We start from the raw sequence: 47,018 nt of genomic DNA on the forward strand, positions 1-47,018 counted from the left end.
ATTAGATTTAAATATAAGAAAAAAGGAGTAGAAATCCATAGATATCTACTCCTTTTTATGTGTCAATTTATTAGAAAGACTTTTTCAGTGCCCTCAAAACTGATAGCTCTTTTTTTTATATAAAATCACAAATGTTTTAGTCTGCTAAAACAATTATCTTATTATCTTTCATCTCAATAGTTCCTGAAGAAATAGCCAACGTATACGTTTGATTATTTACTTTAGTAAATAAACTTGCTGATTCTTTACTAAACTCAAAACTATCAGCCGTAATACTTACGGTTCCTTTTTGAAGAATAGATACTATTGGAGCGTGATTATTTAAAATCTGAAAACTTCCATTAACTCCTGGTAAAGCAATTGAAGTTACTTCTCCTTTGAACAAAGACGCTTCTGGTGATACTATTTCTAAAATCATATTTTTTTGACTTATGAATTAAAAATTATGAGTTATAAGTTTATTAAAAAACTCATAACCCACAATTCATAACTTATTATTAAGCTTCTGCTAACATTTTCTCTCCAGCTTCAATAGCTTCTTCAATAGTACCTTTTAGGTTAAAAGCAGATTCTGGCAAGTGATCTAATTCACCGTCAATAATCATATTAAATCCTTTAATAGTATCTTTGATATCTACTAAAACACCTTTTAATCCTGTAAATTGTTCTGCAACGTGGAAAGGTTGAGACAAGAAACGTTGAACACGACGTGCTCTAGATACTGATAATTTATCTTCTTCTGACAATTCTTCCATACCCAAAATTGCAATAATATCTTGCAATTGTTTGTATTTTTGAAGAATTTCTTTCACTCTTTGTGCACAGTCATAATGCTCATCACCAAGAATTTGTGGTGTTAAGATACGAGAAGTAGAATCTAACGGGTCAACCGCTGGATAAATACCTAACTCTGCAATCTTACGAGACAATACAGTTGTTGCATCAAGGTGAGCAAATGTTGTTGCTGGCGCCGGGTCAGTTAAATCATCTGCAGGTACGTAAACCGCTTGTACAGATGTAATAGATCCTTTGTTTGTAGATGTAATACGCTCTTGCATAGCACCCATTTCAGTTGCCAATGTTGGTTGGTAACCTACCGCAGATGGCATACGACCTAAAAGTGCAGATACTTCAGAACCTGCTTGAGTAAAACGGAATATATTATCAACGAAGAACAATACATCTTTACCTTGGTCAGTTCCTGCTCCATCACGGAAATATTCTGCAATAGACAATCCAGATAATGCTACACGAGCACGAGCTCCTGGAGGCTCATTCATTTGTCCGAAAACGAAAGTAGCTTTAGACTCTCTCATTCCTGGTAAATCTACTTTAGACAAATCCCATCCTCCATTTTCCATAGAATGCATGAATTCCTCACCGTATTTTATAATTCCTGACTCTAACATCTCACGAAGTAAGTCATTTCCTTCACGTGTTCTTTCTCCTACTCCTGCGAATACAGAAAGTCCACCGTGACCTTTTGCAATATTGTTAATCAACTCTTGGATCAATACTGTCTTACCAACACCTGCACCACCAAACAATCCAATTTTACCCCCTTTTGCGTAAGGCTCAATTAAATCAATTACTTTGATACCTGTAAATAAAACTTCTGATGAAGTTGACAAATCTTCAAATCTTGGCGCTTGACGGTGAATTGACATCCCGTTCTCACCTGTTTTAGGCAATTCTGGCAAACCATCAATTGCATCACCAACTACATTAAACAAACGTCCGTAAACATCCGCTCCAATTGGCATTTTGATTGGGTTTCCTGTACCTACAACTTCATAACCTCTGCTCAAACCATCTGTTGAGTCCATAGACACAGTACGAACAGTGTTTTCACCAATGTGAGATTGTACTTCTAGAATTAATAAAGTTCCGTCTTTTCTTGTGATTTCTAATGAATCATAAATTTTCGGAAGCTCAACATCTTTACCGTTGAAAACTACATCGACTACCGGCCCAATGATTTGCGCAACTTTTCCTATTACTTTTGACATTACTTATGTATTTAATAAATAGCTAATTAGGTTTATGAATGCATTCGTTCAAAATCAACTGAACACCTGCTTTTTTCAAAGTGCAAAGATAATTTTTTAAAACAAAAAATCAATTTTTTTGTGTACAAAAAAAATAGTTTTTTCAAAATAACAATATCCTACAATTTGATAGTATAAAAAAAACCACCAAGATTAGGCCTCATGGTGGTTTTTTAAATATTTAAATCTATAATACTTTCGGGTATAATATTCGATAATTACCCAAATTCACACCTTTTATATTAGAACCATAGGTTGTATTAATTGCCGTTAAAAAATAATTAGCAATCAATGCATAACCTCGAGGTGAAGGATGAACGCCATCCAACGAAAATGAATTTCCTGTAACATAGGTTGATTTCATAGTATATCCATTAGCAACAATACCAGTAGTGTTTAATTTTTCCATTATAGCTTTTGTATCTACAAAAGCCAAGCCATTTGCACTTGCAGCAGCGGCAATAGTCACATTATAAGCATCGGTAGCCACTTTAATTTCAAGTACCTCGGTAGCCGTCAAAACATGTTTATCCTGCAATGGAAAAGTGATTCCAAATTTATCCAAAGGAGAAGGCGGAGCAAAACCAATACCAGAATCCAAAGCAGTTGGCGCTGCACCAATTGCCGACTGTGTAGGCAAAGTTACAAAATCAGCAGCAGTTGCCTGTCTCGCTTGACCGAATACTGCACCATAAAATGCCGCAGTTGCAGCACCAAGAGTCGGAGTAAAAGCTGCAGTTAATTGTGCAGACAAATTAGTCAAAGCCTCATCTTTAATCAATAAAGGGTTTGCTGAAGTAGCAGATAATAGTTTAATTCTATCAGGGGCACCAAAGAAAGTTAGCGCCGTAATTAAAGGAGTATATAAATCAGTATTTAAGGCTGAAATTGCTGCCCCTCCCACTGCCGCACTACCACCTCCCAAAACAGTAACGCTTAAAGGATTGTAAGGAACTGTTGTAAAATAAGGCAATGTACTCACATAAGGCAAATTAGCAACAACTCCTTTTGTACCACCAGCAACCAATTTAGTTACCATGCTTTTGTACAAAGCATCAAAAATAGCCACTGGGGTAATATCATCACCTGTAACAGCATCTTGAGAAGTTGGCACTCCTCCATTAGTCGCATACCCTAAAACATCATTTCCACCAATCCATAAACTAAAAAAAGTAGGATTTTGTGCCAACGCATCTGACAACACAGTCGCCGCAGGTGAAGATGCCATTCTAGCAAAATATGGATTACCAATACTACTACCATATCCCACAAAAGCAAGATGAATACACTTAGCACCTGGAATCCCATAATTATTAAAAGGACCTGTTAAATGTGCTGAAATATCTGTACTTGATGTACCATCAACTGCAGTTGGAACATTACCTGGGGCCAAATACAAACGTTTACCAAATCTAGCACTTTGAACTCCACCAGCAAGAAACCCTCCAACATTATCATTCATCAAAGGATTTAAGAACTCACCACCTCCAGCAAAGGCAAACTGCTGAGCTAGAATATTTGGATAGCCTGATTTTTGACCTTCGATAAACAAAGCACCATCACTAAATCCTGCGGCAAAAGAATCGCCTAGCGCTACATACTTTGATAAATTTGCAGTCCCTGAGGTTACCGCTTTACCATCTGTTGAGTTAGCATTTGCCACTACGGCATCATCATTATTACAGGCTACAAAAACTAAAGAAGCGAGTGCCAGCCATTTGAAATTTTTTATCATAATTAAATATGTATAAGATCCCACATTTTCACAATCATATATTGAGGGATAAGTTTTAATTTTATAGTATTATCTAGGATTAAGTGTAAACGACAAGAAGTATTGCTGACCTATCTGACCTGCACCTAAGACTTGTGTATATTCTTTTCCGCCAATATTTGAAGCACCAAGCTTAATAGTTGTTCTAATTTTCGGAATGGTATAATTCACCTGCGCATCTACAACAGTAGCCGATTTGATTGTTCCATCAACCATAGTTGACTGCCACAAATATTCACTGTTCCATCTTCCACTAATATTAAAACCAACATTTTTCAAAAGTCTATCATTTCCTAATGACATTTTCACTCTATGTTTAGGTGTATTAAATCCAGCTTCAAAACTTGGGTCTTTAGCTTGATCGAAACCAAATTCGGCATAGTTATAATTCAAACCCAATTCATAATCGGAAATAACTTTCTTAGACAAGCCTACCCCAAAACCAAAAGATTTAATTTCAACGTTTGTATTAGTATACAACTGAAAAGCCCTGAAGTTATCGTTTTGTAAAGCATGCAAAGTTTGATAACTAGTATCACCCAAATTTGTAGGATCAGGAGCTAAACTTGGATTATCTTCAACTTTTCCATAATAAGGAGCGATAACATTTAAGGTCCCTAAGAAGTTATTATATACATTATAATAAGAATTCAAATCTACAGAAACCCCTTCAAAATAGGATCGATAACCAATTTCAAATGCTTTTACCGTTTCTGGCTTAACAAAACTAACATCTGTTTTACGCAACAAAGCGGCGCCCGCAACTGGATTTGCACCAGCAATTGCACCAAAAGCACTAACCGAAGCTGCAGTATATGAATTAAGGTATGCATTTTCACCAGTAATTTGTACCGTTGAACCACCAGCAAATAATTCACCTTGGTCTGAATTAACTATCCTTGTTTCTCTATATCTCAATAAGTTATCTGGAGCAGAACCAATCAACACTGCATTTCCAACGTTAAAACCGATGTACTGATCTTGCGTTGTAGGGTTTCTAAATCCTGTTTGAAAAGAGGCTCTGAAATTATGTTTTCTTGACTCGCCAGCAGAATACAATAATGACAATCTAGGCGAATAGTTACCGTTGAAATTTTTAGATTTATCATAACGAAGCGAACCTGTAAATTTCAAACGATCTTCCAGCATTTTTTTCTGAACCTGAGAATATATTCCGTACTCATTATAATTTATTGGACCATCAGCATCCGTATAAATACGACCAAAAGAGTTTAATTGATATAATCTATAAGAACCTCCCACTTGCACTTCTGCAAATTTGATAGCATCTTTAAAATTATAATTGACATCAGAATGATAGATTTTAGAATTATCTACCAATTTTGACCCTTTAGTAACATCTGCCTCATTAATTACACTATTAAAAGCATTATTAAACGCAGCTGTGCCAGGTAAGAAACGACCAGTATCAGCAACTGACCTAGCGAAAGCATGTGCTTCTTCAGGCCTAGTACCAACACCTGGAACCTGTGCTGTTGTTGCTTGGATATAAGCTCCTGCATATTGTCCAAACCAAGTTGGATCATCTTTCCATTTACGGTTTATATTTAAACCTGTAAACAACATATCATAGGAGTTACCTCCATTTTCAGATGTTGTATACCCACGAACAAAAAAGTTTTTCCCTTTAATTTCTAAACGATGTTGCTGCATTGCAAAATTATTTAGGTAATAACGGTTTGCTCCTTGATAGACAGCATTACCAAATCCAAATTTACTTTGCCAAATAACTTCTAAACGCTCATCACCTAACGGTCTAAAATGAAGAGAAAAATCAACCTTAGTATTACCCGCTTTATTATCCGTCAAATCAGTCTCATTATAACCTGTTCTACTTACATTAGTGTTTGGCAAAAGATTAACCGCACTAGCTGGAATAATCTTCAGAGCAACCAATTTATTACCTACTCCTTTTAAATTAGTAGTAGCTTCATCACCATAAACATTGATACCATCATAATTTGGATTACTTCTATCACGACCAGGAACTATTTTATCATTATAATTTGTAGCATACCAATCCGTCCCCTCCATATAGGTGAAGTTGAATTTGGCAGCGAAATGCTTATCGAATACATGGGCCATACGAATACCAAAATCATAGAAATTATTATTTCCAGCTGCCTTTTGACTCGTTTGACCGTATTTAAAATAAGTAGTAATACCAGGACTTGTAAACGGACTTTTACTATTCATAAACAAGATACCGTTAAAGGCATTCGCTCCATATAATGCTGAAGAAGCACCAGGTAAAAGCTCAACACTTTGAACATCAATTTCAGATATACCAATCATATTCCCTAAGACAAAATTAAGTAATGGAGAAGCATTATCCATACCATCAACCAGTTGCATAAAACGAGTATTCGCCACAGAAGCAAATCCACGAGTATTAATAGACTTAAAAGACAAACTACTCGTGTTCATCTGAACTTCTTTCATGTTCTCCAAACCATCATAAAATGTAGCAGATGCAGACTTTTTAATATCTCTAATACCCATTCTCTCTACAGTAACTGGAGATTCAAATATTTTTTCAGGAGTTCTAGAAGCCGAAATAACTATTTCATCTAACTTAGTGTGTTCATGAATTAACAAAACTGTCACTTTTTGATTATTAGTAGTAACTGTCATTTTTTTTCGCTCAAGCCCTACACTAGAAAAGTCTATCACCCAAGGTAATTTTTTATTTGATTTCAAAACAAAATTCCCATCAATATCTGTAACGGTTCCTGAATTATCACCAACAATTTTAATATTTACACCAAAAAGAGCCTGATTATCAATCCCAGTTACTTTACCAGAAATTGTATTTTGAGCAAAACAGATTGTAGTAAAAAACAATAGAGTTAAAAGCAATTTTATTTTCATAGGTTTTAGAATTTTAGGATTTACTAACTCTAAGTTAACATAATTATTAGTATTAACAAAAATAAATGTTAAATATTTACAATATCGCAATTCAAAATAGGTATTAATGACAAATACACAATGTGTTTTCTTGAATTTAATAATGATATTTAGTTAAAAAGCAATCTTTACTATGCGTGCATATAAAATATTGGCAATATAAATTCATATATCATAAAAATAACCACAAAAAAAAAAGAGATCCCCTTTTATAAGGAAATCTCTTAATATTAGCATGCAAATAAAATGCTATAAATTAATCAATACTACTATTCTACCGTAACAGATTTTGCTAGATTACGTGGTTGATCCACATTACAACCTCGCAAAACTGCAATATGATAAGACAACAATTGCAATGGTATGGTCGTAATAAGTGGAGACAAGGCATCTGATGTCTCTGGAATTTCGATAACATAATCTGCTAATTTTCGAACCTCAGTATCCCCTTTAGTCACAATAGCAATAATCCTACCGCTTCTAGATTTTATTTCCTGAATATTACTTACAATTTTATCATAATGACCTTGAATAGGCGCAACTACTATAACTGGCATATGCTCATCAATAAGAGCAATTGGACCGTGTTTCATTTCCGCAGCTGGATAACCCTCAGCATGGATATATGATATTTCTTTTAATTTTAAAGCGCCCTCCAATGCAACTGGAAAATTATATCCTCTACCTAAATAAAGACAATTAGAGACTTCTTTAAAAGTTAAAGCTATTTCCTCAGCAATAGCATTTGTAGTCTCCAAAGCTTCTTTTACTTTTTCTGGAATTAACTCTAATTCCAATAAGTAACGATGAAAATCTGAATGAGACAAAGTACCTTTAGCCTTAGCCAAACGCAATGCTATCATTGTCAAAACAGTTATCTGAGTTGTAAAAGCCTTAGTAGATGCTACTCCAATCTCTGGACCTGCATGAGTATAGGCTCCAGCATGAGATTCTCTTGAAATAGAAGACCCAACAACATTACATACACCAAAAACAAAAGCACCAGCTGCTTTAGCCAACTTAATTGCAGCCATGGTATCTGCCGTTTCACCTGATTGTGAAATTGCAATCACTACATCATTACTATTAATAATAGGGTTCCTGTATCTAAATTCAGAAGCATACTCCACTTCAACATTAATACGAGCAAACTCTTCAAAAATATACTCTGCAACCAAACCAGCATGCCAAGAAGTACCACAAGCAATAATAATGATACGATTTGCGTTCACAAACTTTTCAAGATTATCTTCGATACCAGACATTTGAACAATTCCTTTATCCGCTAGTAACCTACCTCTATAGGTATCTTTAATAACATTAGGCTGTTCATAAATCTCTTTCAACATGAAATGATCATAACCCCCTTTTTCAATTTGCTCCAAATTCATTTGAAGTTCTTGAATATATGTATCTACAGGAGCATCTGTATTTATTTTTCTGATTTTCAACGGTTTATCTCGCTTTATAATAGCAACTTCACCATCTTCTAAATAAACCGCATTAGCAGTGTATTCAATAAAAGGCGAAGCATCAGAAGCAATAAAGTACTCTCCTTCACCAACACCAATAGCCAAAGGACTACCCAAACGTGCCGCCACAATTTCGTCTGGTTTTTTAGTATCAAAAACAGCAATCGCATACGCTCCTACTACCTGATTCAAGGCCAATTGAACTGCTTTACCTAATTTTATATTTTCCTTTTTCTGAATTTCTTCAATTAAATTTACTAATACTTCCGTATCGGTATCGGAATGAAAAACATAACCTCTTTTAATCAATTCTTCTTTTAATGGCGCATAATTTTCAATAATTCCATTATGAATAATTACTAAATTTCCAGAATTAGAAACGTGCGGATGAGAATTAACATCATTAGGAACACCATGAGTAGCCCAACGTGTATGTCCAATTCCAATAGAACCGGCATTACATTCCTTATCTGCTTTTGCTTCAAGGTCTGCAACTTTCCCTTTGGTTTTACATACAGAAATTGTATTTCCGTCGTAAGTCATTACACCAGCACTATCGTAACCCCTATATTCCAATCTCTTCAACCCTTTAATAACTATCGGGTAAGCCTCTCTATATCCAATATATCCAACAATTCCGCACATAAATTTAGATTAATTTGGTTTCGTATAATAAATCTCTAATTTCAATTTGTTCTTATCTGCAACATCTGCAGTTCCTCCATATAAAACGGTACCCAAGGGATTCATGACTGAAGCCTGAGGAACCCTTGAAATATTTCCAGATGTTTTTAAATATGCATTTGTAGCTAATGTTATATCTTCTGAAACAACAAGCCCCAATTTAACATTAGTTGAGTCATTACTTATAAGATTTCGAACATGATTTGTGATTCGAAATTTATAATAATAACCCCCATCACTATCCTTTGTTAAGATACCACCGTAAACTAGCCTACCAAATTTAGTATTATCAACTGGGCTTTGTGCTCTAAAGTCTTCAATAAAATTATTATTGTCTAAATCATACAAATAAAGCCTTTGGGGTTGTGCATTGGTCGCAACAGATACAGAATTTGGATCAACATGAAAGATCAAATTTGCTTCATTAACCAACCAACCATTATTTTTAATAGTCGTTAAATCCTCTTTTTGAAAAAGTTTCACTATAGCCATTGAGCCTTCTCCACCTTTTAAATATAATTTGCTATCACCGTCTACAGTATTAATATTACCCGAACTAGTAGCTGTGGCATAATCTGCTTTTGTATTAGATTGTTCTAAAAGACTCACTTTATGCCCAATCAAATTCAGAACCATTGTTTTAACTTCATCTCTTGCAGCATCAACCCCATCTATGTAATTAATAGTTATTTTACCACTAGCAAAATCCAACATAGACAAATTAGTAGGGCTCGAACCTGATCTTTCAGCTTGAAAATAAAGGCCTTTAAAGTATTCTGTAAAAACATCATTATTAATTAACTTACCTGAAGCAACAGCATCAATAATAACAGATTGGAAAAAATCTTTATTCAACGTTAATTGCATTTGTGGTGCAGTATAAACTACCGCAGATACATTTGCAACTGCCGGAACAACAGATCCTGTTTTATCAAAGAAAAAAGCATCATTTTGAGCGGGATCAGTAGCATCATTAAGCCTTACTCCAATTTTAGCATTACTGAAAAGTGAATTCTGATCTGTATAATAACGTTGAGTATTTACAAAGTTATCAATTGGATCCAAGTTTCTTAAAAAATACCCAGAACGAAAAACACTTAATTTCAACTTACCATTTGGATCACCATATATAGAATCCAATGCATACGTTCGAACTCCTTCTGCAGTTGTAACAGTTTGTGTGTTATCTATAAAATAAGGTATTGTTAAAACAACACTCTGTACTTTTGGATCATCCAACAAAACAGGTGATACTGTAGCTAAAGATACTTGTGTCACAAAATTTGCAGTGGTTGTACCAAAATCTGGATTATCATAAATACCAAAAGGATTTACCTCCTGATCATTTGACTGTACTGCAGTTATCATTTGATTATATGCAACCACATCTGAAGTATGTACCTCAAAATCAAAATGGTTCCCACCTATGATATCACTCCCTATCGAGTTATAATCTTTATCACAAGAACACAATAAAACAACACTACATATTAAAAGAACTTTCTTAAAAAAAGAATTATTATACATATTGAATACTAAAAATTAATTATAGATTTTCGCTATTGTAAAACTCGGTATAAGCTTCAGCAAATGCATCTTTGGGCACGAAAGGTAAAAAAGGTTTACCTGAGGACTCTATAAATTTTGTTAAACTTGGCGATAAGCTTTCTGACGCAATGATCACTCCATCAGAATGTTTTACAGCAGCTTTAATAATCCCTTCATAATCTGGCGTAATCAAATCTGAAACAGCTTCTTCTGGAATACCATCTAATATCACTTTATTTACCATCTCTGTATCAAGATTACCTTCAAAAGATTGCCCATAAACAGATGTAATTATTTTCGTTTCTGAGAACAAAGCTTCATTTTTGTAATAATGCTTCATATAGACTGGAAGCATAGCTGACATCCATCCATGAACATGAATTATATCTGGAACCCAATTCAATTTTTTTACCGTCTCAACAACTCCTTTAGCAAAAAAGATTGCTCTTTCATCATTATCTGGATACATTACTCCATCCTCATCGGCAAAAGTTGCTTTTCTTTTAAAATATTCATCGTTATCAATAAAATATACCTGAATTCTTTCTTTTGGAATAGAAGCTACTTTGATAATCAAAGGCATATCTAAGTCATTAACAACCAAATTCATCCCCGAAAGTCGGATTACTTCGTGTAATTGATGTCTTCGCTCATTAATATTTCCGTATCTCGGCATAAAAATCCTGATTTGTCCTCCTTGATCATTTACCATCTTCGGAACATCATAAGACATCAAAGAGACTTCATTTTCAGCTAGATAAGGCACCACTTCAGATGATACATATAATATCCTCTTGTCTTTCATATTGTAATTTGCTTTATTTATTGGCTATAAAAACCATGCAAAATTACAAAATTTTATGCAGTTATTAACTAAAATATTATGTTTGCATTTAATTTTAATAAAACAGCCATGCCTATTTTCTACGGAAAAGTAGCTTTGATAACTTTTTTAAAGTCTTTCAAAACCCAAAATATGACTATTGGCTACGTGCCAACAATGGGAGCATTACACCAAGGACACCTGTCTTTGATGCAACAATCCTTACAAGAAAACCACGTCACAGTAGTAAGTATCTTTGTAAATCCTACACAATTCAATAACCCTGATGATTTATCAAAATATCCCAGAACCCTAGAGCAAGATACCGAAAAAATCAACGCACTAAATACGGATATTATTATTTATGCTCCATCAGTCGAAGACATATACGAAGGTAATGTGACATCACAAACTTTCAATTTTGAAGGGCTGGAAAACCAAATGGAAGGAAAATTCAGACCCGGACATTTTAATGGTGTTGGAACCATTGTAAAAAGGCTATTCGAAATCATAACGCCGACGCATGCTTATTTTGGCGAGAAAGATTTTCAACAATTGCAAATAGTCAAGAAAATGACTCAAAAAAGCCTTCTTCCAGTTACAATTATTGGTTGCCCCATATTTCGTGAAAGTAATGGATTGGCAATGAGCTCAAGAAATGAACGATTATCACTCAACCAAAGGGAGGAAGCAAGTATGATTTACAAAACACTCTTGCGAACCAAAGATTTATTTAAAACACAAACAGCAAACGAAGTCAATCAATGGGTCGAGACAGTTTTCGTAAAAAATGACACTTTCGAACTAGAATATTTTGCAATTGCTGAAGAAGAAACTCTTTTGACTTGTGAAGAGAAAATGGAAGATAAAAATTATCGCGCATTTATTGCCGTTTTTGTTAATAATATCCGTTTGATTGATACCATATCACTAAAATAATTTACTTTTGTACCATGCAAATTCAAGTACTAAAATCAAAAATTCATCGCGTAAAGGTAACAGGTGCCGATTTAAATTATATTGGCAGTATAACCATTGATGAAACGTTACTAGAGGCTTCAAACATAATTGAAGGTGAAAAAGTAGCTATCGTAAATATTAATAATGGAGAACGTTTTGAAACTTATGCCATCAAAGGTGAAAGAAATTCTGGCGAAATCACCTTGAACGGTCCAGCAGCTCGCAAAGTGCAAAAAGATGATATTATCATCATTATATCATATGCAACTTTAGAATTTGAAGAAGCAAAGTCCTTCAAGCCATGGATTATTTTTCCAAATGAAAAAGACAATACGCTTACCTAAATTAGCTTATAAAATTACACTTTAAGGAGTCTGTTTATTCAAATAGACTCCTTTTTTCATTTTTACGGTATTTTTTATTTTGCCTTTCTATAACTATTTTCAGGAAATGATACGATTAAAAAATACAGTAAAGCACTCACAATGCATCCTGAATGACTCCAAACGACCTAATCCTACGAAAGGTTAAAAATCAGTAAAAGCATTCTGAAATGTATGAATTGGTCTATTTTTACGCTATTTTTGAGATCTAAAATAATGATTTAATTTCAAGCTATGTCAAAAGTAAAAACTACTTTTTTTTGTCAAAATTGCGGAGCACAATATGCCAAATGGCAAGGTCAGTGTAATTCCTGCAAGGAATGGAATACAATAGCCGAAGAAATCATTCAGAAACAAGAAAAAGTAGCTTGGAAAACCGAATCAGCACCTATAAATAGAGCATCCAAACCATTGAAAATTACCGAAATTGATTCAACTCAAGAAGTACGAATGAATACGACCGATGGTGAACTAAATCGTGTACTGGGGGGAGGATTAGTGCCTGGATCCTTAACACTTTTGGGAGGAGAGCCCGGTATAGGTAAGAGTACACTATTACTACAGGTTTCCTTAAAACTACCCTACAAAACCTTGTATGTTTCGGGAGAAGAAAGTCAGAAACAAATTAAAATGAGAGCAGAACGCATCACGGATTCTAGTGATAATTGCTACATTTTGACCGAAACAAAAACGCAAAATATATTCAAACAAATTGAAGCTATTAAACCCGAAATCGTTATAATCGACTCAATCCAGACGCTTCATACCGATTATATAGAATCTACCGCTGGAAGCATTTCTCAAATTCGAGAAACCACTGCCGAGCTTATAAAATTTGCTAAAGAATCGAACATTCCTGTGATTTTGATTGGGCATATCACCAAAGATGGAAATATTGCAGGACCAAAAATCCTTGAACATATGGTCGATACCGTGCTTCAGTTTGAAGGCGATCGAAATCATGTGTATCGAATTTTGCGTTCGTTAAAAAACCGATTTGGCTCCACTGCAGAAATTGGAATTTATGAAATGCTCGGAAGTGGCTTACGCGAAGTTTCCAACCCATCCGAAATATTGATTTCGCACAAAGACGAAGAATTATCAGGAACGGCCATCGCAACTACACTTGAAGGAATGCGACCACTAATGATTGAAATACAATCGCTTGTAAGTACAGCCGTTTACGGAACCCCCCAACGAAGCACCACAGGCTATAATGCAAAAAGATTGAACATGATTTTGGCTGTACTCGAAAAAAGGGCCGGTTTTAGACTAGGAGCCAAAGACGTTTTCCTCAACGTAACGGGAGGAATATCTGTGGATGATCCTGCTATTGATTTAGCTGTAGTAGCAGCCATTTTATCTTCCAACGAAGACATTCCGGTGAACAAAGGGTTTTGTTTTGCTGGAGAAGTAGGTTTGTCTGGTGAAATTCGTCCTGTAAACCGTGTCGACCAACGTATTCAAGAAGCCGAAAAGCTAGGTTTTTCAACCATATTTGTATCAAAATACAATAAAATAGCCTCTAAAAATCTGGGTATAAAAATAGAATTAGTTACCAAAATAGAGGATGTCGCAAGTATGCTTTTTGGATAATCATATAAAATCATGAGAACAGTCAAGCAAAAAATATACGTCACGTTAAAAATAATAGCAGTAGTAATGGTTCTTGCCATACTAGGTCTTTTTAGTTTTAGAAATAATTTATTAGAACAGCTTCTTGCAAAAACCACTTCAAAAGCTGTTACCGAATATAATTGCGATTTTATAATAAAAGAAGCTTCTTTTGAAGGGCTTTCGGGTATCAACCTTAACGAAGTCACTTTGGTACCAAAAAATGCTGACACTATTTTTAAAATCCACAAAATAAAAACTAGCGTCAACTTAATGCAGTTGTTTTTTGGGGACTTACAACTTGGCACCTTAGAAGTTCAAAATGGTTTTGTACAACTCACTAAAAAAGGAAACGTAAAAAACTTTGCAGCATTTTTAAAAAAAAGTGAGGAGGAGCAGGACAGTAATAATGATAAAAAGGACTACGCTGCCTTCACCTATAGAATCATCTCTAAGATCTTGAACCTAGTACCGACAGACATGAATGTTCAAAACCTGGTATTCAAATTAGATGATAACGGTAAGAAAGCTACGATTAACATTAAAAAGTTGGCCTTAATAAATAAAAACATTGAAACCACAATTAATGTTCAAACAAATACATTTACACAAAACTGGAAAATAAAAGGTTTGGCAGATCCAAGAATGAAAACAGCAGACATTCGCTTTTTCAACATGGATAGTGGCGCCATCAAAATGCCTTATTTTGATGAACGCTATAATCTAATTTCTAGTTTTGACTCCATTAGAGTGAACATTCAAAATATTTCGAAAAGTAGTGGTGAACTTCACTTAGACGGCTATGCTTCTATTTCAAATTTAAAAATTAATCATCCGAAAATTGCTAACAAAGATGTTATTATAAAAAATGCTCGTTTTGACTATCGCTTTCTATTAGGGTCTGATTTTATTTCGATAGATAGTAGCTCAACTGTTCAACTCAATAAAATTAGACTACATCCTTACCTCTCCTACGAGACTGAAGAAGATACTATCTATAAACTCAAAGTAGCAATTCCAAAAATGAAAGCCCAAGATTTTATCACTTCTTTACCAGATGGTTTGTTTACCCATTTTCAAGGTATGGAGGCCACAGGAACTTTCGATTATAATCTTAACTTTCAATTCAATAAAAACAAGCCCAACCAATTGGTTTTTGAGAGTAAAATCAAAAAAGAAAATCTACGGATTACAAAATATGGAGATGCCAACCTCAACAAAATCAATGATTCTTTTGTCTATCATGCTATCATTAAAGACGTATTACAACGTCCCATTTTGGTAGGAACTGCCAATCCAAACTTTACGCCCTTGGATCAGATTTCACCTTATTTACAAAAATGCGTCTTAACATCAGAAGACCCATCCTTTTTTACACATCGAGGTTTTATCAATGAAGCTTTCAAACAATCTATTGTAAAAAACATTCGAACCAAAAAATTCTCACGTGGAGCTAGTACGATTAGTATGCAATTAATCAAAAATGTTTTCTTAACCCGTGAAAAAACATTGTCTCGCAAATTGGAGGAAATTTTGTTGGTTTATTTATTAGAAAACAATCGAATTTCGAGTAAAGAACGCATGCTAGAAGTCTATTTTAATATTATTGAATGGGGGCCAGATGTGTACGGCATTGGAGAAGCAAGCCAATTTTATTTTCAAAAGAAACCAATTGACTTAACATTGAACGAATGTTTGTATTTAGCTCGAATAATCCCCAGTCCAAGTAAATTTATGAGACAATTTGGTTCAGACGGAAACTTATCTGATTCGTCAAAAAAAGTTCAAAATTTCTTAACCAACATCATGATAAAAAGAGGGGTATTATCTATTGATGATACCATTTATAAATCACAACCTGTCATTATTTCTGGTACTGCAAGATCATTACTTAAAATCACTGTCAAAGACAGCACAAAAGTAGATTCAATAGTGATGCCCAAATTTATACCAATTTCAATAATTTCAACAACCAAAAAATAACCAAAATTATTAATTTGTTGCACTACTTTAAATTTTCTTTCCTTAAAGTTCGTTAAGATAATGTTTTCATTTATAGGTCTTTTAATTGATTTTTATAGTATTTTTAAAAATCTAAAAATCAATTCACCAATATGAGGAAAATATACTTTAAGCTGTTTTTATCCCTAGCACCCCTTTTAACTTTGGCGCAAAACAAATATGTTAAAAAAAGCTTTCATCAAAATGGGATGATTGCTCACGAAATGTGGTTTGATAGTAATAAAAAAGTAGATAGCATAAAAACTTATCACAATATAGGAGGTATAAAAGAATCGGTTTATCTTGATAAACAATCCAAATATCATGGAAATATTACCCTTATTAACAGCGAAGGAAAACTAAAAACAACTTGGGTATTTGATCATGGAACGCTTCTAAAACAAACCAATCATTTCTCTGAATATACAATTAAGACGAAACAAATCGTAGAAGAAAGAGAAGCCAAACTCAATGACATCAACATCAAATTGGCAGACACACCAAATAATAGCAGTTTAATACATCAAAGAGCCTCTCTAAATAGTTTTTTGGGAAATTATATTTTAGCAGAATATGATTATCTGAAATTAAAGAATTTCCTTGAAAAAATCAAAAATACTGCCAAGGCTATGACTCCTGAAAAAGTAACGGGATTAAATAAAACATTGGCAAGTATCTATGACAGTTTAGGTTTTATCTACTCAACTTATGGAATGGCAAACAAATCTATTGAATATCATTTACTAGCCATCAAAACAAATCCTGAAGATTCTCGTTACGATAATAACTTAGGTGCTTACCTACTTGAAACAGGACAACATCGATTAGCAATTCATTATTACAATGAAGTTCTTAAGACTGCATCTCAACATGCTTTTGCTCATTGGGGATTAGCAAGTATCTACTTAGAACTTGAAGAATATGAAAAAGTTGTTGAGCATATAAATATTTCAATAGTAAGAGAAGATAACATTTATAAGTTTGGAAGAGGTACTTCTGAAAATGACTTGAAAACGATTAGAGGACTCGCCTATCATAAAACAGGGAAAACTGAATTGGGTATTGCCGATTTGAACGAAGCTTTAAAAATTAATGATAAAAATTCTGTTGCTAATAAATACTTAGGGATTATATATTATGATTTAGGTCAGAATGAGAAGGCTTGTAGTTACTTTCGAAAATCAAGAGAATTGAATTATGAAAAAAAATATCACCTAAAAAATCTAGAACTATTTATTCAAAAAGCATGTTCCCCTTCAAATAACATCGCAACGGTTGAAATTTCAACAACTATGGATAATAAGACAGAAAAACCGTCTTCCAATACTGTTATTGAAATCATTAGTGATGTTGAAACTAGCGAAATAAACTCTACTACAAACAGTCTAAAAAACCCAACAACTGCTCCTTACATTTCACCAAATCCTGCTATAGATAAATTAGAAGTTTTCAACTTTGACCCCTCCAACTTCCGATTCAAAATACACAGTATTGATTCTAATTTGGTACGGGAAGGAATGGCTATAGAGAAAACGATTATAGTGACTGGACTTCCCTCGGGATTGTATCTCCTAACTATTGAAAAAGGGATGAGCAAACAAACGTTTAAATTGATTAAGCAATAATAGATTCAAACCAAAAATACCGATTTTTGAAAATAGGGAATTTAAAAATCGGTATTTTTATTTAACTCTTAAATTTAGGGTGCAGGATTTGGGAAAATTGCTTGAACAGCATCAACCTCTTTTAAAATATCTTCAGAAAGTCGAATGCTAAAAGCTTCAATATTTTCTTTTAATTGCGGTATAGACGTCGCGCCTATAATCGTACTTGTTACATACTGCTGCTGATTGATAAAAGCCAGTGCTAATTGTGTTAACGTTAATCCGTTTTTGATAGCAATTTGATGATACATCTTGGTAGCTGCAATACTTTGCTCACTGCTATAACGATTGTACTGCGGAAACAAATTTAATCGGGCTTTTGGATGTTTTTCTAGTCCTTCCAAAAACTTACCTGTCAAAACGCCAAATCCCAAAGGAGAATAAGACAATAGACCCACGTTCTCACGATGACAAATTTCTGCCGATCCTACTTCAAACTGGCGGTTTAATAAGGAATATGGATTTTGAACTGTCGAAATTCTTGGTAGATTATTGTATTTACTTTCTTCAAGAAAACGCATTAAACCCCAAGGATTCTCATTTGAAACACCAATAGCTTTGATCTTACCCGATTTCACAAAACCGTCAAGTGTTACTAAAACTTCATGAATATTATCTTGCCATTCATCTGTTTGTACTTGAAAACCATGTTGTCCAAAAAAGTTGGTTTTGCGTTCTGGCCAATGCAGTTGATACAAGTCAATATGGTCTGTTTGCAAACGTTTCAGACTGTTTTCCAATGCAAGTTGCAAACTAGTTGGAGAAAAATCTAGTTTTTCACGCATATAACCAAAACTCGGGCTAGGCCCAACAATTTTACTAGCTAAAACGACTTTCTCTCTTTTTCCAGATTTTTTAAACCACGATCCTATTATCTTCTCAGTACTTCCGTAGGTTTCTTTATGACTCGGAATAGAATACATCTCAGCAGTATCAAAAAAATTAATTCCTTGATCGAGTGCAAAATCCATTTGCGCATGCCCTTCAGCTTCAGAATTTTGTTGACCAAATGTCATTGTCCCAAGACAAACTTCACTCACTTTGAGATCCGTTTGAGGTAATTTATTATATTTCATATTCTTAATTTCTGTATTAAAACACAAAAGTATCTAAAAAACAAAAAAGGTTCAAAGAATATCTCTGAACCTTTCATAAATTTTAACAGTATTACCTATTTGATATCATTTAACATTTTTGAAATTTCATCCAATCTAGGAGTCAAAATAATTTCGATTCTACGATTTTTAGCTTTTCCTTCAGCAGTAGCGTTACTAGCTAATGGAGAGAATTCTCCTCTACCTGCTGCCGTCAAATTTTGTTTATTAATCATTCTGTTTTCACTCAAAATTGCAACAATAGCAGTCGCTCTTTTGGTGGATAAATCCCAGTTGTTGGCAATAGGTCCCGTAGCAGTATAGGGATCATCATCTGTATGTCCTTCGATCAAAACTGCAATCTCAGGATTATCACCTAGTACTTTACCAACTTCGACAACTGCTTTACGTCCTTCAGATCCTACAGACCAACTTCCAGACCCAAAAAGCAATTTATTTTCCATGGATACGTAAACTTTTCCGTTTTTTTGCTCCACAGTCAAACCTTTACCTTCAAAACCATTTAAAGCATTGGATAGCGTTTCTTTCAACTTACGCATACTTTCTTCTTTTGCAGCGATCAATGTTTCTAGTTCTTGCAAACGTTGGGCACTTTTGTTTAAACGTTCTTGCTCAATAGCAAGTGCTTTAGATTTAGCATCCAATTGTGATAATAGATCACGATTTTTACCCATGTTGGCTTGCAAAGCTTCACTACTATTCTTCTCCAATGCTTTGTATGAAGCATCAAGTGTATTCATTTTATCATTTAGCGCAGCATAATCTGCATTTAATTTTTCGCGTTCCGATTTTACTTTTGCTAAATCAGTGTTTAAAGCATCTCGATCCAATTCCAGTTGGTTTTTGCTTTTCAAAAGATTGGCATTTTCATCAGAAAGGCTTCTATTTTCTTTCTTTAAATCAGTATATTTATTTTCAAGTTCATTGTAAATTTTCTTTGAAACACAAGAACTGGTCATTGCTATAAGCAACAATCCAATGGAAACTTTTTTTATCATCAATTTTATTTTTTAAATATTAATCTATAAGTTATTCAATTTCTACTACAATCGGACAATGATCAGAATGTTTGGCTTCGGGTAATATTAAAGCTCTTTTTATATGCTCTTTCAATGGCTCACTTACCAAACAATAATCAATACGCCAACCTTTGTTATTTAAACGTGCTGACGGAAAACGCATGGTCCACCAAGTATAATTGTCTGGTTCCTTATTAAGGTAACGAAAACTATCAATAAAACCATTTTTCAAAAACACGTCCAACCAAGCCCTTTCTTCTGGTAAAAATCCAGAAGTTTTTTTATTTCGAACAGGATCATGTATATCAATCGCTTCGTGACAAATATTATAGTCACCGCAGATCACAAGGTTAGGAATTTCTACTTTTAATTGAGTGATATATTCTTGAAAGTCGTCCATGTACATGAATTTATGGCTCAATCGTTCACTATTAGTACCTGATGGCAAATATAAACTCATTACAGAAAGGGTATCAAAATCAACTCTAATATTTCGCCCTTCAAAGTCCATGTGCTCAATACCTGTGCCATAAACAACCTTATTAGGTTTTATTTTTGACAAAATAGCCACACCACTATATCCTTTTTTGGTTGCCGGAAACCAATAATGATAAGGATAACCTGCCGCTTCAAAATCTGCCAAAGGCACTTGCTCTGCTGTTGCTTTAATTTCTTGCAAACAAATTACATCTGGATTTGCTTGTTGTAACCATTCAATGAACCCTTTAGAAATGGCGGCACGTATTCCGTTCACATTATAGGATATAATTTTCATACTTATTCAAATTTTTTATTCTTTCAAAAGTACTAAAAAATAAAAAGGATGTAGCACAAAACATGAAATTAGAATTTCACAATAGTTGAATCATCGAGTTTTTTTCTATCTTTGTTTTTCGCTCAAAAAATATTATAAAATCATGGGTTTAGTTACTGCCAAAGAAGTTGCGAAAGCTATCAATATTGAAAAATACGGAATTTTAGGAACTTTTTCAGGTTGGCTATTAATGAAAGTTCTAAGAATTTCAACCTTAAACAAAGTTTACAATAGAAACAAACATTTAAAAGATATTGATTTTTTAAATGGAATTGTAAATGATCTACAAATAAAATTTGAAGTTCCAGAAGAAGATTTAAAACGATTACCAAAAGACGGTGCCTATATTACCATTTCTAATCATCCACTTGGAGGTATAGATGGTATTTTATTGTTGAAATTAATGCTCGAAAAAGAACCTAATTTCAAGATTATCGCCAATTTTCTTTTGCATCGAATAGAACCGTTAAAAAAATACATCATGCCAGTAAATCCTTTTGAGAATCATAAGGATGCCAAATCAAGCGTGGTCGGAATCAAAGAAACTTTACGCCATTTAAGTGATGGAAAACCATTGGGGATATTTCCTGCTGGAGAAGTATCCACTTATAAAGACGGACAATTAATTGTAGATAAACCATGGGAAGAAGGAGCCATAAAGGTGATTAGGAAAGCACAAGTTCCTGTTATTCCAATATATTTTCACGCCAAAAATAGCGGCTTATTTTATTTTTTATCGAAAATAAGTTCAACCTTACGTACAGCAAAACTACCATCTGAAGTTTTCAGTCAAAAAAATCGAGTTATTAAAGTTCGAATTGGAAAGCCTATTTCTGTGAACGAACAAAACGAACATAAAACGATTGCCTCTTTCTCTGAATTCTTAAGAAAGAAGACCTACATGTTGGCAAATCCTTTCGAAAAAGAAACCAAATTAATTTCGACCACGAGTCTAAAACTTCCAAGAAGCCCAAAAGCCATTGTAACAGCAGTAAATTCCGATACAATCATCAATGAAGTTAAAGCATTGAGAGATACCGACTGTCGTCTTTTACAAAGTAAAAACTACGAAGTGTTTTTTGCAAAAGCAGAAAACATACCCAATATTTTACATGAAATTGGTCGCCTTCGCGAAATAACATTTAGAGAAGTAGGGGAAGGAACCAATGAATCTATTGATTTGGATAAGTTTGACCAATATTACCACCATTTATTCCTTTGGGATGAAGATGCTAAAAAAATCGCAGGAGCTTACCGTATGGGATTGGGTTCTGAAATCTTTAAAGGTCATGGTATCGAAGGGTTTTATTTGAATGAATTGTTCCGTTTTGAACCAGAATTGCATGATATGATGACCAAAACCATCGAAATGGGCCGAGCATTTATCATCAAAGAATACCAACAAAAACCAATGCCTTTGTTCTTGCTTTGGAAAGGGATTATTCATACTACCTTACGTTTCCCAGAGCATAAGTATTTGATGGGAGGGGTAAGTATTAGCAATCAATTCTCTGATTTTTCAAAATCTTTGATGATTCAGTTTATGAGATCAAATTATTACGATCCTTATATTGCTCAATACATTCATCCAAAAAAAGCATACAAAGTAAAACTAAAAGATGCTGACAAAGATTTCATTTTTAATGAAACAGAAGCTGATTTAAACAAGTTTGACAAAATTATTGACGAATTGGAACCAGGAATTTTACGATTACCGGTATTGATAAAAAAATACATTAAGCAAAATGCAAGAGTAGTAGCATTTAACGTTGACCCCTTGTTTAATAATGCTATTGATGGACTAATGTACATACGCGTTGAAGACATTCCAGAAAGTACGATGAAACCCGTTATGGAAGAATTTCAAGCTGAATTGGAACGAAAACTGAATGAAAAAGGAGAACATGAAAATGACTCTGAACTATAATAGAAAAGGCCTCGAAATTATCGAGGCCTTTTCTATTATGGCGAAAATTATATAACTTAAATAGGATTTAACAGCATTAATTTATTTTACATATTTCGCCTTAATTTTATCTACAATCACTTGCGCCAATCGTTCGTGACTTTCAAAAGTCCAACCGGCTACGTGAGGAGAAAGAATAACATTTGAAGCGGTTAACAAATATTGGAAAGCTTCTGGTGTATCGTTTTCTTGAAATAGCGTTTCAAAAGATAGTTTTTCGTATTCTAAAACATCAAGCCCAGCTCCTAGTACTTTTTTTGACTGCAGGGCAGCGACTAGATCAGCTGTTACAATGTTTTTACCCCTTGATGTATTCAAAATCCAAAATGATTTAGAAAAACCGTTTATAAATGCTCTATTTACCATTCCATTGGTCTCTGGAGTCCATGGAATGTGTAAACTCAATACTTCTACCTTTTGTTGAAATTCTTGTAACGAAACTTGCTTACAATTTTCATCACCTACGTTGTCTTTGATGTCGTAACAAAGTACATCTACATTGAACCCCCTTAGCTTTTTCGCAAATGATTTCCCCATATTCCCATAACCAATAATGCCGACTGTTTTTCCGTCTAATTCATGGCCACGGTTGCTTTCGCGATTCCATTGTCCTGAACGTATTTCCTTATCAGCTTGATTGAGATTATTGAATAAGGATAAAATCATTCCGAGTGTATGTTCGGCTACTGCATTTCGGTTTCCTTCGGGCGCAGCGATGAGTGTAATATTTTTGGTTTCGGCATAGTCACAATCAATACTCTCTAGCCCCGCTCCTACTCTAGCAATGAATTGCAAATTGATTGCTTTGTCCAAAAAAGCTTTATCGATATTAAAACGACTGCGAATTATGATACCATGATAATCTTGTATTTTGGATTCGATTTCTTCTTTGGAAGAAGAAAAGTCTTCGTGATTGACAAAACCAGTAGTTTGCAATTGTTCCATCATAATTGGATTATTGCTATCGATATGAAGTATTTTGATTGGTTGTAACATATACTTTAATTTTAAAAATGCAGTGCATTAAAAAGACATTATCCTCGCAAATAACTTTTAAGGTAGTACTTAATTTCAAATCCCCATACTTCTGATTACAGTGAGGCTGCATTAGGGATGGGAACGGCATCCTTTTTTGGGGTTTTTTCTGCCCCAAAAAAGATATAGTGAACAGCCCGACCCGCCTTTTTCGGGCGGGTAATGCCCAAATGATTATTTACCTTTAATTTGTTTTAAAGCAGATTTGATTCCGCGAATTAAGGACGAACTAAAACCATGAGATTCCATTTCACTTAATCCTGCAATGGTGCAGCCTTGTGGGGTTGTCACGCGATCAATCAATTGCTCTGGATGAACTTGCTCCACCATCAACATTTCGGCAGCACCTTTTACAGTTTGAGCAGAAATAGCCAATGCCGTTTTCCAATCAAAACCGATTTCGATCCCTGCTTGCATTGATGCACGCATGTAGCGCAAGGCAAAAGCAGTACCTGAAGCGGCCAAGACAGTAGCAGCGTCCATTAATTTTTCGTCAATTACAGGTGCAGTCCCAATTTCTTGAAATAAGTCTACAAGTTGCTGACCGTAGCTTGCTTTGTCTTCTTGAAATGAGATACATGTTGCCGATTCTCCAAATTGTGCAGCAATATTTGGCATCACACGAATGGCATGGTGCTCAGGTCCAATTTTATTTTGTAATTTTTCTATTGAAAGTCCACTCGCTGCCGAAGCAATTATTTTATTGGACAAAACAGGAAGTATCTCTGCCAAAACCAAATCAACTTGGTATGGTTTAATTGTCAAAAGAATGACATCTGCCTCTTGAATATTGTGTTTGTTATCGGAGGAAACAGTAATACCTAAATCCTCAAGGTATTGGATATTGGCTACGTTACGACGGGTAACAGTCACTTGGTTTCCTTGGGTAAATTTGGCAATTCCTACAGCAACTGAAACGCCAAGGTTTCCGCCACCTATAATGTGTATTTTCATATGGTTCAATATTTTTCCTTTTTTTAAATCAATTTGTGAGGATCAAAAATGGAAAGAGTTATTATTTATTTAATTAAAATCCTAATATTAATCTCGCAATAGAAAAGTAAATCAAAATTCCGCAAATATCATTACTTGTGGTAATAAACGGTCCTGTTGCTAGTGCGGGATCAACTCCAAATTTATCCAGCATTAAGGGAACAAAAGTCCCGATTAAAGAGGCTATAATAATTACCGAAATCAAGGCACAACAAACTACAAAACCAATAATCAAAGGCTCTCCCAAAAGGTAATAACTCCCTAAAAAGAGAATGACCGCGAGAATAGCTCCATTTAATAAACTTAACGAAATCTCTTTGATGAGTCGGCTGAACAATGAACCACTCAGGGTATCATTTGCCAAACCTTGTACAATAATCGCTGATGATTGTACCCCAACGTTTCCCGCCATTGCGGCAATAAGTGGTGTAAAGAAAAATAATTTTCCGTGTTGTAACATGGCACCTTCAAACAACCCTAAGACTCTCACGGTTATAAAACCACCCAATAGGGCTAGTACCAACCATGGCAAACGTGCTTTAGTCAACTCCAGAATACTATCATCTGCCTCCACGTCTTTGGAGATACCCGCAGCCAACTGGTAATCTTTGTCGGCTTCCTCACGAATCACGTCGATAATATCATCAATAGTAATACGACCGACTAAACGGCCCATGGCATCGACAACAGGAATGGCTTCTAGGTCATATTTTTGCATGATACGAGCCACTTCAACATCTTCGGCATCAACGCTAACCGAAGTTACATTGTTGATGTATATCTCAGAAATCTGTGCTCTAGTTGATGTCGTCAATAAATCCTTGAGCGACAAGCGCCCTTTCAAACGGTTTTCATCATCCACGACATATATCGAGTGCACACGTGAAACATTTTCGGCTTGGGCACGCATTTCTTTGACACAGGTTAATACGTTCCAATTTTCATTGACTTTTACAAGCTCTTTACCCATGAGTCCACCAGCGGTATCTTCATCATAGCGCAACAAATCAATAATATCCTTGGCATGCTCAATATCATCTAACTCAGAGATTACCTCTTCCTTTTTGGATTGAGATAATTCTGCGATAATATCGGCTGCATCATCGGTATCCAACTCGTCTAACTCTTCGGCAATTTCTTTGGCCGAAAGGCGACTTAATATATTTTCACGCAAATCGTCTTCTAGTTCAAGAAGAATTTCTGCCGTTTTCTCTGAATCTAATACCTTAAATATGTAGGTTGCTTCATCAAAATCCAGTTCGTCTAATATTTCGGCTATATCGGCATGGTGCATGTCATTCAACAAGGATTCTAGCTCCCTATCATTTTTATCTACAATATGTCTCTCTAGTTCAAGTATTAATTCTTTACTGATTTTGAATTCCATCGGCTTCTATTTTTTGGGTCAATTCTAAAAATTGTGCTACATTCAATTGTTCTGGTCGAAGGTTAAAAACTTCGTCTGCACGCAGTTCATCGGACAAATTTAGGGTTTTTAAACTGTTACGCAAAGTCTTTCTACGTTGTTGGAATGCTGTTTTTACTACCGTAAAAAATAACTTTTGACTGCATGGCAAACTAAAATCTTTTTTACGACGCAAACGCAACACGCCCGATTTTACTTTTGGTGGTGGAATGAATACATTCTCGTCTACCGTAAACAAATATTCAGCATCATAAAAAGCTTGTACCAAAACAGATAAGATACCATAGGCCTTTGTTCCTTTCTTCTCGCAAATACGTTCAGCTACTTCTTTTTGAAACATTCCCGAAAACTCTGGTATTTGCTCTTTGAATTCTAACATTCTAAAAACAATCTGAGTCGAAATATTATACGGGAAGTTACCGATAATTGCGAACTGTTTTCCTGCAAAAATTTCATTGATATCGTACTTCAAGAAATCCTTCGAAATTATTTTATTTTCTAACTTGGGATAATTAGCATCTAGATATTCCACTGATTCATTATCAATTTCGACCACATAAGTAGTAACCGGTTTCTCTAACAAATATTTTGTTAACACTCCCATTCCAGGACCTATCTCCAATACATCATCGTATCCTTCTAGATTTAGGGTATCTGCGATTGCTTTGGCTATACTTTCATCCTTCAAGAAATGCTGTCCAAGGTGTTTTTTTGCTTTTACTTTTTCCATTTTTTTTTGAGTTTCTAAGTGGCTAACTCTTTTAACCGCAAAGACGCTAAGGCGCTAAGTTTTTTTTATATTCTAAATCCCTTTTATTTTTAAGATACCACTTATAGCTTCCTTAACCACTATAAATTGAGTCTATAACTGATTCTTATAAATTGGGATTGATAAGTGAATTTTAATGCTCTGATATCACTTGCAATTCTGTGCGGAAAATCAACATTTTGTCTCCAAAAAGTTGCTGTCCTTCTGCCTGAAAAGTACCGGCATTTTCAACGTAATATTTTTCTAAAGTTTCTTTGCTGTCCGTAGTATATTGAGCCGAATAGGTTACTCCACCCATTTCTTCTTCGACCAAAACACGCACCAAACGTGCAGAAATAAATTTACCAGTGGCAATCATTTCTGGGATGTGCTTGTGCTGCATCCAAATCATCCATTGGTCGTGTAAACTTTCGTGTATGTTTGTAGTAACGTTGTATATTATCATAATTTATTCCCCTAGCCCCGCCGCAGCAAGGAATCCCTATTAGAGGTAAATAGGATTTTAGCTCTAAAACGAATGAGCAAGTTATTATTCTCTCTTTTATATTCTGTGACGCCCTCCATACATTCCCTCATTGAGAGCTAGGGAATTTTAGAGATTCGTATCTCCCCTAAGTATTCTAAAACTTTTTCTGGACTCTACAAAATAGATACTATCTTGATGGTTAAATAGTATTTTTTCATAGAGCAGTTTTGCTTTTTCAGGATCTTTTAATTTTTTATTATAAATCTCAGCCGAAAAATAGAGTGCTTCGTCAATATAGATTCCGTCGCTGTGTTTGTCTATTATTGTTTGGTATTGGCTTAACGCTAAAGGAAGATTTCCTAATTTCTCGAAGATTTTACCCAATCGCAATAAAACGACACCTTCTATTTCATTCTCCTTGAAATTTTTCAAAATAGATTGAAATTGCACAATCGCTTCCTCATTCCGATTTTGATACAAAAGATAATCACCTTTGGCAAATTCTTTTAAAGCCGTTTGAGTAGAATCTGCGACGGTATTGTCATTAATTAACAAAAAATATTCCAAAGCATCGTTGGCAATTAACTGTGTACTTGCCGATTTCAATTCTTTAAATTGCTTTAAAGCCCATGGGAAATCTGCTTTAAAATAACTCGTCTTGGCAGCTTTCAAACTTGCTTCATGTGCAACAGCATCATTTTTTAAATCCAATTCGATCTGAGAATAATATAATAACGCTTGATTGAATTTTTCTTCGAAAAGCAAAATATCGGCCAACTCCATTTTTACTTGTGCTTTTTGATATTCATTCAACTGCAGGTCCATTGTTTTTTTTATAATGGCTCTAGCATCTTCTGGTTTATTCAAATTGAAAGCTACAAAATGTGCCTGAATCAATTGCAAAGATAAACTAAAAGGAGTAATTTCATATTCTTTGATCAAGGCTTCCAATTCTGTTTGAATATTTGGATACTCATTTGGCACTGCTTTATCAATCTTCATTTTGATCAAATAGGTATTGGCTTGAATCAATAAATCTAAATCTTTGGAATTTTCGATAACAAAATTAAGGATTATTTTTGCTGTTTCGGTATCGTCTTCTTCAATACAGGTTTGCGCCAAATTAACAATATTCGAAAGTGAAATAGGATTTCGTTTGTAAACTGCTTTTTCTTGTACGAAGGCTTTCGAAAATTCTTTTTGCTGAACATAAAACCAACTCAAATAATAATTCCAAAAAACATCTTGACTTTTTTGAACCCTTACAATTAATGCTTTTCTCAATAAATCACTAAAAGTGGAATCTCCTTCCCCTGTCATATAGCGTGACATTTGATTTTGTATCAAAACAGAATTTTGTGGATTCAAGTAGGCTTCTTCCAAGAAAGTATCTACCATTTTTTCCATGTTTCCCATTTGCCCGTATAGCAATCCCTTTTGATAATTAAAAGTGAGATTTGGCATTTTTAACTCAGCCTGTTCATAGGATTTTAAGGCGTAGTCTAGTAACACTTTTTTCTCAAAAGCAGCAGCCACTCCATACACATCGTATGCATTAATATTGATCCTATCAACCGCCTGATTGTAATAGAATTTTGCTTTGCTTTCGTTATTTTGCAATTGGTAATTGTAACCCAATTCAACTAAAACACTAGCTTGTTTGTACTTACTAAGTTGAGTATTGATTGCTTTGTCGGCAACATCAAATTGTTGTAATTGCTGGAGACAATCTACTGTTCTTAAAAAATATTGCAAATTTTGCGGTACCGATTCCAATAATTCTTGGTAACTTATTTTTGCTTTTTCAAAATCGCCTTTATCGTAGTAGTACTGCGCCAATTGTTCGTTCTGAGAGAAAACAACCAGCGAGAATAGCAAAGCGATAAATAGGCAGGCTTTTTTCATTATATAAGAATCTAAGTTATGGTTTTCAGTCACCGCAAGCTACAGCGACTGAAAACGGTTAACTATTTAATTGATAATATCAAATCCGCAGTAGGAGCGCAAAGCTTCTGGGATAACGATTCCTTCTGGTGTTTGATAATTTTCCAAAATTCCGGCCAAAACTCTCGGCAATGCCAATGAACTTCCGTTTAAGGTATGAGCCAATTGGTTTTTTCCGTCTTTGTCTTTGAAACGCAACTTCAAACGATTGGATTGAAAAGTCTCAAAATTAGAAACAGAAGAAATCTCTAACCAACGATCTTGAGCCGTTGAGAACACTTCAAAGTCATACGTCAAGGCAGAAGCAAAACTCATGTCTCCACCGCAAAGACGAAGAATACGGTACGGCAATTTTAATTCGTCCAAAATTCCTTTAACATGTTCTACCATTCCGTCAAGCGCTTCGTATGATTTTTCAGGATGCTCCACTCGTACAATTTCAACCTTGTCAAATTGGTGCAAACGATTTAACCCACGTACGTGCGCACCATATGAACCTGCTTCGCGACGAAAGCAAGGTGTATATGCAGTTGTAAGTACAGGCAATTCGCTTTCGCTCAAAATCACATCTCTAAAAATATTTGTTACCGGCACCTCAGCGGTTGGAATCAAATACAAATCATCTGTAGCGTCATGGTACATTTGCCCTTCTTTGTCTGGCAATTGTCCTGTACCATAAGCAGATGCTTCGTTCACCAAATGAGGCACTTGCACTTCATTGTATCCTGCAGCAGTATTTTTATCTAAAAAGTAATTGATTAAGGCACGTTGCAAACGCGCTCCTTTGCCTTTGTACACAGGAAAACCAGCACCAGCAATTTTATTACCTAATTCAAAATCAATGATGTCGTATTTTTTCACTAACTCCCAATGCGGTTGCGCTCCTTCGTGTAAGGTAGGTATTGCTCCAGCTTCAAAAACAGTTAGGTTTTCTTCTGGCGTTTTCCCAACAGGCACGATATCGGCAGGTAAGTTTGGCAGTGTATATAATTTTTCGGTTAATTCGGTTGCCAAAGCATCTACAATTTCAGCAAGTTCTTTACTTTTTTCTTTAAGAGAAACCGTTTTTTCTTTTAAAATGGCTGCTTTTGCTTTCTCTCCGCTTTTCATTAATCCGCCAATGTCTTTGGATAATTTATTAGATTCGGATAAGATGTTGTCCATTTCAACTTGTGTAGCGCGACGTTTTTCGTCTAGTGCTACTACCTCTTCTACCACAGTTTTGGCATCCATATTCTTTTTTGCCAAAGCTTGGATTACTTTCTCCTGATTCTCTCTAATAAATGCAATTTGTAACATAGCTTAAATTTTATAACTCTAGTTGTTCTTTTTGATAAAGTAAGCAAATTTAAGGATTTGTTTCATATAAAGTAGGACAATATGAAAAACTTCAAATCTATCTAGTTTTATAGCAATTTGAACTGGAAAAGGACATGGATTAATTGGATTCACTATCTCAAAGATATAGATAAAAAAATTTACTGAAATCTAAAAAAATCCCCCATGATGAGGATCCTTTTGATGTGTTTTTAAATCTTAATCCTTAGCTTACATATCGTTGTTGACAACACTAAGATTAGAATTTATTATAGAAGCGCAAATAACACCAGTTTTAAACTCATCTAAACCTAAGTTTGGATCTATTTTAATCTTCCTGTTATCAATTACGTTATAACATCGTTTCAGATAAAGAAGAATCCCAAGTCGATTATTTTTAATCGACTTGGGATTCTTCTGATAAATTCGTAAAGAAAGGAATAAAATTACTCCTTTTTATCTTCAGTAACATTATGCGTTTTTAACCATTCTTCTCCTTTACTATCCATGAAAAAATCCATCCAAACATAATACAAAACATCATCTTTTTCTACAGAAACAGAATGCATCGATCCCAGCGGAATATGCAATAATGAATATTCAAGCAATGGTCTTTGAGCATCATCTGCATAAACTATGATATTATTTTTTGAAAGCCCTAAGAATAATTGCTCCAACATAGGATGTTTGTGAGCTCCTACTTTATCAGGTCCTTTGGTTTGTACAGTTCCCATTGCTATTCTTGGAATAATCTTGTTAGGCATAATGGTGCGGCTGATCGTATTTGGACTTTTTATAGGCTCTGTGTAAGGCCTACAGTCTTCAAACTTTGCATAATAAACCTTTTGCGTATTTTCTATCGGAAACTCATTCAACTCTACAAGGTCTTGCGCAGAAAGCTTAGTAACGATTTTTAAGTAATGAAGCGTATCGTTCTTAGCGGTTTTGATTGAGATGCTCTTTTCTACATTAGGTAATAAGATAGTTTCTGGAACAATTTCATATTTTATATTCATTGTCTTTACCGTTCCTTTGCCTTTAAAAAACAGATAAATAGATTTGTATCCTTCATTGGCATCATCCACAATTGATTTGTTGCCCGTAAGCGCGATATGCTCTACTTGTATTCCTTCTATTTCGTTTTGTAGAATAAGTTTAGAATACTTTTGTGTATTATTTTCTAACTGTATATTTAATTTCTCAACCGGAATCTCTTGCGCTTGAAGTGCTGTAATGAGCGATAGCCCTACTACTATAGTAATAATTTGCTTTTTCATTTTTATTAAATTTTATTTATAAATAAAACCGGAAGTAATCTGATCGTTCTAAACCACCTAATAAAGATACGTTTAGAAAATAAAAAAGATATACCGATCTGAATTTCGGATCGGTATATCTAAAAAAAACTAATTTAATCAACTAATGCTATTTTCAAGGATAAAATTATCATCCTATAAGCGTTTATAGTTTGTTTAGAAACTATTTTTTAATTTCTCTTCAATTAATACCCTGCATTTTGCGGTAATAAATTTGGATTTCTTGTCAACTCATTAGCTGGTAAAGGGAACAAATATTTTCTTGCTGTTACGAAAGCAGGTTTTGCACCTTCTAGTCCAGAAGCACTAAAAACCGTTGGACCTAAATCTCTTCTTGCAATATCATACCATCTTGAAAACTCAAAAGCCAATTCCCATTTACGATCTTCTAGAACCAAAGTTCTCATTGCATCTTTTGATAATGTTGTAATATCAGCTGGAAAAACACTAGCTGTACCACCTGCAGCTCCTGCTCTCGCTCTTGCTCTAACTCTATTTGTCCAAGTAACAGCATCAGCAGTCTGACCTACTTCGTTTGCTGCTTCAGCTCCAATAAGCAATACTTCGGCATAACGCATCATTAGATAATTACTATTTGTAGTTCTACCATTACCATCTGCAGCAGGACCTGCTTTTCGAGTATATTTCGCAATATGGGGACGGTTATCACCAGCAGTATAATAAGTTGTGAATTTGGTATACGGTTGTCTCAATCCTTTGAATACTCCTGTCGCATCAAAGCTCACTGCTCTTCTATAATCTAAAGAGTTCCAAGTGTTGTAAACATTTAGAGAAGGTACTAAGATCGACCATCCTCCACTGTATCCATACTGCTCATCGGCTCTAATACCTGTAAAAGCAGCCAAGTAATCACGACCTTGATCTCCATCAGACTTTCCAATAAAATCGATTACAAATATTGGCTCCTTTGAAGCATCTGTTTTAGAATAGTCAAATAAGTTTTGAAAATCAGTTTCTAAGCCTAAATTATACGTCCCCTCTTTTGAAATAATATCCTTTGCTTCATCATAAGCAAGTTGAAAATTAGCAGGATCATATTGCCCCATAGTCAAATACACGGAAGCCAAAAATGAACTTGCAGCTGATTTTGCAGGCATTGCTCTTGTGATTTGAGTATCTGGCAACCATTCTTTTGCAAATTTTAAATCTGCAATGATATTTTTGTAAACGTCAGCAACTGCTGTTTTACTAATTGAACCTGCAGCTTGTACATCTGTAACTGGTTTGTCAATATATGGAATCGCTCCAAATTGCCTTACCAGATGGTAATAAACAAAAGCTCTAATAAAATAGGCCTGTGCCACCACTTTATTTTTTGCAGCTGCATCTGCAGTTACATAACTCGCACCGTCAATAGCTTGATTGGCTGCACCAATAATTTGGTAACATTTTGGCCAATAGACTGCAATATTTGCATTATCTGCTAATATTCCAACATTACTAAACTGTACACGCTCAGGATTGGTAACATTGACATTCAAATCTACCATATCACTAGCCAACATTAATGACATTGACATTTCTCTTGACATGAAATACCTATGTTCCATGTGAGCGTAAGCACCATTTATAGCAATTTGAACTTTATCTATGGAAGTAAAGAACGAAGAAGGTGTTAATAATCCAACTGGTTGTTCTTCTAAATCAGAACAGCCAATCATGGACATTCCAATTAAAACGAATATATATTTAAATTTTTTCATTGTGTGTCTTTTTTATATTTACTATTAAAACTTCAAACTAGCACTAAAGTTAACTGATCTCACTGTTGGGAAATTTCCAAAATCGAATCCTTTAGTAGAATTTGATGTCGATGTACTTCCTCCTCCTGAACCAAAATAACTTACCTCAGGATCTAAGCCAGAATATTTTGTAAAAGTCAATAAGTTCTGCGCACTCAAAGTCAATCTTAAGCTTTCTACCCCCATTTTTTCAGTAAATTTTGAAGGAACGTTGTATCCTAATGCAATATTTTTCAATCTAATATAACTTCCGTCTTCAACAAAACGAGATGAAATTTCTCTTCTATCAGCAACAACACGAGGAATGTTAGTATCTGTATTAGTAGGTGTCCAAGCATTTAACACATCCGTAAGTGCATTCGAGCTACCTCTAAACAATTGTGCTTTGGTCAAGTTAAACACATCACCTCCGTAAGAACCTTGGAAAAAGATATTCAAATCCCAATTTTTATAACTGAAGTTATTTGTGATACCCATATTCCAATCTGGATTTGGATTACCAATAATTTTTCTATCAGCAGTTGTAATCGATCCATCACCACTCACATCTGTAAACATAGGGTCACCTGCAACTCCACCAGCAGCTATAGCCAAACCTGTTGGCAATGTACCACCTTGATAAACTCCTTGGTATTCTAAACCGTAGAATACACCTGCAGCTTCTCCTTCTCTCAAAATGTGTGTTCCTGAATTATTGCTAAAAAATCCTGGAGCAGCATTCAAAATCACATCTGTACCACCAATTAATTTTTCCACTTTGTTTTTATTTGTAGACCAGTTAAAATCTGTCGTCCATCTAAAATCATTGTTTGTGATATTCTTTGTATTTAATGAAATTTCAAAACCTTTATTGTTAATTTCACCAACGTTTCTAATACTAGCCAACGTTTGGAAACCTAAATATTGTGATTGACTGTTATCAGCCATTAATAAATCTTTCGTATTAATATTGTAATAATCTAATGAAAGCGACACTTTGTTATTCAACAAACCTAAATCCAAACCAAAGTTACTTTGATAAGAAGACTCCCATTTCAAGTTATCATTTGCCGCTTGATCAGGAACAACTGCATTCACTGCTGCACCACCAAGTCCTGCATAAATAGTAGATAATTTTGCTAATGATTGGTAAGCAGAAATAGCTTGGTTACCTGTAACACCATAACTAGCTCTTAACTTCAAGTTCGAAATTGATTTGCTGTCTTTCAAGAAATCTTCATTCGAAATTTTCCATCCTAATGCTCCAGAAGGAAAGATTGCATATTTATGGTTTTTTGCAAAGTTTGAAGCTCCATCACGTCTTACTGTTGCAGTCAACAAATATTTGTCGTTATAGTCATAATTTAATCTACCAAATTGAGATTCAATTTCTTGCTCAACAAATGAAGACGTTGGCAATACAGAAACAGAACTACCCGCTAAATTAAAGTAAGAGAAACTATCATCTGTAAAACGTTGTGCTCCTGCAGAAAAACGTTCAGAACTTGTTTTTTGATACGAGTATCCAGCTAATAAATTCAAAGTACCTTTTCCTATTTCTTTTTTATATGACAAATAACTCTCTGTTAATATATCTGTCTTTTTCAAATTCGAAATACTTGCTTTACCACCTGTTCCTCTACCAGCCGTTACCAATAATGTAGATGGTCTAAATGTACCTACTGTTGTATTTGTTGTACTGTATCCAAAAGTAGTTTTGAAAGTAAGATCTTTTATAATATCATAATTAGCATATAAATTTGATCTACTAATATCCGTTTTTGTTGTATTTACTGCTTCAGTTGCAATTGCGTACGGATTATCAACTTCATCAGCAATATTATCTGTTGTATTCAAACCTGTAACTGGATCTTTCACTCCGTAATCTGGTCTAAATCTAAACATAAGAGAGATCACATCATCACCACCACCATTTGCAGTTTCACCTGTTGATTGTGTTGGTACACCATTTTTTGCAGACCTACTAGTAAAAAGATTAAAACCTAATTTCAATTTGTCTGTAACCTGAGCATCAATGTTGGATAAGAACGTCATTCTCTCAAAATCGGAGTTTATAACAACACCGTCTTGTTTGAAATAATTTGCAGAAGCGTAGAAATTAATTTTATCACTACCTCCCGAAAAAGAGAACTGATGATTTTGAGTACTTCCGCTTTTGTATAGCAAATCTTGCCAGTCTGTATCTGCAGTCCCTGCAACAAAACTTGGATTGGTTATCTTTTTGTAAGTAATAAATTGTTCTGCATTTAATAAATCCAATCTATTAGCGGTATTTTGTACAGAATAGCTACTATTCACCTCTACAGTTAATTTTCCATTTCTACCTTTCTTAGTAGTTACCATTACCACTCCATTAGATCCTCTAGAACCATAAATAGCAGTTGCAGAAGCATCTTTTAAAACTTCGATAGATTGAATATCACTTGCTTGCGGCATGGAAGCCCCAACAAATCCATCCACTACAATCAAAGGATCACTACCGGCACTGATAGAAGTATTACCCCTAACCTTAATACTAATAGGAGCACCTGGCTCACCACCATTATTAGATTGTACCACAACACCAGCTGCACGTCCTTGCAAAGCTTGAGCAGCATCTGCAAGTGGAAAAGCATTGATTTCTTCAGCTTTTATCGAAGATACCGAACCTGTGATATCACTCTTTTTACGAGAACCATAACCCACAACAACTACTTCATCTAGTTGACTGTTATTTTCGACCAAAATGATATTCAAGGTCTTTTGATTCGTAATGGTTGCCGATTGCATTTTATAACCTATATATGAAAACTGAAGCACATCTCCTTTTTTAACATCAACTTGAAATTTACCATCAAAGTCTGTAGATGAACCTTTAGTTGAATTGGCTATAATTACATTGGCTCCAGGAATAGGCATATTGTCGCCATCCAATATTGTACCGGATAATCGATATCCGCCTTGTGCAAATAATGATATACTGAATATCAACATAAGCATTAAAATAAGTTTAGTTTTTAAATTCATGGTTAAATAGTTTTTGATTAAAATAGTTAGTTTACTTATAAAAAACAGATTGTATTATGTTTTTCATTTATTCAAAAAAATCTTTTTAGTTAACAAAGACTAAAAATTCGTCTTTTTCAACTGAAACACCAAACTGGTTTTCCAATTTGGTTTTCCAAATATAATACTAATTTTTAGGTTTAAAAAACTTTAATACGATTTATTCAAAAAAAATCTTCTAAAAAATATCATAATGAATTAAAAGGATTAAAATATTTCATAATTATCAGTAAAAACCAAAATAGCACTCCCTTCTTAACCCTCGTTAACACTAGCTTTCACTCCATTAAAACAAATCAAAAACAGAATAACGTTTACCTTCGTTTAAAAACGATATTACTACAAACACTTCTATGAATTTAGAAATTTTAACAATTAAACACCCTTTTTAATACCTGATATTCAAGACAATAAAAACAATAAGTATAAAAAAAGTCCCAAACTACTATAAGTAGTTTGGGACTTTAAATCATTTTAGTCTTCCGACTAATTCGTTTTTAAAAGAATTTACTTTCTGAAACTTTTAATAATTTCGATACATTCTCTTGTCAATTCTTCAATTTTTGCAATATCAAAAACACCGTTCGCATCAGCTTTTATTAATTTCGAACCTAATCCGACACAAGTAACACCTGCGTCAAACCAGCCTTTTAGGTTTTCTCTTGTTGGAGACACACCACCTGTAGGCATGATCGATGTCCAAGGTTGAGGCCCTTTGATTCCGTTAATAAATTCTGGTCCATAAATATCTCCAGGAAATAATTTTACAATTTCGCAACCTAATTCTTCTGCTCTTGCTATCTCTGTAAGTGTACCACATCCAGGAGACCAAAGTACTTTACGACGATTACAAGCAATAGCAATATCTTCTCTTAAAACTGGTGTTACAATAAAGTTCGCACCTAATTGCATGTATAAAGACGCAGCAGCAGCATCTGTCACAGATCCTACTCCTAGAATCATTCCTGGCAACTCGGCAATTGCATATTTATTTAAAGCAGCAAAAATTTCGAAAGCAAAATCACCTCTACTAGTAAATTCTAGTAAACGTGCTCCACCATCGTAACATGCTTTCAATACTTGTTTGCTTACTTCAACATCTTTATGATAAAATAAAGGAACAATTCCTGTATCTTTCATTACTTGTGCTACTTCTATTCTTGTAAATTGAGCCATAGTTTTTATATTTTTATCTTGAAACTTTTCCTGAAAAATCACCAGAAAGTAGTTTTTCAATTTCTGGTTTGGTAACTAAATTGTAATCTCCTGAGATCGTATGCTTCAAACAACAAGCAGCTACTGCAAAATTCAAAGCTCGTTGTTCGTCCAAAGGTTCTTCATTCAAGCCGTAAATTAATCCACCCATGAACGCATCTCCACTTCCTACGCGGTCAATTACTGGAGTTACCTCTTGAACAGCTGCATTGTACAGTTTTTTTCCGTCATACATAACGCCACCTATACGCTGGTGTGATGCACTCACAGAATAACGCAAAGTAGTTGCAACGTATTTCAAATCAGGACACATTTTGAAAATGGTATCATAAAGCGACGGAAGCAATTCTCCTTTGGTATAATCTGGATCTACTTTGTCCAAACCTAACATGAAGTAAGCAGTATCAATATCACCCAAAATAACGTGGCTATATTTCAATAACTCTGGCATTACCTCTTTTGGCTGCACACCATAATTCCATAATTTTGCACGGTAATTTAAATCGGTAGAAATAGTTAATCCCATTTCGTGAGCGATTTTTATAGCTTCTAGACAAGCTTGAGTAGCACTTTCAGACAAAGCAGGAGTAATTCCGCTCCAATGAAACCAAGTTGCTCCTTTTAGAATCTCTCTCCAATTGATCTCCCCTACTTTCAAATCGGCCATAGAACTGTTTGCTCTATCATAAATCACGTTGCTTGCACGCGTACTTGTTCCTGTTTCCAAAAAATAAATACCCAAACGATCACCACCAAATAATACATTATCACAACCTACATCTAGCTTACGCATTTCTTTTAAAGCACTAATTCCTAATTCATTATTAGGTATTTTAGTTACATATTCTGCAGTTATACCATAATTTGCCAATGATACCGCTACGTTAAATTCACCCCCACCATAAGTAGCTTTGAAAGATTCTGCTTGAGAGAATCGCAAATGCCTATCTGTAGATAAACGGAGTAAAATTTCACCAAAAGTGATTACTTTTTTCATCTTATTAATTTCCTAATTGATTACTACTACTTTAGCTGCGCCAAAAAAATATAAAAAAACCTTCAATCGTTTTCGAAAGAAGGTTCAAAAGTAACTTTTTTTTACATTAAAACAGATATTTTTTTTGACAAACAGCCAATTTTACCCGCTTTTAACACTATAAATATTTCAATTTAAAAAGCAAAAAATAAAGCTAATTTACTATAAACATAAAGATTACACCTATTTCAACTAGAGTATAATGCTCATTCATTCTAAATATTCACATGAATACAAATACCTATTAAGCAACTCCAAATAAGAACAACTATTCGTATTTGGAATCACCCACGCCTTTTAAATTAAATAGAACTTTCTTAGATACCTAAAGCCTGACCACCACCAATTTGAATAGTCTCAGCAGTGATAAAAGAAGCATCTGCACTAGCCAAGAAAGCTACAACACCTGCAACCTCTTCTGGCTCACCTAATCTTCCTAGTAATACACTACTTTTCCATGAAGCGAAAACTTCTGGTTTAGTCGCTTTAATTTGAGCATGAAAAGGAGTATCGATAGTTCCAGGAGAAACAGCGTTAACTCTAATTCCGTACTCAGCTAAATCCTTAGCAAGTGCTCTAGTGATCGATTGAACTCCACCTTTTGAAACTGCATAGATACCAGCTCCTGGTCCTGCACCGTTCCAAGCTGCGTTTGATGTATAATTGATGATTGATGCATTCTCTCCTTTTTTCAAGAAAGGAATAGCTGCTCTTGATGCATAGAAAACAGAATCAAGGTTCAAAGCCATAACAAATTTATATTCTTCGTTTGTCATATCTTCAAATCTAGCTCTAACACCGATACCACCTGTATTGTTAACCAACACGTCAATTTTACCAAATTTTTCACCAATTTTTGCAATATTAGCAGCAACAGCTTCACCGTCAGTCATGTCAAAACCGTAATACTCAGCAGTAATTCCTTCTGCCGTAAGTTCAGCCAATTTTTTAGCTCCAGCAGCATCATCAATACCATTCAAAACAACAGTATATCCCTCTTTACCTAATCTTTTAGCTACTGCAAAACCAATTCCTCCGGTTGCACCTGTAATGATTGCAACTTTACCTTCTCCTTTATTCATCTCTATTTGATTTTAATTATTTAAAATTTTTATTTTGTTCTGTATTTATTCTGTATTATTATTAGGCTACGGGTTGTATCTTTTTTATCAAAAATAAAATAGAACCAATAGTCAGCGGTGCCAATATGGCAATGATAATAAAAGCAGGGGTATAAGAAACGGTCGTAATTTTTGGTATCAACCAGTTCATAACAATTACCGATACTGCTCCAACACTACCAGCAAGACCAGCCAAAGTTCCAACAGACGGTCCTTTAAATAAGTCACTTGATAAAGTTTGCAGATTACCAATGGCAAACTGAAAACCAAATAGAACCATAGCTACAATATAAATAAACGACATAGCACTCTCTCCGTCTACAAAGAAAATAATCCCTAACAATCCCATTAGAATCAGTGCGCAACCTATTCCAATTGTTATTTTTCTCGCGGCATCAACTGATTTTGTTTCGATTAATTTCCCACAATACCAACCACCTACAAGACTTCCTGCCATTCCTCCTAAATAAGATATCCAAATTGTAGAACCAATTTCGACAATACTAAAACCATACGCAGAGTGCAGGTACAGTGGCATCCAACCTACAAACAACCACCAAATAGGCTCTATAAAAAAACTAGCTACTAAAACACCCCAAGCTTCTTTGTGCTTCAAAATACCTACTACACTTAACCCTTTTTCATTTGAAACTATACCATTATCCGCTTTACTACTCGCCAAAATAAGATTTTTTTCTTCTTCTGAAATCCAAGGATGTTTATCAGGTGTTCCTTTATTAATAAACAACCAAGGAATAACCCACAAAACCCCTAATGCTCCAATAATAATATAAGTCATCCTCCAACCGTAGGCTCCGTATAAAAAAGCAATAAGAACAGGAGCAATAACACTCCCTAATGAAGCACCCGCATTGAAAATCCCCTGAGCTATAGCACGTTGTTTGATTGGAAACCACTCTCCATTACTTTTCACAGCACCAGGCCAATTCCCTGCTTCTCCAAGTCCCAAAAGACCTCTGAAAAGTGTCAAAGAAAACAATCCTCTTGCAAAAGCATGAAAGATAGAAGCTACAGACCAAAGAACAATTGACACTGTAAAGCCTAATCGGGTACCAATCATATCGTATAGTTTACCAGATAGAAACTTTCCTGCTGCATATGTTATCATAAAAATATTAAGCATAATAGCATAATCAGCTTCATCCATACCTAGATCTTTACCCATTTCTGGCCACATGATTCCAAATGCAGTTCTATCAATGTAATTAATTACCGTGGCCAAACATATCAATGTTATAATCCACCATCTTAATCCTTTTACTTTCATCTGTTAATTTTTATAAATTTCACTTTCTTTTACTTTAAAAAAAAGCCAAAAAAACCCCGTACCTATGTTTTTAAAACTAGGTAATTTATATTATATCTTATAAAAGTGCTATTTTTTAAGACTAAAATGTATTGCTGTACCTACATACAATCCTGATCTTAAATATGACTTGTATTCTTAATTACGAATGGTAACAATATTCATATAATGCTTTGAAATGTAGTTTCATTTTTTGTTTTGCCAATTGTGGATCTTGCGCAACAATTGCGTCGTAAACCTCTGTATGATCATTAATCCTATCAAGACCTTCATTTCCGCTTTTATCACACACATGATATTTTTCAAAATTGGTTAATATTTCAGGTGTTATTATCAACATCATATTATTAATGGTACTATTTCCGCTAGCTCTAGCAATCGCTAGATGAAATATTAAATCTTCTTGTACAGCATCTTCACCCGTGTGAACTTTATCTGCATAAGCATCCAAAGCAGCTTTGATATTAACCAAATCCTCCTCTGTTCTTCTTGTTGCTGCCAAACGTACTGTTTTGAGTTCAAGTAAAATTCTGGTTTCTACTAATGATTTAAAATCTGATTTTCCTAACCTCAATATGTCATCAATTATACCGTTAATAGCAATTTTGCCAATATCTGCAACGAAAGTTCCACTTTGAGGAATCGATTTGAGTATCCCGTAAAATTCTAATTTCTGTATCGCCTCACGAACACTACTTCTACTTACTTCAAACTTTTCAGACAACATCCTTTCAGACGGTAATTTATCTTGAGGTTCTAAATTTTTATAATTAATATAATCTCTAATCTTTGCTATAATTGCATTTAGAGGCTCTCTATTATTTTCTTTTCTAGCTATTACTTCTAATTTCATACTTATTAAATTTTAAAAACTCTGGTTAACCAGATTGGTTTGTAAAAATAAAGAAAAAAAACAAGACCCTAATAAAAAAACGAAACTATATTAAAGGAGCTAAATATCTATTAATGTGACACTTTAAAAAAATAAATATTAAATTAAGCATATGATTTAGAAGCCTTTGGCTAAAATAACTACCTCCTTGCAATACTTTTCAAAAACACCCCTTTTCCCAAACAAACTTCATTGTAAACAAATCATTCGGAATCATTTAGAATTACTTCCAATCCCATTAACTACTTTTATTCCCTAGACAAACTTATATATAGTCTCATTGAATGCAAAATCTCTGAATTATTAAAGTCATGCGTTTCCTTTAGTTTATCAGGAGTTGTTACTGTCCAAAGTGACAAATTAATATTAGCAATATTCTTTTCCTCATTTACATCTAGACCATAACGGACTGATGCTAATACTAAAGCTATGAAAAGTACACGTATTGAAAATTGAACATTCATAACTATGTTGCTTCTTATTTAATTCATTTTCATTCCCTATTTCTTTTTTAATACACTAACAAAAAATTTAACATACCAGTTTGGTAAACCAATTTGGAGAACCAAATATAGAAACAAATTTTAGTAAAAAAAAACAATTAGACACTTATTTTAAAATTTTGTTAAAATAAATGTCATTTAATACATCTCAAACTATAAATAAACTCTAATCTAAAAAACACAAAGACAAAATAAAAGCTACAAAACATTCAAAATGAATATTTTGTAGCTTAAACTAATAGTAGAATAAATCACAAAAACTATTCTTTACTATAAACATTGCCTGTCCATCCTATAAGTAGTAAAGAAGTATACTATTTTCTTTTCTGAAGCCTAATTTCACCATTTAAACCTTTACCAAAAACTAGTTTATAACTTTTTCAAACGTATAATTAGCGCTATATTTACTTCAAAAACAACCTATCCATTTATTTAATTAATGCATCATAATGTGCTCCAACCCAGTTATACATTACGTCTTTTATTTTTAAGGAATGTTTTGCTGTTACCGAGTTATTCGTTGTTGCCAGGACAAACAAATTAACATTTCCGTTATTATTTTTAATAGTTACAGCAACATAATTATCATCCTCATAAACCAATTCTAGATTAGCAATGCTACTTACTGCATTCACCGCATTTTCTGTTACTGGACTGTAACTTCCGTGGGCTTCAATTACACTGACAAAGGTTGCTTTTTTGGTGTTCTTTTTTCGAATAATAATTCCAGCGTCTCTACGCAAATTAAAACTAGGGTCATTTGCACCCAATCGAACCAATAATAATTCATCCTCTGGATTAGTGGCAGATGTCATGGTATAAAAATTTCCAGCGTTCAACCAAGAAAATTTAGTGTTCTCAATAGTTGCTTTTCCAATTCCTTCTTTCCATAAGTGCTGGTAACCAAATGCAGTTCCTAATGGCTCTAATATTTTTGGAGTATCATATTTAAAATTAGCCGAAATCATTTGCCCTAAATAATAGAAAGGCAGATCATATTGATTGGAATTTTTTGAATCTACTTGAAATATATCCAACAATAATGGCTTTTCATATCCTTCTGTTTCCAATAAAACCATCGTACGGTGCATATCTGTACCAGGATAAGCATTATTTTCAATCGCACTTATTATCTGTACTTTAGGATTATAAACATCAAACAAGTATTTCTCACATGAAAATAAATTTCCTTTTTCAAAATCCCCTTCAAAATGTGAAACCTCATTTTGAATAATCGTGTTGTGCGCAATAGTTTGTTTTGCCCAAGTAGCATTTTCTTTCAAGTAATTACCACCTCCTTTTTGTTCGATATTAACAAAACGTGCTAAACCATAATCTTGCAAAACCTCATCACTATTTTGGTAGTAAGAAAATGATAATTTGTCGAAATGTCCATGACTAGAACCTTGCGCAGCATATTTAAGTACTAATGTAAGTTCGTTGTCATTATTTTTATTTCTAATAATTGCCACACCACCATCTTCACCATTTGAACCATCGGACAAATCAATTGATTTTTTAAGGAATGGTTTTGATAATTTATTTTTAATCCCCAATGCAACAGCCATACCTGAGTTATCCAATTGAACACGTCGTTGTTTTTCGGCTATAGACAATAGAGAAGGATCTTTACCACCGTACAAATAAGCAATATCAACGGCAGAAACCAATTCTCGTGAATAGTACGACATTCCTTTTTGGCCATCGTTCAAAGGAAAAAACTCTCCTGCCGAATTGGTCAAATTAAGCAATGCGTAAATCGATTTGTTTAATATTCCATTTTTATACTCAAAAATTTTAAGCGCTGGTTTGGTATTTTGAAGCGCTTCTGCAAAAACCATAAATGGGTACATAGCATACCGTTGGTAATACGGACCTTCATTATAGTATCCATCCGGAGAAAAAGGCTCATTTACATTAGCCAAAAAACCTGTAACTTGACCTTCTTTTTTAATCAAACCGCCATCATTATCTTTCATTCCTGGCGGTAAAGTATCCTCTTTTAATCCGTATAATGCCCTGTCCAGCAACTCAGCATCATCCATCACCAAAGCAATCATCCCTACAGCTACATTACCCCAAGTACTATGATTGTGTACACGGTTAAAAAACTGAGGCGAACCGATTGAAATAAAATCTGCATAAGGTTTAAACAAGTCTTTTTCGATTAGACCTCTGTCTTTTGCTCCAATAAAATCATATACACAATCGTAAGCTTGACTCATATAAACTAGCCAATTGGAATCATTAAGTGCTTGCCAAAATAACTTTCCTCGTGCATAGGAACGTTCTTGTGGATGCAATGGCAAAGTAGGATATAACTTAGTATAGGCCATCAACATGTTTTTGACATAAGTAGCATATTTTTTATCACCTGTTATTTGATACAAAACACCAGCTTTTTGCGTAATCAACCAGTTTTTTTTATGCCGTTCATGTGTGTAACCACCCGAGAAATCCTTAGGTATTGGTACTTCTATTCCGAGTTTCATTTCGGCATCAACTTCTTTCCTTGCTTCGGTAACAGAAGCGTCAAATAAAGGTACTTTGCCTAATTGCGATTTAATTTCCTTAACACCTTTTGGCGTAAGTACTAATCTAGGATGTCCCTGCGCTATTCCGTTTTGAAAAACGAAAAATAAAACACCTAAAACAGTTCTTATCAACCAATTACTTTTAATATATTTCATCATAATTAAATATTTTCCTTATTTATTTCTGGTTTACCAATTTGGTTCTCCAAATATATTGCTATTTTTATAATATAAAAATAAAAAAGAGGAAAAAAGCATTTATAATTGCGAGAGCTTCAACTAATCTAACGTTTTTTTATTCATTTAAACATATAGTGAATAGCATCCTATACTTTTAAAAACCAATATGTTATTAGAAAAATTTTACTTTTTAAAATAATAAAACAACTTACAAAGGGGTAGTGTTATTTTATAACATGCAATTGATACTTTTCATCAAGATTTAGAATTAATAGGCAAATCTACTCACAGCAATAAACTATAGAAAATTTGGTCAACGAATAAAAACAGCACAATTATCGTTGCTGGGGTTTCGGTACCCATTGTCGGTCTGAGCTAAGTCCTGCTGGAGCTTTTGTCTCAGGGAAGACTACGTTTAACAAGCGCTTCGACAGGGGCTGTGTGACATTAGAAACATCCATATAAAAAGGGCACTAAGTATTTTAACACTAGTGCCCCTTATTCTATTTTCAAAAAAAAATAACGAATCTCCGCCAAATTATATTATTCTCTTTTAATGGCTCTTCCCACGAAATCTTCTAGTAATTCAAACATTCCATCTACAGAAAGAATTTGTGTATCTGGATGCTCTTTCAAGAATGCAGAATTAAGTTCGACCAAGTTTTCATCTATTTCAAAAAAAGTATCATTATTAATTAAATCACGAATCGGATTTACACCTTCCAACTTACTTTTGAAAAACTTATCTCTTTTAACGCTACTCATCAAATTGACTTTCTTGCATTGCGCTTGAAATAATTCCAAATGTTTTGGTGCACCTATCAATTCCAAACCATCAGCAATGAGACCATTTAATTCCATGTTCCATTTCGAATTATAGACAAATTGCGCAAAATTCCCTTGAGTACATTGAGAAACGTAAAAATCCATATAGTAACTCATAATTGCATCTTCATGAATCAAATCATCGTCGATTTTCTCTTCGCGCATGAGGTTGATAACCGAAATATTAGAATTGATGATGTCTTGAGGATTGCCGCTATTGGCTGCAGTTTCTGAAATTATAATAGTACCAAATTCCATGGAATTATTGTTTTAAGGAGTTGAAAAAGCAAATTTCGGATAAAATAATGAAGGATAAAATCTTTTTGAACACAGATTTAAGAGATTGGCACATATTTTCTTTAACTACATTCTAGCCTTAACAATAAGTTCACTATTTCTTAAACTAAACCACTATGGACTTAAAGTCCATAGATTTGGTTGTCAGACTTAAAGTCTGCATGTTGCTAGTCTTCAATTATGAAGTTATCATTATTA

The 47,018-nt window shown here is 34.2% G+C and carries 33 protein-coding genes; 6 read left to right on the top strand and 27 right to left on the bottom strand.

Going from position 1 to position 47,018, the window contains the following annotated elements:
- Positions 1-136 precede the first annotated feature (136 nt).
- The 7 genes from M2326_RS12990 to M2326_RS13020 form a co-directional block, all read right to left on the bottom strand.
- Positions 137-418 (bottom strand): F0F1 ATP synthase subunit delta/epsilon, encoded by a 282-nt coding sequence (locus M2326_RS12990; protein WP_264619984.1) that lies wholly within the window; start codon positions 416-418, stop codon positions 137-139.
- Between the two features lie 79 nt (positions 419-497).
- The gene (atpD, locus tag M2326_RS12995; protein ID WP_264619985.1) at positions 498-2,009 is read right to left on the bottom strand and encodes a F0F1 ATP synthase subunit beta; all 1,512 of its coding nucleotides are present in this window, start codon (positions 2,007-2,009) and stop codon (positions 498-500) included.
- 226 nt (positions 2,010-2,235) lie between these two features.
- On the bottom strand, positions 2,236-3,783 hold the full coding sequence (locus tag M2326_RS13000; RefSeq protein WP_264619986.1) for a G-D-S-L family lipolytic protein: 1,548 nt from the start codon (positions 3,781-3,783) through the stop codon (positions 2,236-2,238).
- Between the two features lie 69 nt (positions 3,784-3,852).
- Complete coding sequence (locus M2326_RS13005; RefSeq protein ID WP_264619987.1) at positions 3,853-6,714, bottom strand: TonB-dependent receptor; 2,862 nt, start codon at positions 6,712-6,714, stop codon at positions 3,853-3,855.
- 308 nt (positions 6,715-7,022) lie between these two features.
- Entirely contained in the window at positions 7,023-8,870 is a 1,848-nt protein-coding gene (gene glmS, locus M2326_RS13010) for a glutamine--fructose-6-phosphate transaminase (isomerizing) (RefSeq protein ID WP_264619988.1), read from the bottom strand.
- A gap of 9 nt (positions 8,871-8,879) precedes the next feature.
- Positions 8,880-10,436, bottom strand: a complete 1,557-nt coding sequence (locus M2326_RS13015) for a DUF4270 domain-containing protein (RefSeq protein WP_264619989.1) — start codon at positions 10,434-10,436, stop codon at positions 8,880-8,882.
- A gap of 19 nt (positions 10,437-10,455) precedes the next feature.
- Positions 10,456-11,262 carry a glycogen/starch synthase gene (locus tag M2326_RS13020; protein ID WP_264619990.1) on the bottom strand — a complete coding sequence of 269 codons (807 nt, stop codon included), beginning with the start codon at positions 11,260-11,262 and terminating at the stop codon, positions 10,456-10,458.
- A gap of 78 nt (positions 11,263-11,340) precedes the next feature.
- Here M2326_RS13020 and panC point away from each other — a divergent pair, with 78 nt between their 5' ends.
- The 5 genes from panC (at position 11,341) to M2326_RS13045 (ending at position 17,863) form a co-directional block, all read left to right on the top strand.
- Entirely contained in the window at positions 11,341-12,219 is an 879-nt protein-coding gene (gene panC, locus M2326_RS13025; protein ID WP_264619991.1) for a pantoate--beta-alanine ligase, read from the top strand.
- A gap of 14 nt (positions 12,220-12,233) precedes the next feature.
- A complete protein-coding gene (gene panD / locus M2326_RS13030) occupies positions 12,234-12,584 on the top strand; it encodes an aspartate 1-decarboxylase (protein WP_264619992.1) in 351 nt (116 codons plus the stop codon).
- Positions 12,585-12,857: 273 nt separating this feature from the next.
- Positions 12,858-14,219, top strand: coding sequence for a DNA repair protein RadA (gene radA / locus M2326_RS13035; RefSeq protein WP_264619993.1), 1,362 nt, complete (start codon positions 12,858-12,860; stop codon positions 14,217-14,219).
- A gap of 12 nt (positions 14,220-14,231) precedes the next feature.
- Positions 14,232-16,220 (top strand): transglycosylase domain-containing protein, encoded by a 1,989-nt coding sequence (locus M2326_RS13040; RefSeq protein WP_264619994.1) that lies wholly within the window; start codon positions 14,232-14,234, stop codon positions 16,218-16,220.
- Between the two features lie 131 nt (positions 16,221-16,351).
- Positions 16,352-17,863 (top strand): T9SS type A sorting domain-containing protein, encoded by a 1,512-nt coding sequence (locus M2326_RS13045; RefSeq protein ID WP_264619995.1) that lies wholly within the window; start codon positions 16,352-16,354, stop codon positions 17,861-17,863.
- A gap of 74 nt (positions 17,864-17,937) precedes the next feature.
- Here M2326_RS13045 and M2326_RS13050 read toward each other — a convergent pair whose 3' ends face one another.
- The 3 genes from M2326_RS13050 to M2326_RS13060 form a co-directional block, all read right to left on the bottom strand.
- Positions 17,938-18,978 (bottom strand): aldo/keto reductase, encoded by a 1,041-nt coding sequence (locus M2326_RS13050; protein WP_264619996.1) that lies wholly within the window; start codon positions 18,976-18,978, stop codon positions 17,938-17,940.
- 95 nt (positions 18,979-19,073) lie between these two features.
- Positions 19,074-20,015: an OmpA family protein gene (locus tag M2326_RS13055; protein WP_264619997.1), complete on the bottom strand. Its 942-nt coding sequence runs from the start codon at positions 20,013-20,015 to the stop codon at positions 19,074-19,076.
- Between the two features lie 31 nt (positions 20,016-20,046).
- Positions 20,047-20,811: an exodeoxyribonuclease III gene (locus M2326_RS13060; RefSeq protein WP_264619998.1), complete on the bottom strand. Its 765-nt coding sequence runs from the start codon at positions 20,809-20,811 to the stop codon at positions 20,047-20,049.
- Between the two features lie 142 nt (positions 20,812-20,953).
- Here M2326_RS13060 and M2326_RS13065 point away from each other — a divergent pair, with 142 nt between their 5' ends.
- Complete coding sequence (locus tag M2326_RS13065) at positions 20,954-22,777, top strand: lysophospholipid acyltransferase family protein (RefSeq protein WP_264619999.1); 1,824 nt, start codon at positions 20,954-20,956, stop codon at positions 22,775-22,777.
- An 81-nt stretch (positions 22,778-22,858) separates the two neighbouring features.
- Here the strand turns inward: M2326_RS13065 and M2326_RS13070 are convergent, their stop codons facing one another.
- The 17 genes from M2326_RS13070 to M2326_RS13150 form a co-directional block, all read right to left on the bottom strand.
- Positions 22,859-23,812, bottom strand: coding sequence for a 2-hydroxyacid dehydrogenase (locus tag M2326_RS13070; protein WP_264620000.1), 954 nt, complete (start codon positions 23,810-23,812; stop codon positions 22,859-22,861).
- Positions 23,813-24,025: 213 nt separating this feature from the next.
- Positions 24,026-24,805 carry a pyrroline-5-carboxylate reductase gene (proC, locus tag M2326_RS13075; protein ID WP_264620001.1) on the bottom strand — a complete coding sequence of 260 codons (780 nt, stop codon included), beginning with the start codon at positions 24,803-24,805 and terminating at the stop codon, positions 24,026-24,028.
- A gap of 73 nt (positions 24,806-24,878) precedes the next feature.
- Positions 24,879-26,231, bottom strand: a complete 1,353-nt coding sequence (gene mgtE, locus M2326_RS13080) for a magnesium transporter (protein WP_264620002.1) — start codon at positions 26,229-26,231, stop codon at positions 24,879-24,881.
- A complete protein-coding gene (rsmA, locus tag M2326_RS13085; protein ID WP_264620003.1) occupies positions 26,212-27,000 on the bottom strand; it encodes a 16S rRNA (adenine(1518)-N(6)/adenine(1519)-N(6))-dimethyltransferase RsmA in 789 nt (262 codons plus the stop codon). Before rsmA ends, mgtE begins: the two co-directional genes overlap by 20 nt.
- A 172-nt stretch (positions 27,001-27,172) precedes the next feature.
- A complete protein-coding gene (locus tag M2326_RS13090) occupies positions 27,173-27,484 on the bottom strand; it encodes a DUF4286 family protein (RefSeq protein ID WP_264620004.1) in 312 nt (103 codons plus the stop codon).
- A gap of 147 nt (positions 27,485-27,631) precedes the next feature.
- Positions 27,632-29,410, bottom strand: a complete 1,779-nt coding sequence (locus M2326_RS13095) for a tetratricopeptide repeat protein (protein ID WP_264620005.1) — start codon at positions 29,408-29,410, stop codon at positions 27,632-27,634.
- Between the two features lie 66 nt (positions 29,411-29,476).
- On the bottom strand, positions 29,477-30,748 hold the full coding sequence (gene serS / locus M2326_RS13100; RefSeq protein ID WP_264620006.1) for a serine--tRNA ligase: 1,272 nt from the start codon (positions 30,746-30,748) through the stop codon (positions 29,477-29,479).
- A gap of 464 nt (positions 30,749-31,212) precedes the next feature.
- Positions 31,213-32,043: a cupin domain-containing protein gene (locus M2326_RS13105; RefSeq protein WP_264620007.1), complete on the bottom strand. Its 831-nt coding sequence runs from the start codon at positions 32,041-32,043 to the stop codon at positions 31,213-31,215.
- A 224-nt stretch (positions 32,044-32,267) separates the two neighbouring features.
- The gene (locus M2326_RS13110; protein ID WP_264620008.1) at positions 32,268-33,806 is read right to left on the bottom strand and encodes a RagB/SusD family nutrient uptake outer membrane protein; all 1,539 of its coding nucleotides are present in this window, start codon (positions 33,804-33,806) and stop codon (positions 32,268-32,270) included.
- 24 nt (positions 33,807-33,830) lie between these two features.
- Positions 33,831-36,851: a SusC/RagA family TonB-linked outer membrane protein gene (locus M2326_RS13115; RefSeq protein ID WP_264620009.1), complete on the bottom strand. Its 3,021-nt coding sequence runs from the start codon at positions 36,849-36,851 to the stop codon at positions 33,831-33,833.
- A 546-nt stretch (positions 36,852-37,397) separates the two neighbouring features.
- Positions 37,398-38,066: a bifunctional 4-hydroxy-2-oxoglutarate aldolase/2-dehydro-3-deoxy-phosphogluconate aldolase gene (locus M2326_RS13120; RefSeq protein WP_264620010.1), complete on the bottom strand. Its 669-nt coding sequence runs from the start codon at positions 38,064-38,066 to the stop codon at positions 37,398-37,400.
- A gap of 13 nt (positions 38,067-38,079) precedes the next feature.
- A complete protein-coding gene (locus tag M2326_RS13125; protein WP_264620011.1) occupies positions 38,080-39,102 on the bottom strand; it encodes a sugar kinase in 1,023 nt (340 codons plus the stop codon).
- A 356-nt stretch (positions 39,103-39,458) separates the two neighbouring features.
- Entirely contained in the window at positions 39,459-40,223 is a 765-nt protein-coding gene (locus tag M2326_RS13130; RefSeq protein ID WP_264620012.1) for an SDR family NAD(P)-dependent oxidoreductase, read from the bottom strand.
- A gap of 61 nt (positions 40,224-40,284) precedes the next feature.
- Entirely contained in the window at positions 40,285-41,550 is a 1,266-nt protein-coding gene (locus M2326_RS13135; protein WP_264620013.1) for an MFS transporter, read from the bottom strand.
- A 181-nt stretch (positions 41,551-41,731) separates the two neighbouring features.
- Positions 41,732-42,442, bottom strand: coding sequence for a FadR/GntR family transcriptional regulator (locus tag M2326_RS13140; protein ID WP_264620014.1), 711 nt, complete (start codon positions 42,440-42,442; stop codon positions 41,732-41,734).
- 970 nt (positions 42,443-43,412) lie between these two features.
- Positions 43,413-45,677 (bottom strand): alginate lyase family protein, encoded by a 2,265-nt coding sequence (locus M2326_RS13145; RefSeq protein ID WP_264620015.1) that lies wholly within the window; start codon positions 45,675-45,677, stop codon positions 43,413-43,415.
- Positions 45,678-46,241: 564 nt separating this feature from the next.
- Positions 46,242-46,781, bottom strand: coding sequence for a DMP19 family protein (locus M2326_RS13150; protein ID WP_264620016.1), 540 nt, complete (start codon positions 46,779-46,781; stop codon positions 46,242-46,244).
- Between the last annotated feature and the right edge of the window lie 237 nt (positions 46,782-47,018).

Origin of the sequence: Flavobacterium psychraerolatum, assembly GCF_025960985.1 — a bacterium.
Lineage (GTDB): Bacteria > Bacteroidota > Bacteroidia > Flavobacteriales > Flavobacteriaceae > Flavobacterium.

Bases quoted from the DNA above. Each gene is read 5' to 3' on its own strand.
- M2326_RS13005 (WP_264619987.1), bottom strand. From the start codon at position 6,714: ATGAAAATAAAATTGCTTTTAACTCTATTGTTTTTTACTACAATCTGT.
- panD (WP_264619992.1), top strand. From the start codon at position 12,234: ATGCAAATTCAAGTACTAAAATCAAAAATTCATCGCGTAAAGGTAACA.
- M2326_RS13090 (WP_264620004.1), bottom strand. From the start codon at position 27,484: ATGATAATATACAACGTTACTACAAACATACACGAAAGTTTACACGAC.
- M2326_RS13150 (WP_264620016.1), bottom strand. From the start codon at position 46,781: ATGGAATTTGGTACTATTATAATTTCAGAAACTGCAGCCAATAGCGGC.
- M2326_RS13050 (WP_264619996.1), bottom strand. From the start codon at position 18,978: ATGAAATATAATAAATTACCTCAAACGGATCTCAAAGTGAGTGAAGTT.
- M2326_RS13120 (WP_264620010.1), bottom strand. From the start codon at position 38,066: ATGGCTCAATTTACAAGAATAGAAGTAGCACAAGTAATGAAAGATACA.
- M2326_RS13110 (WP_264620008.1), bottom strand. From the start codon at position 33,806: ATGAAAAAATTTAAATATATATTCGTTTTAATTGGAATGTCCATGATT.
- panC (WP_264619991.1), top strand. From the start codon at position 11,341: ATGTTTGCATTTAATTTTAATAAAACAGCCATGCCTATTTTCTACGGA.
- M2326_RS13045 (WP_264619995.1), top strand. From the start codon at position 16,352: ATGAGGAAAATATACTTTAAGCTGTTTTTATCCCTAGCACCCCTTTTA.
- M2326_RS13060 (WP_264619998.1), bottom strand. From the start codon at position 20,811: ATGAAAATTATATCCTATAATGTGAACGGAATACGTGCCGCCATTTCT.
- radA (WP_264619993.1), top strand. From the start codon at position 12,858: ATGTCAAAAGTAAAAACTACTTTTTTTTGTCAAAATTGCGGAGCACAA.
- rsmA (WP_264620003.1), bottom strand. From the start codon at position 27,000: ATGGAAAAAGTAAAAGCAAAAAAACACCTTGGACAGCATTTCTTGAAG.
- M2326_RS13055 (WP_264619997.1), bottom strand. From the start codon at position 20,015: ATGATAAAAAAAGTTTCCATTGGATTGTTGCTTATAGCAATGACCAGT.
- M2326_RS13020 (WP_264619990.1), bottom strand. From the start codon at position 11,262: ATGAAAGACAAGAGGATATTATATGTATCATCTGAAGTGGTGCCTTAT.
- M2326_RS13065 (WP_264619999.1), top strand. From the start codon at position 20,954: ATGGGTTTAGTTACTGCCAAAGAAGTTGCGAAAGCTATCAATATTGAA.
- M2326_RS12990 (WP_264619984.1), bottom strand. From the start codon at position 418: ATGATTTTAGAAATAGTATCACCAGAAGCGTCTTTGTTCAAAGGAGAA.
- mgtE (WP_264620002.1), bottom strand. From the start codon at position 26,231: ATGGAATTCAAAATCAGTAAAGAATTAATACTTGAACTAGAGAGACAT.
- M2326_RS13070 (WP_264620000.1), bottom strand. From the start codon at position 23,812: ATGTTACAACCAATCAAAATACTTCATATCGATAGCAATAATCCAATT.
- M2326_RS13145 (WP_264620015.1), bottom strand. From the start codon at position 45,677: ATGATGAAATATATTAAAAGTAATTGGTTGATAAGAACTGTTTTAGGT.
- proC (WP_264620001.1), bottom strand. From the start codon at position 24,805: ATGAAAATACACATTATAGGTGGCGGAAACCTTGGCGTTTCAGTTGCT.
- M2326_RS13040 (WP_264619994.1), top strand. From the start codon at position 14,232: ATGAGAACAGTCAAGCAAAAAATATACGTCACGTTAAAAATAATAGCA.
- M2326_RS13000 (WP_264619986.1), bottom strand. From the start codon at position 3,783: ATGATAAAAAATTTCAAATGGCTGGCACTCGCTTCTTTAGTTTTTGTA.
- M2326_RS13095 (WP_264620005.1), bottom strand. From the start codon at position 29,410: ATGAAAAAAGCCTGCCTATTTATCGCTTTGCTATTCTCGCTGGTTGTT.
- M2326_RS13115 (WP_264620009.1), bottom strand. From the start codon at position 36,851: ATGAATTTAAAAACTAAACTTATTTTAATGCTTATGTTGATATTCAGT.
- glmS (WP_264619988.1), bottom strand. From the start codon at position 8,870: ATGTGCGGAATTGTTGGATATATTGGATATAGAGAGGCTTACCCGATA.
- atpD (WP_264619985.1), bottom strand. From the start codon at position 2,009: ATGTCAAAAGTAATAGGAAAAGTTGCGCAAATCATTGGGCCGGTAGTC.
- M2326_RS13140 (WP_264620014.1), bottom strand. From the start codon at position 42,442: ATGAAATTAGAAGTAATAGCTAGAAAAGAAAATAATAGAGAGCCTCTA.
- M2326_RS13105 (WP_264620007.1), bottom strand. From the start codon at position 32,043: ATGAAAAAGCAAATTATTACTATAGTAGTAGGGCTATCGCTCATTACA.
- M2326_RS13130 (WP_264620012.1), bottom strand. From the start codon at position 40,223: ATGAATAAAGGAGAAGGTAAAGTTGCAATCATTACAGGTGCAACCGGA.
- M2326_RS13135 (WP_264620013.1), bottom strand. From the start codon at position 41,550: ATGAAAGTAAAAGGATTAAGATGGTGGATTATAACATTGATATGTTTG.
- serS (WP_264620006.1), bottom strand. From the start codon at position 30,748: ATGTTACAAATTGCATTTATTAGAGAGAATCAGGAGAAAGTAATCCAA.
- M2326_RS13015 (WP_264619989.1), bottom strand. From the start codon at position 10,436: ATGTATAATAATTCTTTTTTTAAGAAAGTTCTTTTAATATGTAGTGTT.
- M2326_RS13125 (WP_264620011.1), bottom strand. From the start codon at position 39,102: ATGAAAAAAGTAATCACTTTTGGTGAAATTTTACTCCGTTTATCTACA.